The 57,671-nt window shown below is 71.5% G+C and carries 51 protein-coding genes and 1 pseudogene (2 of these 52 only partly in view); 32 read left to right on the forward strand and 20 right to left on the reverse strand.

The annotated features are described in order from the left end of the window. From pafA to ABT078_RS05195, 12 genes are all read left to right on the forward strand, one after another. On the forward strand, positions 1–1,332 hold the 3' portion of the coding sequence (pafA, locus tag ABT078_RS05140; protein ID WP_351223953.1) for a Pup--protein ligase. 30 nt of this gene lie to the left of the window's left edge; the window shows 1,332 of its 1,362 coding nt (coding positions 31–1,362); its start codon lies beyond the left edge, outside the window; its stop codon occupies positions 1,330–1,332. Between the two features lie 383 nt (positions 1,333–1,715). Beyond that, positions 1,716–2,366, forward strand: a complete 651-nt coding sequence (locus ABT078_RS05145; RefSeq protein ID WP_351223955.1) for a matrixin family metalloprotease — start codon at positions 1,716–1,718, stop codon at positions 2,364–2,366. Between the two features lie 17 nt (positions 2,367–2,383). After that, positions 2,384–3,040 carry a hypothetical protein gene (locus tag ABT078_RS05150; protein ID WP_351223957.1) on the forward strand — a complete coding sequence of 219 codons (657 nt, stop codon included), beginning with the start codon at positions 2,384–2,386 and terminating at the stop codon, positions 3,038–3,040. A gap of 205 nt (positions 3,041–3,245) precedes the next feature. After that, a complete protein-coding gene (locus ABT078_RS05155) occupies positions 3,246–4,217 on the forward strand; it encodes an FKBP-type peptidyl-prolyl cis-trans isomerase (RefSeq protein WP_351223959.1) in 972 nt (323 codons plus the stop codon). A 69-nt stretch (positions 4,218–4,286) separates the two neighbouring features. Next, positions 4,287–4,661 (forward strand): FKBP-type peptidyl-prolyl cis-trans isomerase, encoded by a 375-nt coding sequence (locus ABT078_RS05160; protein ID WP_351223961.1) that lies wholly within the window; start codon positions 4,287–4,289, stop codon positions 4,659–4,661. Positions 4,662–4,795: 134 nt separating this feature from the next. Beyond that, a complete protein-coding gene (locus ABT078_RS05165) occupies positions 4,796–5,755 on the forward strand; it encodes a helix-turn-helix transcriptional regulator (protein ID WP_351223963.1) in 960 nt (319 codons plus the stop codon). Between the two features lie 17 nt (positions 5,756–5,772). Beyond that, entirely contained in the window at positions 5,773–6,729 is a 957-nt protein-coding gene (locus ABT078_RS05170; protein ID WP_351223965.1) for a helix-turn-helix transcriptional regulator, read from the forward strand. Between the two features lie 28 nt (positions 6,730–6,757). Next, the gene (locus ABT078_RS05175) at positions 6,758–7,012 is read left to right on the forward strand and encodes a CpXC domain-containing protein (RefSeq protein ID WP_351223967.1); all 255 of its coding nucleotides are present in this window, start codon (positions 6,758–6,760) and stop codon (positions 7,010–7,012) included. Positions 7,013–7,052: 40 nt separating this feature from the next. Next, on the forward strand, positions 7,053–7,250 hold the full coding sequence (locus ABT078_RS05180; RefSeq protein WP_351223969.1) for a hypothetical protein: 198 nt from the start codon (positions 7,053–7,055) through the stop codon (positions 7,248–7,250). 208 nt (positions 7,251–7,458) lie between these two features. After that, positions 7,459–7,746, forward strand: coding sequence for a Sec-independent protein translocase subunit TatA (tatA, locus tag ABT078_RS05185; RefSeq protein WP_351223971.1), 288 nt, complete (start codon positions 7,459–7,461; stop codon positions 7,744–7,746). A 41-nt stretch (positions 7,747–7,787) separates the two neighbouring features. After that, the gene (gene tatC, locus ABT078_RS05190) at positions 7,788–8,738 is read left to right on the forward strand and encodes a twin-arginine translocase subunit TatC (protein ID WP_351223973.1); all 951 of its coding nucleotides are present in this window, start codon (positions 7,788–7,790) and stop codon (positions 8,736–8,738) included. A 157-nt stretch (positions 8,739–8,895) separates the two neighbouring features. After that, positions 8,896–11,730, forward strand: a complete 2,835-nt coding sequence (locus tag ABT078_RS05195; RefSeq protein ID WP_351223975.1) for a DEAD/DEAH box helicase — start codon at positions 8,896–8,898, stop codon at positions 11,728–11,730. Between the two features lie 54 nt (positions 11,731–11,784). On the opposite strand, the gene ABT078_RS05200 is transcribed toward ABT078_RS05195, so the two are convergent. The 4 genes from ABT078_RS05200 to ABT078_RS05215 all read right to left on the reverse strand — a co-directional run bounded on the left by ABT078_RS05200 (position 11,785) and on the right by ABT078_RS05215 (position 18,492). Beyond that, positions 11,785–13,422, reverse strand: coding sequence for an allophanate hydrolase (locus ABT078_RS05200; RefSeq protein WP_351223977.1), 1,638 nt, complete (start codon positions 13,420–13,422; stop codon positions 11,785–11,787). Positions 13,423–13,517: 95 nt separating this feature from the next. Continuing rightward, a complete protein-coding gene (locus ABT078_RS05205) occupies positions 13,518–17,081 on the reverse strand; it encodes a 5-oxoprolinase/urea amidolyase family protein (protein ID WP_351223979.1) in 3,564 nt (1,187 codons plus the stop codon). Further along, the gene (locus tag ABT078_RS05210; protein WP_351223981.1) at positions 17,078–17,671 is read right to left on the reverse strand and encodes an urea amidolyase associated protein UAAP2; all 594 of its coding nucleotides are present in this window, start codon (positions 17,669–17,671) and stop codon (positions 17,078–17,080) included. The genes ABT078_RS05205 and ABT078_RS05210 overlap by 4 nt, the downstream gene beginning before the upstream one ends. Next, positions 17,668–18,492, reverse strand: coding sequence for an urea amidolyase associated protein UAAP1 (locus ABT078_RS05215; protein ID WP_351223983.1), 825 nt, complete (start codon positions 18,490–18,492; stop codon positions 17,668–17,670). The genes ABT078_RS05210 and ABT078_RS05215 overlap by 4 nt, the downstream gene beginning before the upstream one ends. Positions 18,493–18,650: 158 nt before the next feature. Between ABT078_RS05215 and ABT078_RS05220 the strand changes: the two genes are divergently transcribed. Next, positions 18,651–19,271 (forward strand): TetR/AcrR family transcriptional regulator, encoded by a 621-nt coding sequence (locus ABT078_RS05220; protein WP_351223985.1) that lies wholly within the window; start codon positions 18,651–18,653, stop codon positions 19,269–19,271. A 233-nt stretch (positions 19,272–19,504) separates the two neighbouring features. On the opposite strand, the gene ABT078_RS05225 is transcribed toward ABT078_RS05220, so the two are convergent. The 10 genes from ABT078_RS05225 to ABT078_RS05270 form a co-directional block, all read right to left on the reverse strand. Further along, positions 19,505–20,443 (reverse strand): ADP-ribosylglycohydrolase family protein, encoded by a 939-nt coding sequence (locus ABT078_RS05225; RefSeq protein ID WP_351223987.1) that lies wholly within the window; start codon positions 20,441–20,443, stop codon positions 19,505–19,507. Between the two features lie 4 nt (positions 20,444–20,447). Further along, positions 20,448–21,986, reverse strand: a complete 1,539-nt coding sequence (locus tag ABT078_RS05230; protein WP_351223989.1) for an amino acid permease — start codon at positions 21,984–21,986, stop codon at positions 20,448–20,450. Positions 21,987–22,105: 119 nt separating this feature from the next. Further along, positions 22,106–22,912 (reverse strand): anti-sigma factor, encoded by an 807-nt coding sequence (locus ABT078_RS05235; protein ID WP_351223991.1) that lies wholly within the window; start codon positions 22,910–22,912, stop codon positions 22,106–22,108. After that, positions 22,909–23,493 (reverse strand): sigma-70 family RNA polymerase sigma factor, encoded by a 585-nt coding sequence (locus ABT078_RS05240; protein ID WP_351223993.1) that lies wholly within the window; start codon positions 23,491–23,493, stop codon positions 22,909–22,911. Before ABT078_RS05240 ends, ABT078_RS05235 begins: the two co-directional genes overlap by 4 nt. A 582-nt stretch (positions 23,494–24,075) precedes the next feature. Next, the gene (locus ABT078_RS05245; RefSeq protein ID WP_351223995.1) at positions 24,076–24,924 is read right to left on the reverse strand and encodes a siderophore-interacting protein; all 849 of its coding nucleotides are present in this window, start codon (positions 24,922–24,924) and stop codon (positions 24,076–24,078) included. Positions 24,925–24,997: 73 nt separating this feature from the next. Further along, a complete protein-coding gene (locus tag ABT078_RS05250) occupies positions 24,998–25,924 on the reverse strand; it encodes a 5'-3' exonuclease (RefSeq protein ID WP_351223997.1) in 927 nt (308 codons plus the stop codon). Between the two features lie 98 nt (positions 25,925–26,022). Continuing rightward, complete coding sequence (locus ABT078_RS05255) at positions 26,023–26,418, reverse strand: hypothetical protein (RefSeq protein ID WP_351223998.1); 396 nt, start codon at positions 26,416–26,418, stop codon at positions 26,023–26,025. A 308-nt stretch (positions 26,419–26,726) separates the two neighbouring features. Continuing rightward, a complete protein-coding gene (locus ABT078_RS05260; RefSeq protein WP_351223999.1) occupies positions 26,727–26,954 on the reverse strand; it encodes a DUF7848 domain-containing protein in 228 nt (75 codons plus the stop codon). Positions 26,955–27,244: 290 nt separating this feature from the next. Beyond that, entirely contained in the window at positions 27,245–27,952 is a 708-nt protein-coding gene (locus ABT078_RS05265; protein ID WP_351224398.1) for a DUF5753 domain-containing protein, read from the reverse strand. A 336-nt stretch (positions 27,953–28,288) separates the two neighbouring features. Continuing rightward, positions 28,289–29,746 (reverse strand): recombinase family protein, encoded by a 1,458-nt coding sequence (locus ABT078_RS05270; RefSeq protein ID WP_351224001.1) that lies wholly within the window; start codon positions 29,744–29,746, stop codon positions 28,289–28,291. 418 nt (positions 29,747–30,164) lie between these two features. On the opposite strand from ABT078_RS05270, the gene ABT078_RS05275 reads away from it, so the two are divergent. From ABT078_RS05275 to ABT078_RS05290, 4 genes are all read left to right on the forward strand, one after another. Then, positions 30,165–31,247, forward strand: coding sequence for a quaternary amine ABC transporter ATP-binding protein (locus tag ABT078_RS05275; protein WP_351224003.1), 1,083 nt, complete (start codon positions 30,165–30,167; stop codon positions 31,245–31,247). Further along, entirely contained in the window at positions 31,240–33,861 is a 2,622-nt protein-coding gene (locus ABT078_RS05280; protein WP_351224005.1) for an ABC transporter permease/substrate binding protein, read from the forward strand. The genes ABT078_RS05275 and ABT078_RS05280 overlap by 8 nt, the downstream gene beginning before the upstream one ends. A 163-nt stretch (positions 33,862–34,024) precedes the next feature. Beyond that, positions 34,025–34,576: a helix-turn-helix domain-containing protein gene (locus ABT078_RS05285; RefSeq protein ID WP_351224007.1), complete on the forward strand. Its 552-nt coding sequence runs from the start codon at positions 34,025–34,027 to the stop codon at positions 34,574–34,576. Between the two features lie 8 nt (positions 34,577–34,584). After that, positions 34,585–35,292 (forward strand): helical backbone metal receptor, encoded by a 708-nt coding sequence (locus ABT078_RS05290; protein WP_351224009.1) that lies wholly within the window; start codon positions 34,585–34,587, stop codon positions 35,290–35,292. On the opposite strand, the gene ABT078_RS05295 is transcribed toward ABT078_RS05290, so the two are convergent. Continuing rightward, positions 35,231–36,331 carry a TDT family transporter gene (locus ABT078_RS05295; RefSeq protein ID WP_351224011.1) on the reverse strand — a complete coding sequence of 367 codons (1,101 nt, stop codon included), beginning with the start codon at positions 36,329–36,331 and terminating at the stop codon, positions 35,231–35,233. The genes ABT078_RS05290 and ABT078_RS05295 overlap by 62 nt on opposite strands. Positions 36,332–36,401: 70 nt before the next feature. Between ABT078_RS05295 and ABT078_RS05300 the strand changes: the two genes are divergently transcribed. After that, complete coding sequence (locus ABT078_RS05300) at positions 36,402–37,334, forward strand: LysR family transcriptional regulator (protein WP_351224013.1); 933 nt, start codon at positions 36,402–36,404, stop codon at positions 37,332–37,334. A gap of 442 nt (positions 37,335–37,776) precedes the next feature. Here ABT078_RS05300 and ABT078_RS05305 read toward each other — a convergent pair whose 3' ends face one another. The 3 genes from ABT078_RS05305 to ABT078_RS05315 form a co-directional block, all read right to left on the reverse strand. Further along, a complete protein-coding gene (locus tag ABT078_RS05305) occupies positions 37,777–38,454 on the reverse strand; it encodes a gamma-glutamyl-gamma-aminobutyrate hydrolase family protein (protein ID WP_351224015.1) in 678 nt (225 codons plus the stop codon). Between the two features lie 13 nt (positions 38,455–38,467). Beyond that, positions 38,468–39,913, reverse strand: a complete 1,446-nt coding sequence (gene eat, locus ABT078_RS05310; RefSeq protein WP_351224017.1) for an ethanolamine permease — start codon at positions 39,911–39,913, stop codon at positions 38,468–38,470. Between the two features lie 102 nt (positions 39,914–40,015). Beyond that, positions 40,016–40,744 carry a FadR/GntR family transcriptional regulator gene (locus tag ABT078_RS05315; protein WP_351224019.1) on the reverse strand — a complete coding sequence of 243 codons (729 nt, stop codon included), beginning with the start codon at positions 40,742–40,744 and terminating at the stop codon, positions 40,016–40,018. Positions 40,745–40,927: 183 nt separating this feature from the next. Between ABT078_RS05315 and ABT078_RS05320 the strand changes: the two genes are divergently transcribed. Genes ABT078_RS05320 through ABT078_RS05330 form a run of 3 tightly spaced genes read left to right on the forward strand, consistent with a single transcriptional unit; the run spans position 40,928 to position 44,474 of the window. Further along, the gene (locus ABT078_RS05320; protein WP_351224021.1) at positions 40,928–42,304 is read left to right on the forward strand and encodes a glutamine synthetase family protein; all 1,377 of its coding nucleotides are present in this window, start codon (positions 40,928–40,930) and stop codon (positions 42,302–42,304) included. An 8-nt stretch (positions 42,305–42,312) separates the two neighbouring features. Then, entirely contained in the window at positions 42,313–43,683 is a 1,371-nt protein-coding gene (locus tag ABT078_RS05325) for an aldehyde dehydrogenase family protein (protein WP_351224023.1), read from the forward strand. A 5-nt stretch (positions 43,684–43,688) separates the two neighbouring features. Then, positions 43,689–44,474, forward strand: coding sequence for a 3-oxoacyl-ACP reductase (locus tag ABT078_RS05330; protein WP_351224025.1), 786 nt, complete (start codon positions 43,689–43,691; stop codon positions 44,472–44,474). A gap of 205 nt (positions 44,475–44,679) precedes the next feature. Here the strand turns inward: ABT078_RS05330 and ABT078_RS05335 are convergent, their stop codons facing one another. After that, the gene (locus ABT078_RS05335) at positions 44,680–45,882 is read right to left on the reverse strand and encodes an amino acid deaminase/aldolase (protein WP_351224027.1); all 1,203 of its coding nucleotides are present in this window, start codon (positions 45,880–45,882) and stop codon (positions 44,680–44,682) included. Positions 45,883–46,065: 183 nt separating this feature from the next. Here ABT078_RS05335 and ABT078_RS05340 point away from each other — a divergent pair, with 183 nt between their 5' ends. Next, positions 46,066–47,283, forward strand: coding sequence for a hypothetical protein (locus ABT078_RS05340; protein ID WP_351224029.1), 1,218 nt, complete (start codon positions 46,066–46,068; stop codon positions 47,281–47,283). A 35-nt stretch (positions 47,284–47,318) separates the two neighbouring features. Next, positions 47,319–48,494, forward strand: coding sequence for a type VII secretion-associated serine protease mycosin (gene mycP / locus ABT078_RS05345; RefSeq protein ID WP_351224400.1), 1,176 nt, complete (start codon positions 47,319–47,321; stop codon positions 48,492–48,494). A 305-nt stretch (positions 48,495–48,799) separates the two neighbouring features. Here mycP and ABT078_RS05350 read toward each other — a convergent pair. Further along, a pseudogene (locus tag ABT078_RS05350) lies at positions 48,800–48,919 on the reverse strand (serine hydrolase); the annotation flags it as partial. 201 nt (positions 48,920–49,120) lie between these two features. Here ABT078_RS05350 and ABT078_RS05355 point away from each other — a divergent pair. The 9 genes from ABT078_RS05355 to pheT all read left to right on the forward strand — a co-directional run. After that, positions 49,121–49,900, forward strand: a complete 780-nt coding sequence (locus ABT078_RS05355; protein WP_351224031.1) for an SseB family protein — start codon at positions 49,121–49,123, stop codon at positions 49,898–49,900. A gap of 24 nt (positions 49,901–49,924) precedes the next feature. Continuing rightward, on the forward strand, positions 49,925–50,317 hold the full coding sequence (locus ABT078_RS05360; protein ID WP_351224033.1) for a DUF1844 domain-containing protein: 393 nt from the start codon (positions 49,925–49,927) through the stop codon (positions 50,315–50,317). A gap of 319 nt (positions 50,318–50,636) precedes the next feature. After that, positions 50,637–51,302, forward strand: a complete 666-nt coding sequence (gene infC / locus ABT078_RS05365; RefSeq protein WP_351224035.1) for a translation initiation factor IF-3 — start codon at positions 50,637–50,639, stop codon at positions 51,300–51,302. Between the two features lie 104 nt (positions 51,303–51,406). After that, positions 51,407–51,601 carry a 50S ribosomal protein L35 gene (gene rpmI, locus ABT078_RS05370; protein WP_019884943.1) on the forward strand — a complete coding sequence of 65 codons (195 nt, stop codon included), beginning with the start codon at positions 51,407–51,409 and terminating at the stop codon, positions 51,599–51,601. 105 nt (positions 51,602–51,706) lie between these two features. After that, positions 51,707–52,099, forward strand: a complete 393-nt coding sequence (gene rplT, locus ABT078_RS05375; RefSeq protein ID WP_242333133.1) for a 50S ribosomal protein L20 — start codon at positions 51,707–51,709, stop codon at positions 52,097–52,099. Positions 52,100–52,795: 696 nt separating this feature from the next. Continuing rightward, the gene (locus ABT078_RS05380; protein ID WP_351224039.1) at positions 52,796–53,644 is read left to right on the forward strand and encodes a TrmH family RNA methyltransferase; all 849 of its coding nucleotides are present in this window, start codon (positions 52,796–52,798) and stop codon (positions 53,642–53,644) included. A 104-nt stretch (positions 53,645–53,748) separates the two neighbouring features. Then, entirely contained in the window at positions 53,749–54,888 is a 1,140-nt protein-coding gene (locus ABT078_RS05385) for a sensor histidine kinase (RefSeq protein ID WP_351224041.1), read from the forward strand. Positions 54,889–55,022: 134 nt separating this feature from the next. Next, a complete protein-coding gene (pheS, locus tag ABT078_RS05390; protein WP_351224043.1) occupies positions 55,023–56,147 on the forward strand; it encodes a phenylalanine--tRNA ligase subunit alpha in 1,125 nt (374 codons plus the stop codon). After that, positions 56,147–57,671, forward strand: the 5' portion of a protein-coding gene (gene pheT, locus ABT078_RS05395) for a phenylalanine--tRNA ligase subunit beta (RefSeq protein ID WP_351224045.1). It continues 1,064 nt past the right edge of the window; only the first 1,525 of its 2,589 coding nucleotides appear in the window; the start codon lies at positions 56,147–56,149; the stop codon falls past the right edge of the window. Before pheS ends, pheT begins: the two co-directional genes overlap by 1 nt.

Raw genomic sequence — 57,671 nt, forward strand, 5'->3', positions numbered from 1 at the left:
GAGTACGGCGTCACGTGCACGTTCAGGGGACAGCGCCGACTGTCTCCTGACGAAGTGGCGCGCTACCTCTTCCGCCGTGTTGTGTCATGGGGCCGCAGCAGCAATGTCTTCCTGCGCAATGGGGCCCGCCTCTACCTCGACGTGGGCTCGCATCCGGAGTACGCGACTCCGGAATGTGACAACGTGACCGAGCTGGTCACCCACGACAAGGCGGGCGAGCGCATCCTCGAAGGCCTGCTCGTCGACGCCGAACGCCGCCTGCACGAGGAGGGAATCGCGGGCGACGTCTACCTCTTCAAGAACAACACCGATTCGGCGGGAAACTCCTACGGCTGCCACGAGAACTACCTCGTCGCCCGCCACGGAGAGTTCTCCCGGCTCGCGGACATCCTCATTCCGTTCCTCGTCACCCGGCAGCTGCTCTGCGGTGCCGGAAAGGTGCTGCAGACCCCGCGTGGCGCGGTCTACTGCGTCAGCCAGCGCGCCGAGCACATCTGGGAGGGCGTCAGTTCCGCCACCACCCGCTCCCGTCCCATCATCAACACCCGCGACGAGCCGCACGCCGACGCCGAGCGCTACCGCCGACTGCACGTCATCGTGGGCGATTCGAACATGTCCGAGACGACCATGCTGCTCAAAGTCGGCGCCACCGACCTCGTGCTGCGCATGATCGAGGCGGGCACGGTGATGCGGGATCTGACGCTGGAGAACCCCATTCGGGCGATCCGAGAGGTCAGCCACGACATCACGGGCCAGCGCAAGGTGCGCCTGGCCAGTGGCCGCGAGGCCTCGGCGCTCGAGGTCCAGCGGGAGTACTACGAGAAGGCCGTGGACTTCGTCGACCGCCGGGGCATCCGCACGGGCACGGTCGCCCAGGTCCTCGAACTGTGGGGCCGCACCCTCGACGCGATCGAGGAGGAGGACCTCGACCGGATCGGCACCGAGATCGACTGGGTGATGAAGTACAAGCTCATCGAGCGGTACCGGGCCAAGCACAACATGACGATGTCGCACCCCCGGGTCGCCCAGATAGACCTCGCCTACCACGACATCCACCGCCGCCGCGGGCTCTACTACCTCCTGGAGAAGAGGGGCCAGGCGGCCCGGATCTGCAACGACCTCAAGATCTTCGAGGGTAAGTCCGTGCCCCCGCAGACCACCAGGGCACGGCTGCGCGGCGACTTCATCCGCCGCGCCCAGGAGCAGCGGCGCGACTTCACGGTCGACTGGGTGCACCTCAAGCTCAACGACCAGGCGCAGCGCACCGTGTTGTGCAAGGACCCCTTCCGGTCGGTCGACGACCGGGTGGAGAAGCTGATCGCCGGCATGTAGCCGGCGGGGTGGCGAAGCCGCCCGGTGTCCGGGAACGTATTCCGTTCCCGGACACCGGGCGGCTTTTTGCGTGAGAGACATATCACGCGGTTCCGTGGTGTCCCGGGGGCGGAATTCCGTATTCCAGGAATGGGTCGCTCGAGACGTCGCATCGGAAAAGTGGCAAAGGGGTGATGCGGGCCGTGGATCCCTTAGCGCGGCACCCAGGATCGGCGCGTGGCGTTTTCCCCAGCAGCAGGGCCGTGAGGAGCCGGGTCGAGGAGGGGCTTGCTAGCATCCCTCCGCAGTCAATTCACCTGTGTGGAAACGGAATTGGGGTGTTCGGCTCCACCGTCCGCCAGGCGGAAGGACCGGTTCGGATCTGAGCGAACAAGGGGGAATCAATGTCAATCAGCCGAATAACTCAGCTGCCTGCCCTGAGGGGAGGACGCAAGGCATTCGCACTCGGCACGGCCGGGACCGTCCTCGCGACCGCCCTCGTGGGAATGGCCGCATCGCCGGCGTCGGCGTACTGCACTTCCGGCATGGTGAAGTGGCAGTCTTCCGGGACCAAGTCGCTGGCCGCGAACACCAACTTCCCGAGCGGCCTCAGGACCGGCCTCAAGAACGGCCTGACCCAGTGGAACCGCAGCGGCTCCGGCCTGCGCTATGCCGCGCCCACCTACACCAGCGGATGGCAGATCTACACCTTCCGCGCCTCGCACAGCTACTCCAGCCTGATGGGCACGGCGCCCGGCTACGCCGCGACACAGCGGGTCGGCAGCCGGCACACGGGCGGCACGCTCTACCTCTCGAACCGCTACAACTGGGTGAACGGCAGTCAGGACATCAACAACGCAAAGGCCGACGTCCAGACCGTCGTCGTGCACGAGGTCGGACACTTCACCGGCCTCGCCCACCCGTGGCGGCCGCACTGCACCGATGGCACCGCCTACACCACGGCCGAGAAGAACTCGGTCATGACCGCCATCGCCACCGGGACCCGGCGCAGTCTCAACAGCGACGACGTCGCCGGTGTCACGCGCCTTTACTGAACGGGGGAGAAAGAGAAATGAGTGGTACGAAGCGCTTCCGTGCCCGCGTGGGCGCGTCAGTGGCCGTCGCGGTGATGGCCCTGGGTGTTTCCGCGTGCTCCGGATCCGGGAATTCGACCGGCGCGGCTGCCCCGAAGGCCGATTCCGGGAAATCCTCCGAGGTCCGTGTCGTCGAAGCACACTCCTACAAGGTGGACAGCACTCCCGCCGCCGCGGTCGCGTCCCCGTTGAACGAGAATGTCTTCGAGGGGACCGTGGTCTCGCGGCGCCCCGATGTCCGTGTGACGGACAAGCTGGACGACGGGTCGGTCCTCGAGGCCGTCTACACGCCGGTCGTCGTGCGGGTGGACACCGTCCACAAGGGTGGTCTCAAGCCCGGATCGCATGTCGTGGTGCGCTCCCTGGGCGGCGTCGCGGACGGGGTGAAGTACGTGACCGAGGAGGCTCCGGCCAAGGAGACCTTCGCCGAGGGGCACGAGCTTCTGGTCTTCGCCGGGATCAGGGAAGCGGTGGACTCGGAGTCCACCCCGGCCGTCACACCGCACTTCGTGTACCTGGAGTCGGGCTCGCAGCTGGTGGACGCGACCTACGCCTCCGGTGCGGCGGACGGCAGCGCGCCGGGCCGGCTGGGCAAGGCCCGGTTCGCGGCCGAGCTCCGCTCGCTGAAGAGCTGACCACGCCTCACCGACCGTACCGAGCCGTCTTCAGCCGTGCGGCCCCGAGGGTGCTGTCGGCCGGCACGGCCCGCACGGTGGTCCGTTCCCTGCCCGCTCCGGGCGTGGAACGGACCGTTCTGCGTGGCGACGGCTCGAGGACCGGGCAGACGGCACACCGTAGAGTGGCGGCCACTGCCCATGGCCTCGACTCCCAGTTGGACTGATGAACTACAACACCAAGCGACGTATCGCCTCCCTGCTGGCCGTGCCCGCCCTGCTGTTCACCGGCGCGTGCGGGTCGGACTCGACGAACGACTCGGCGGCAGGTGTGGCCGAGGTCAAGGGGAAATTCGGGGAGAAGCCCGAGATCACCGTTCCCAAGGACGCGAAGCCCTCCGACGAGACCGTCGTGAAGACCGTCACCAAGGGCAGCGGACCCGAGGCCGCCAAGGGCGACTTCGTCCGGCTTGACTACACCGTGCGCAAGTGGGACGACCCGGCCGACCTCGGCGGGACCTTCCCCGCGCAGGGCACCGGCGACCAGCCGCACCGCCAGCCCGTGGAGCGCGTCGGTCAGCCGAGCCAGGCCCTGCCCGCGAAGGTCCTGGACTCCGTGGAGGGACAGAAGGCCGGCAGCCGGGTCCTGGTCCAGGGCACCGCGGGCGATCTGATCGGCCAGAACCTCAACCCTCAGTCGGGCATCACCGCCAAGGACACCCTGGTGTGGGTCGTCGACCTGGCCGGTGCCGCGAAGGTCGACCCCAAGGCCGAGGTCAAGGGCACGCAGGCGGCCCCCGAGCCGGGCATGCCCACCGTGGACGCCCCGTCCCAGAAGCCGGCCACGATCACGATCCCCAAGGGCGTCAAGGCTCCGACGGAGCTGAAGGAGCAGGTGCTGATCAAGGGCTCCGGCGCGAAGGTCGAGGCCGGTCAGGGCCTCATCGCGCAGTACACCGGCGTCAAGTGGGAGGACGGCCAGAAGTTCGACTCCTCCTGGGACCACGGCGGCGCGACCGGCTTCCAGATCGGCACCGGGTCCGTGGTCGAGGGCTGGGACAAGGGCCTGGTCGGCAAGAACATCGGTGACCGGGTACTGCTCGTCATCCCGCCGTCGCTCGGCTACGGCGCGGACCCGTCCAACGCACTCGCCAAGAACACGCTGGTCTTCGTCGTCGACATCGTCGGCGCGGTCTGAGGCGCGGTCCGACGGCTGATCTGTGAGACTGTCCCGGTTGCGAAGTTCATCAGTTTGAGGAGCACAGCAGTGAGCATCGAGAAGCCCGAGATCGACTTCCCGGGCGGCGAGCCGCCGGCCGACCTGGAGATCAAGGACATCTGGGAAGGCGACGGCCCCGAGGCCAAGGCTGGCGACACCGTCTCCGTGCACTACGTGGGCGTGGCCTTCTCCACCGGTGAGGAATTCGACGCTTCCTGGAACCGCGGCACCCCGCTGCAGTTCCAGCTCGGTGTCGGCCAGGTCATCCAGGGCTGGGACAAGGGCGTGCAGGGCATGAAGGTCGGCGGCCGCCGCCAGCTGACCATCCCCGCGCACCTCGCCTACGGCGACCGCGGCGCCGGTGGCGGCCGCATCGCCCCGGGCGAGGCGCTGATCTTCGTCTGCGACCTGGTCGCGATCTGATCGCAACCGGTTCCCAACCGGTCACGGTGGGGCCCGTGCCTGTCCAGGCACGGGCCCCGCGCTTTTGCCACGACGCTCCGTAGCGGTAGGTTCAACGATCAGAGGATGTGCGAGGAAGGGCGGGTAGGGCGTCGATGGCCATTGCCAAGGCCGAGCGGCTGATGAACCTGGCGCTGTGTCTGCTCGGGACGCGGCGGCCGCTCAGCAAGCGCGAGCTGCGCGGCTCCATCGAGGCCTATCTGGAGGCGGGGAACGATGAGTCGTTCAACCGCATGTTCGAGCGCGACAAGGACGATCTGCGCGAACTCGGCCTGGTCATCGCCACCGTGGAGAACCTCGACGGTGAGACCGGCTATCTCGCGCGCCGCGACTCCAATCGCCTCCCGCCCATCACCCTCGACGCCGAGGAGGCCGCCGCACTCGGCCTCGCCGCCAAGGTCTGGCAGCAGGCCCGCCTCGCCGGAGCGGCCAGCGGAGCCCTGCAGAAGCTGCGCGCCGCCGGGATGCCGGAGGCCGAGGACTCGTACGATGCGGCCCAGCACAGCGCCCTCGAGCCGCGCATCCCGGTCCACGAGGCCGCGTTCGAGCCGCTGATGCTCGCCTGCCGCGACCGCCGGGCCGTTGTTTTCGACTACCGCAAGTCCAATGCCGTACGTCCGGAGACCCGCCATGTCGAGCCCTGGACGCTCGAGTGCTGGCGCGGCCACTGGTACCTCGCGGGCTGGGACCGCGATCGCGGCGCCGAGCGGGTCTTCCGGCTCTCCCGGATCACCGGGCGCGTCCGCTCCCGCGCCGGCTCCTTCACGGCGCCCGTGCCCGATGTGGTCACCGTGCGCGAGACCGTCGAGAGCTGGGCGGGGGAGACCGCGACCCGTTCCGCGCTGATCAGGCTGCGCGCGGAGGCCGGATATCCACTGCGCGCCCGGGCCACCTCCGTACGGGAACTGGGCGACGGCTGGGACGAGTTGGAGATTCCGTACGGGCACGGGCTGGACGCCTGGCTCGTCGAGTTCGGCCCGGACGTCGTCGTACTGGAACCCGCTGATCTGCGGGCCGATGTCGTGGACCGGCTGCGTGCCGTGGCCAAGGGCTGAGGGGGAGTCGGACAACCATGGCCGCGAATGCCATCGACCAGACCCGGCGGATGCTCTCGCTGGTGACGTATCTGCGCGAGCGCCCCGGCGCGCGCGTCGGGGACGTCGCCCGGGCCTTCGGGATCACCGAGGACGAGCTGATCTCCGACCTCGACGTGCTGCCCATGTGCGGGACCAGCTTCCGCGGCGGCGATCTCCTCGACATCGACACCGACGGTGACCGGATCTGGTGGCACAACCCGGACGACGTCGCCGAGGCGCTGCGGCTGGCCGCAGACGAGGCGACCGCGCTGCTGGTCGCCGCGCGGGCCGTCGCCACCCTGCCCGGTCTGCGCGAGGGCGACCGCGAGGCGCTGCTGCGGGCCACCGCCAAGCTGGAGGCCGCGGCCGGGGAGGCGGCGGGCGCCAGCTCGCGCCTCTCGGTGACCTTCGAGTCCGAAGGCGGCGTCTTCGCCGAGGTCGACCGGGCGATCTCCGAGCGTCGCAGACTGTGGCTGCGCTACTACTCCCCGTCCCGCGACGAGCTCACCGAGCGCGAGGTCGACCCGATCCGGCTCTTCGCCGTCGGCCACACGTACATGGAGGCCTGGTGCTACCTCACCGAGGCGCGCCGGACCTTCCGCCTCGACCGGGTCGCGGAGATCCGGCTGCTGGACGAGCCGTCCGCGCCGCCGGAGATCGAGCTGAGGGACCTGTCGGAGGGGCTGGTCCAGCCGTCGGCCGACGACCCCGAGGTCGTGGTCGAGGTCGGGCCGGGCGGCCGCTGGGTTGCCGAGTACTACCCGCACGACAGCGCGGAGGAGCTGCCCGAGGGCGGCCTGCGGATCGCCCTGCGCACCCCCGACCCGGCATCGCTGCGGCGGCTCGCGCTGCGGCTCGGGCGGGACGGCCGGATCGTCTCCCCGCCGGACCTCGCGGACAGCGCCCGGCGGGCGGCGCGCGACGCGCTGGCCGCGTACGACGGCCAGGGCTGACCACCGGGATCGAGGAGAAGTGAGGGATATGTCGGCTCTGTCGGAGATCTCGATGTCCAGGGTCCCGGTCCTGTTCAAGGCCGCCTGCCCCGACTGCCGTGCCCGCTTCGAGCTCTCGGCGGGCGCGCTGCGACTGGCCATCGGCGCGAGCCGGCGGACCACCTTCTACTCCTTCACGTGCCCCGAGTGCGGAGCGGCGGTGCGCAAGCCCGCGAGCGAGCGGATCGTGGAACTGCTCACGGGCGGCGGTGTGCGGACGCTGCGCCTCCACTCCACCCTCTGAATGCCCCTCCCGGCCTCCTCCGACCTCTAGGCTCTCCACCATGTTCTGGCCCATGCTCGCCATCGCGCTCGGATTCCTCGGGATCGCCGTCCTCGGCGTCCTCGGCATCAGGGTCTTCCTGGAGGCCCAGCGCCTCGGCCGCCAAGTGGCCAGGACCACAGCGCTGATCCATGACGCGGCCGAGGAGCTGGAAGAGTCCGCGACCAGGCTGGCGCGGACCGGCGAGGCCTTGCGGTAGCGGGCGCGGTCTCCTGTCGAACAGGCCTGCGAGGTAGGCTTCCGCTGGCGGGCCGGACTCAGGTGCGGGTCGCAAGTGTGAGTATGCACAGCCATTGCCCTGCGTTTACTCCGGCGGGTTACGATCGCTGCATCGTGGTGATCGGACGGCTGTCCGACCGAGCGGACAGCCCCGCCCCTCAGCCGCCTCAGTGAGAAGGAAGTCGCACATGATCGGCAATCTGAAGCCCCTTGAGATCCTTCTGATCGTCGTGGTCATCCTGTTGCTGTTCGGTGCCAAGAAGCTCCCTGACATGGCTCGTTCGCTCGGCAAGTCCGCTCGCATCCTCAAGAGCGAAGCGAAGGCGATGAAGAAGGACGACGAGACGTCGGCCCCGACCGCCACCACCGAGCAGACCGCTCAGCAGCAGGACGCGCCTCGCACGATCCAGGCCGCTCCCGGGGACGTGCAGAGCAGTCGTCCGGTCTCCGAGCCGAACCGCACGACGCAGAGCTGACCTGATTCCCCGACGGCTTTCGCACGAGACGAGGAAGTGGGTTGCTCAAGTCTGCCCGCAAGCAGGAGAAGGACACCGAGGGGCGGATGCCCCTCGGAGAGCACCTGCGTGAGCTGCGCAACCGGCTGATGAAGTCGGTCCTGGCGATCGTGGTGGTCACGATCGCCGCGGCCTTCTTCCAGAAGGAGATCTTCGAGTTCCTGATGCGGCCGATCCTCGAGTCGGTCGGCTGCGTGAACGGCGAGAGCACCATGCGCAACGACAGGCCCTGCGCGGAAATGACCACGCAGGGACTCCTCTCTCCGTTCACCATCGCGCTCAAGGTCGCCCTGATGACCGGTGTGCTGGCAGCGACACCGATCTGGCTCTACCAGCTCTGGGCCTTCGTCGCCCCGGGGCTGCACACGCACGAGAAGCGCTATGCCCTCAGCTTCGTCGCCTTCGGCGTCCCGCTCTTCCTGGGCGGTGCCTACCTCGCGTACTCGATCCTTCCGCAGACCGCGGAGATCATGCTCAGCTTCACGCCGGAGGGCGCTCAGAACCTGCTGCCGCTCGACGACTACCTGGACCTGATCACCCGCATGGTGATCGTCTTCGGTGCCGCCTTCGAACTGCCCCTGCTGCTCATCCTGCTCAACATGACCGGGGTCCTCAGCGGCAGGCGCATGCTCGGCTGGTGGCGCGGAATGATCATCGGGCTCACGGCCTTCGCGGCGATCGCGACCCCGGGCGGTGAGCCGATCTCCATGCTGCTGCTGGCCGGACCGCTCGCCGTCCTGTACTTCTTCGCCGTCGGCTTCTCCTTCGTGAACGACGCACGGCGTCGGCGCAAGAACCCGGACGCCGCGCTCAGCGACGACGAGGCCGCCGACGTCGACCTCACGCCCGAGTCCGTCGGGGCCGTCGAGCCTGTCCCCGCTCCGCGCGCCCTGCCCGAGCAGGCAAGTGGCCAGGACCGGGACCGGATCAACGGGTACGACGACATCACATGACCGTGGTGCCTGCCGTCACGGCGGGCACAGGACGCGGCCGGATGCGCACACGGTGTGCATCCGGCCGCGTCGTATGTGCGCGCTCACCGTGGGTCGGTTCATCGTCGATTAAAGATCGCGCCCACTGTCGGAGGGGCCGGGTAGTCTCGACAGCAAGATGACAGAGGACCTCTCACCAGCTGAGCGATACGCAGCTGCTCGGACGCGCGCCGCCGAGCAGGCCACGGCACTCGCTCCATTCCGCGAGCTGTACGAGTTCGATCTGGACCCGTTCCAGATCGAGGCCTGCCAGGCCCTGGAGGCCGGCAAGGGTGTGCTCGTGGCGGCGCCCACCGGGTCGGGCAAGACCATCGTGGGCGAGTTCGCCGTGCACCTCGCACTGGCCCAGGGGCGCAAGTGTTTCTACACGACGCCCATCAAGGCGCTGTCCAACCAGAAGTACTCGGACCTGGTGCGGCGGTACGGCCCGGAGAAGGTCGGACTGCTCACCGGAGACAACAGCGTCAACTCCGATGCGCCGGTGATCGTCATGACCACCGAGGTCCTGCGCAACATGCTGTACGCGGGCTCCCAGGCGCTCCGTGGTCTCGGCCATGTCGTCATGGACGAGGTGCACTACCTCTCGGACCGCTTCCGCGGCGCCGTCTGGGAAGAAGTGATCATCCACCTCCCCGACTCCGTGACCCTCGTGTCCCTTTCGGCCACCGTGTCCAACGCCGAGGAGTTCGGTGACTGGCTGGACACGGTCCGTGGCGACACCGAGGTGATCGTCTCGGAGTCCCGCCCCGTGCCGCTGTGGCAGCACGTGCTCGCCGGACGGCGGATGTACGACCTCTTCGAGGAGGAGACCGACCACGGCGGCCGCGGTGCGTCCCGGCGTGAGGTCAACCCCGATCTGGTCCGCCTGGCCCGCACGGAGAACTCGCGGACGTACAACCCGCGCGACCGCCGTCGCGGCAAGATGGTCCGCGAGGCCGACCGCGAGCGCGAGCGACGTCAGCGCAGCCGGATCTGGACTCCGTCCCGGCCGGAGGTCATCGAGCGGCTCGACGCCGAGGGCCTGCTGCCCGCGATCACGTTCATCTTCAGCCGGGCCGCCTGCGAGGCCGCCGTCCAGCAGTGCCTGTACGCGGGACTGAGGCTCAACGACGAGGAGGCGCGCCAGAAGGTGCGCGAGATCGTCGAGGAGCGCACGGCCTCCATCCCCGGCGAGGACCTCCATGTGCTCGGCTACTACGAGTGGTTGGAGGGGCTGGAGCGGGGCATAGCCGCGCACCACGCCGGAATGCTCCCCACCTTCAAGGAAGTCGTCGAAGAGCTCTTCGTCCGCGGGCTCGTCAAGGCCGTGTTCGCCACCGAGACCCTCGCCCTCGGCATCAACATGCCCGCCCGGTCGGTGGTGCTGGAGAAGCTCGTCAAGTGGAACGGCGAGCAGCACGCCGACATCACCCCCGGCGAGTACACCCAGTTGACCGGCCGCGCGGGGCGCCGGGGCATCGATGTCGAGGGCCACGCGGTGGTGCTGTGGCAGCGCGGGATGGACCCGGGCGCGCTCGCGGGCCTCGCCGGCACGCGTACGTATCCACTGCGCTCCAGCTTCAGACCGTCGTACAACATGGCCGTGAATCTGGTGCAGCAGTTCGGCCGGCACCGCTCGCGCGAGCTGCTGGAGACGTCCTTCGCGCAGTTCCAGGCGGACAAGTCGGTCGTCGGCATATCGCGGCAGGTGCAGAGGAACGAGGAAGGCCTTGAGGGCTACCGGGAGGGCATGACCTGCCACCTCGGCGACTTCGAGGAGTACGCGCGCCTGCGGCGCGAGCTCAAGGACCGCGAGACCGAGCTGGCCAAGCAGGGCGCGGCGCAGCGCAGGGCGGCCGCGGCCGGTTCGCTGGAGAAGCTCAAGCCGGGCGACGTCATCCATGTCCCGACGGGCAAGTTCGCGGGCCTCGCGCTGGTGCTGGATCCGGGTCTGCCCGCCGGCCGTTCCAACGGCCACCGGGGCGGTTTCGAGTACCACGACGGGCCGCGGCCTCTCGTGCTGACCGCCGAGCGGCAGGTCAAGCGGCTCGCGTCGATGGACTTCCCGGTGCCCGTGGAGCCGCTCGAGCGGATGCGGATCCCCAAGTCCTTCAACCCGCGCTCGCCGCAGTCGCGGCGCGACCTGGCGTCCGCACTGCGCACCAAGGCCGGGCACATCGTGCCCGACCGCCAGCGCAAGCAGCGCTCCGAGGCCGCGGACGACCGGGAGATCGCCCGCCTGCGCAAGGACATCCGCGCTCACCCCTGCCACGGGTGCGACGAGCGCGAGGACCACGCGCGTTGGGCCGAGCGCTACCACCGGCTGCAGCGGGACACCCAGCAGCTGGAGCGCCGTATCGAAGGCCGTACGAACACGATCGCCCGGACCTTCGACCGCATCGTCGGCCTGCTGACCGAGATGGACTACCTCCGTGGCAACGAGGTGACGGAGCACGGCAAGCGGCTGGCGCGGCTGTACGGCGAGCTGGACCTGCTGGCCAGCGAGTGCCTGCGCGAGCGGGTATGGGAGGGGCTGGACCCGGCCGAACTGGCCGCGTGCGTCTCGGCGTTGGTGTACGAGGCCCGGCAGGCCGACGATGCGGTGGCGCCGAAGCTGCCGTCGGGGAAGGCCAAGGCCGCGCTGGGCGAGATGGTGCGGATCTGGGGCCGGCTGGACGCGCTCGAGGAAGAGTTCAAGATCAACCAGGCGGAAGGGGTCGGACAGCGCGAGCCCGATCTCGGCTTCGCATGGGCCGCGTACCAGTGGGCCTCGGGCAAGGGTCTCGACGAGGTGCTGCGCGAGGCGGAGATGCCCGCGGGCGACTTCGTGCGGTGGTGCAAGCAGGTCATCGACGTGCTCGGCCAGATCGCGGCGGCCGCGCCGAGCGGTGAGGGCACGACGGTGGCGCGCAGCGCCCGCAAGGCGGTCGACGGGCTGCTGCGCGGCGTCGTGGCCTACAGCTCCGTGGGTTAGAGGTGGAGAAAGGGCCCCGCACCGGTGGGTGCGGGGCCCCTTCTCTGCGGTGCGTCAGCCGTTCACATAGGCCCGCCACGCGCCGTACGCCGTGATGTCTTCGGCGCCGTCGATCGCCTCGGGCTCGCAGAGGAAGCCGGCCACGGCGGTGTCGTCGGCCAGGGTGACGCGGCCGATCGTCATGGGGCGGGGGAGCGCGGCGACGAGACGGCCGAGGCCCTCCGCCGAAAGCTCCCAGACCTCCGCCTCGATCGGGGTGCCGCCCTCGGGGACGTGCACGAGGCCGGGTTTGGGCGGGTCGGTGGGCAGGGCGTACAGGCGGTAGCGGGGCGCCGTCGTGGTCGTACGGAGCAACCGGGCGCCGAGTGCCAGGAGTTGGGTGTTGAGGGGCTGCCCCGTCAGATGCGCGCCCACCACAGCCAGGCGCACGGGCGGGGTGAGCAGGGCGGCGATGCCGGCCAGGGTATCGTCCGTGCCCGCCGGGCCCAGCAGCATCGCACCGAACGGGCGGCCGCCCACCTCGCCGGCCGGCACCGCGACCGCGGCCAGGTCGAAGAGGTTGGTGGAGTTGGTGAAGCGGCCGAGGCGGGCGTTGCTGCCCAGGGGGTCGGCCGCCACGTCCGCGAGCGTGGGGTGCCCCGGCGTGGTCGGCAGCAGGAGCGCGTCCGCGTCGCCGAGACCGGCCAGCGCGGCGGCGCGCAGGGCCGCGAGCCGCTCACGGTCCTCGAAGAGCCGGTACGCCGGGAGGTCGCGTGAACGGCGAATGATCCCGGCGACGGTCGGGTCGAGATCCGGGGTTCCCTTGTCGACAAAGGCACCCACCGCGGCGTACCGCTCGGCCACGAACGCGCCCTCGTACAGCATCGCCGCCGCCTCCGTGAACGGTGCGATGTCGACCGGCCGAAGCTCGGCCCCGGCCGCCTCGAGACGGGCCGTCGCCTCCTCGTACGCCTCCGCCCAACCCTTATCCAGCTCGCCGAGCCGATCGGTGGGCGGGGCGGCGACCCGCCAGGGCCCGGGCACCCGGGCGGGAGCGGCCACAGGCGATCCGCCCCGTGCCAGCACCCCCAGGGCGAGCCGCGCCTCCGGGAGCGTACGGGCGAAGACGCTGACGCAGTCGAGGCTTGCGCACGCGGGCACCACTCCGTCCGTCGGCACCAGGCCGCGGGTGGGTTTGAGCCCCACGATGCCGTTGAACGCGGCAGGGACGCGGCCGGAGCCCGCCGTGTCCGTACCCAGCGCAAGATCGGCGATGCCGAGCGCGACGGCGACCGCCGAGCCCGAGCTGGAGCCCCCGGCGACCTTCTCCGGGTCGAGGGCGCTGGACACCACCCCGTACGGGGAGCGGGTGCCGACGAGTCCGGTCGCGAACTGGTCCATGTTGGTCGTGCCGAGCACGACGGCCCCGGCCTCCTTCAGGCGGGAGACCACCGGGGCGTCGCGTTCCGGCCGGTACGCGTACGAAGGGCAGCCGGCGGTCGTGGGCAGTCCGGCCACATCGATGTTGCCCTTGACCGCGACGACGGTCCCGGCCAGCGGGAGGTGCTCACCGGCTTCGCTGCGGGCGTCCACCGTGCGGGCGTCCGCCTCGGCGTCGGCCTGCGGGCGCAGCGTGATCCACACCTCGGGGCGGCCGACCTGCGCGATGCGTTCGTACGCGGCGCGGACACGGGGGAGTGCGGGGTGGGGCATGGCGCAGGTCTCCTTGGTGGATGGGACGGGGTGCGGCGTGACATACGACGTGGCGTCACTCCCGGCATACGTGGCGTACTCCCGGTGATACGGCGTCACTCCCGCGGCGCGAGGATCAGCAGCGGCGTGCCCGCCGTGACCTGGGCGCCGGGTGCGACCAGGACCTCGGCGACCACCGCGTCCTGCGGTGCCGGGACGCGTGATTCCATCTTCATCGCCTCCAGCGCCAGCAGCGGCTGCCCCGCGCGGACCGGGTCGCCCGGTGCCACGTGCACCTGCCACACCGAGGCCGCGAACTCCGCCTCCACGACCCGGCCGCCCGGCGGAACGGTGAGCTCCGCGGACGGTGCGTCCGCGGCCGGAGCCGACGCCTGTTCCGCCCGGGCGAACTCGCCCGCCGCCTCCCAGGCCTCCCGTTCCGCCGTGAAGGCCGCCGCCTGACGCGCCCGGAACCCGGTGATCGAGTCCGCGTGCCCGGCGAGAAACCGCTGGTGGTCGGCGAGCGAGAAGGTGCCCTCCTCGATGCGCGGCGTGAAACGGCCCGCCGCCGTGTCCGCGCGCAGCTCAAGCAGTTCCTCCGCGCCCACCGCGTACCACTTGATGCGGTCGAAGTGCCGCAGCAGCCACGGTCGCGGCCCGGACCACGGCGACCACACCTGGGTCGTACGGCCCACGAACTGGTAGCCGCCCGGGCCCTCCATCCCGTACACGCACAGATACGCGCCGCCGATGCCGACGGAGTTCTCCGCGGTCCATGTCCTCGCCGGGTTGTACTTCGTCGTGACCAGGCGGTGGCGCGGATCGAGAGGTGTGGCGACCGGCGCGCCGAGGTAGACGTCGCCGAGCCCCAGGACCAGGTACTCCGCGTCGAAGACCGTCCGGTACACGTCGTCCGCCGACGCGAGGCCGTTGATCCGGCGGATGAACTCGATGTTCCACGGGCACCAGGGCGCGTCGTCCCGTACGCCCGCCATGTAGCGGGCGATGGCCTCGCGGGTCGCCGGATCGTCCCAGGACAGGGGGAGGTGGACCGTACGGGAGGGGACGACGAGCGCGTCGGCGGGCGGCAGTTCCTCCTCGACGCGGCGTATGTGTGCGAGGACCCGGTCCAGCGGCAGCACGGCCGGGTCGATCTTGATCTGGAGGGACCGGATACCCGGCGTCAGGTCCGTGACCCCGGGCAGGGGATCGACCCGCAGCGCCTCGGCGAGGGCGTGCACCCGCAGCCGCAGGGCCAGATCCAGCTGCATCGGCCCGAACTCGACCAGCAGGTTGTCGTCGCCGCTGCGGCGGTACGTGACATCGTCGCGCCGCGCCAGGACCCCGCCGTCCACGATCTCCGCGCGCGGGGCCCCGTCCGTGGTCACGGGCACGAACCGCACCCCGTCCTCCGGTCGCAGCTGCCCCAGTTTCCAGCGTTCGCGTGTCAGGACCGTCGCCGGGCAGACGAATCCGCCGAGCGAGGGCCCGTCCGGGCCGAGCAGCACGGGCATGTCACCGGTGAAGTCGACCGCCCCGACCGAGTACGGCGTGTCGTGGATGTTCGACGGATGCAGGCCGGCCTCGCCGCCGTCGGTCCGTGCCCAGCGCGGCTTCGGACCCACCAGGCGCACCCCCGTGCGCGCGGAGTTGAAGTGGACCTTCCAGTCGGCCGCGTAGAAGTCACGGATGTCCTCCTCGGTGAAGAACTCCGGTGCGGCATGCGGACCTTCGACCGCGCCGATCTCCCACGCCGAGGTGAACGCGGGCCGGTCGGCGTGCGGCACCGGTGCCACCGCGTCCGTCTCCGCGCCTCCGTGCAGCACGTCCCCCGTGACGAGCGCCCGGCCGCCGTGCCCGCCGAAGCGGCCCAGCGTGAAGGTCGCCGCGCTGCCCAGGAAGCCGGGAACGTCCAGACCGCCGCCCGCGACCAGCAGACAGGTGCGCAGCCCGTGCTCGGCCGGCGCTCCGATGCCGAGTGTGGACCCGGCCGGGACCGTGAACGGCTCCCACTGCGCGACCGGTTCGCCGTCGACGGTGACCGGAGCCGGCGCGCCCGTCACGCACACCGTGGTGGCGTGGCTGAAGCGCAGGGCCGGTCCCTGGAGCGTGCACTCCAGGCCGGGGGCGCCCTCGGCGTTGCCCAGTGCGCGATTGCCGAGGCGGAAGGACAGATCGTCCATGGGGCCCGAGGGAGGCACGCCGACCTCCCAGTAGCCGGTACGGCCGGGCCAGTCCTGGACGGTCGTGAGCGTGCCGCCGGACATGACCTCGATCCGGGGCGTCGGGTCGGTGACTGTCGCGAGGGTCGCCGTGGAGTGGGTGGCTTCGCGCACGGCCGGTTCGGTCAGCGCCGCCCGTACGAGCCCCAGATTGGTCTCGATGCCGTCGACGCGGGTGGCGGCGAGTGCCAGGTCCAGTCGCTCCAGCGCCTCGGCGCGGTCGTTCCCGTGCGCGACGACCTTCGCCAGCATCGGGTCGTACGCCGTCGTCACCTCCGTGCCCGTCGCGACCCAGCCGTCCACCCGTACGTCGTCGGGGAAGGCGACCCGGGTCAGCAGCCCGGCACTCGGCCGGTGGCCCCGCGACGGATCCTCGGCGTACAGCCGGGCCTCGACGGCGTGGCCGCGCGGCGCGCCCGGCTCCCGTACGACACCGGGGTCGCCCTGCGCGAGCCGCAGCATCCACTCCACGAGATCGACGCCGTAGATCTCCTCGGTGACCGGATGCTCCACCTGGAGGCGGGTGTTGACCTCCAGGAAGTACGCTTCCTCGCGCTTCGCGTCGTACACGTACTCGACGGTCCCGGCGGAGCGGTAGCCGACACTCGCACACAACCCCCGGGCCGATTCGGCCAGTCGATCACGGACCCGGTCCGGCAGGCCGGGGGCCGGCGCCTCCTCCACCACCTTCTGGTTGCGGCGCTGTAGGGAGCAGTCACGGTCGCCGAAGATGACGACCCTGCCGTGCCCGTCGCCGAAGACCTGCACCTCCACATGGCGGGCGTCCTCGACGAGCCGCTCCAGGAAGACTCCGGCCGAGGCGAAGGATGCCTCGGCCACCCGCTGCACGCGCTCCCAGGCGTCGGCGAGCCCCGCCGGATCGTGCACGGCCCGCATGCCGATGCCGCCACCGCCGCCCGTCGCCTTGAGCATGACGGGGTAGCCGATGCGCTCCGCGGCGGCAAGGGCCTCGGTGAGTCCCGGCAGCAGACCGGTGCCGGGCGCCAGGGGGACGCCCGCGGCCTCGGCCGCCGCGCGGGCGGTGTGCTTGGCGCCGAACAGCTCCAACTGGGCGGGGGTGGGGCCGACGAAGACCAGGCCTGCGTCCTCGCAGCGGCGGGCGAAGCCCGCGTCCTCGGACAGGAAGCCGTAGCCGGGGTGGATCGCCCCGGCGCCCGTGTCCTTCGCGGCCTTCAGCACCAGATCGGCGTCGAGGTACGACTCCTTCGCGGGCGCCGGCCCGAGGCGGACCGCCTCGTCCGCGAGCCGGACGTGGGGGGCCGAGCGGTCGGTGTCGGAGAAGACGGCGACCGTGCGGATCCCGAGGCGCCGGGCCGTACGGATGATGCGTACGGCGATCTCGCCCCTGTTGGCGACGAGAAGCGTGTCGAAGACTGCGCCGGGAGTCGTGCCGCGAGCCGCGTCGTAGGTCGTCTCGTGAGGCGTTCCGAAGGTCATGCGGCGGCCTCGATGGTCATCTCCACCGCCGTCGGCTCGAAGCCGTTGCAGGGGTTGTTGATCTGGGGGCAGTTGGAGACCAGGAACAGGACGTCCGTCTCGGCGCGCAGGGTGACGCGCAGTCCGGGGGCGGAGATTCCGTCGACGATGCCGAGCGTCCCGTCCTTCTCGACGGGGACGTTCATGTACCAGTTGATGTTCGACACGACATCCCGTGCGGTCAGTCCGTGCCGGGCGCCCTCCGCGAGGAAGTTGTCCAGGCAGGCGTGCTGCGACCAGGTGTGATGGCCGTAGCGCAGGGTGTTGGACTCCTTGGAGCAGGCGCCGCCGAGGGTGTCGTGACGGCCGCAGGTGTCCTCGGTGACCGTCATCAGCGGGGTGTGCTCGTTCGACATCAGCACGCTGCCGGTGGTGACGAAGATGCCGCCCTGGGCGTGGATCGTGTCCGGGGCGCTGTAGCGGACGGCGGTGTCGTGGGCGTCGTACACCAGGAAGTCCACGGCCTGGTTGCCCTGCAGATCGGTGATGGTGAGCTGCTCGCCCCGGCGGACGACCGCCGACCAGGCGGAGCGGGCGGGTACGACGGTCATGACTGCCCCCTGGCGGCGAGGAACTCGGCGGTGTTGAGGAAGGCACGGCGGCCCTCCGGGGTGGCGTCCCAGAGCGGGTCGCCCGGCGCGGTCGGCGCGGCGCGCCAGGCGAGGACCTCCAGCGGGCTGCTCGTGTACGCGGACCGCGGGTCGAGCGGATGCGGGACGTTCGCGATCAGCACGGTCAGGTCCTGCTCGGCGCGCAGGGTCACGGACGCCCCCGGGCCCGCCGAGCCGGTGAAGTCGAGCGAGCCGTCGTCCCGTACCTCCACCCCCTGGAAGAGGGCGACGGAAGGGGGCAGGTCGCGGGGCTCCAGACCGTTCTTCAGGGCGGCGAGCTTGAGGAGTTCGCGTCCGGCGGGGGTCGGTGACTCGGGGCTTCCGCCGCCGTAGCGCACGGTGTTCCGTGCGAGCGTCGAGGTGCCGCACAGGGCGTCATGGCGGCCGTCGGAATCCTCGACGAGGGAGGCGAGGACGCGGCCCTGGCCGGAGAGGAGCAGCCGGCCCTTGCTGAGGTAGGCGTTCCACTGGACCTTGACCGTGTCCGCGGTGTTGAGGCGCTCCCAGGGGCGCCCGTCTGCGTACAGCACGAGGTGCGCACAGGCGTCGCCCCTGAGGTCGGTGAGGCGCAGCTCGCTGCCGCGGGCCAGGACGCGGTGGGTGTAGTTGCCGCCCGCCACGGTCTCCGCCCAGACCAGATGCCCGGTGGCGCAGGGCGGGGCCGGCCAGTCCGTGGCGGGTACCACGGGCATGGCCTCGGCGCGGGTGCCCTCCTGGGCGCGGGCGTGGTCCCGGGCTCCGTGTGTCGTCGCAGTCGCCATGGTGGCGGTACCTCCAGCTCGCGCGTCTCGGTTTCTTTTCTGTCGCGCGACAGAAATTAGGAGCGCGGGACTTCCGTGCGATTGCACGTCCATTGCCGGGGCGTAACCGAACGCTCACCAAGATCCCGGTGCCGTCCGCGTGTGGGACGATCGGCCACATGGGTACGACGGGACGGAAGGTCGGGCGACCGCGCGCGCAGCAGCGGCCGGACAGCGGGCTGTCCCCGCGCGAGGAGCTGCTGGCGGCCGCGGCGGAGCTGTTCACGACGCGGGGGTACGCGGCGACGACGACCCGGGCCGTGGCCGAGCGCGCCGGGATGCGGCAGGCCACGATGTACCACTACTTCGGCGGCAAGGAGGATCTCCTCTCGGAGCTCCTCGAATCGACGGTCACGCCGTCGCTGGCCCTGGCGCGCCGGCTCCTCGCGGACGACGAGCGCGGGGCTGAGGAGAGGCTGTGGGAGCTCTGCCGCTCTGACGTCGAGCTGCTGTGCCGGGGCCCCCACAACCTGGGCATGCTGTATCTGCTCCCCGAGATCCAGGCGGAACGTTTCGCCGGGTTCCATCGGGTGCGGGCGGACCTGAAGGACGCATACGGGCAGCTGCTCGCCGGCACGGGGCCGGGGCGCGCGCTCGACAAGCGTGAACTCTCACTCCGCACGGACCTGGTCTTCGGCCTCATCGAGGGCGTCATCCTCGTCCACCGCTCGGACCCGGACCGCCCGGTGGCGTCGTTCGCGTCGGCGACGGCGGATGCGGCGCTGCGGATCGTGGGCTAGCAGGGGCGGCGCCCCCGCGGCCCCGGGCGCGTTTCGAGCCGTCCGGCGTTCCGGGGACGGAGCACCTGCCACGGGGCGGTACGGCAGGCACGTGCTTGCCCGCGGGGCGGTACGGCAGGCACGTGCTTGCCCGGCGGTACGTCAGGCACGTGCTTGCCCGCGGCGCGGACGTCAGGCACGTGCTTGCCCACAGGGCGGTACGCAAGGCACGCGCTCCGAACCGCGGCAGCGGCTCAGGCCGCCAAGGCCCGGGCGAGGGCCGAGAGGTCCGGGGTGCGCAGGACGCGGTCCCCGTAGCCCGGGAGCGGGACGTGGAGGGGGGCCGTCCATCGTGGCGGGATCGTGGACGCGCCGTACACCGCTCCCGCCAGCGCGCCCGTGACCGCCGCGACCGTGTCGGTGTCGCCGCCCAGATCGATCGCGGCGCCCAGCGACTCCTCGAACGACGACGAGGTACGCAGCGCCCACAGCGCCGAGGCCAGGCACGGCCACACCGCGCCGTTGAACTCGGTCGCGTCGTCCGGATGCCACCCCGGAGCCAGCACTTCCGCCCAGCGCTCCCGGTGGTCCTCGTGCACTGCGGCAAGTGCGTCTGGCACGGCGCGCAGCGGGTCGTCCCCCTCGAGCGCGACCCGGATCAGCTCGTGGAGCACCGCCGTGCCCTCCCATGCCGCCCTGTCGCCGTGCGTGAGGGCCGCGATCCGGCGGGCGGCGTCCATCGTGGCCGCGCGCCCGTCACACGCGAAGTACACCGCCGACGTTGCCGCCCGCATCAGTGAACCGTTGCCCGCCGCACGGCCGTTGACCTGGAAGTGCAGGCCCGCGGCGAGATCCCACGGGTCGCCGCTGCCGAGCACCTGCTCGGTCTGGAGGCCGATGTCCTTCGGTTCGCCCGCGGCCCAGCGCCGGAAGCGCTCGAACATGTCCTCCGGGTCGAGTCCGCCCCGCTCCAGCAGGGACTCGCCCACCAGAACGGCCATCTGAGTGTCGTCGGTGGCCTCGCCGGGATCCCAGCCACCGCCCCCGCACATCTCGCCCACGCCGTCAGGGAAGCGGGCCCCGTACCCACCCGCGAGCCCGAACTCGAACGGCGCACCCAGCGCATCACCGACGGCGGAGCCGACCACCGTCCCGATCACCCGGTCCGTTCGGTCTGCTGTGTGCGCACGCATCCCGTCAGCGTATGCGCCCCCGCAGCGCCCGGTACGCCGCCCCCGCCGCCAGCGTGCTGCCCACGAAGAGCAGCGTGAACCACTGGAAGTACCAGTGACCGCCCGTCGGGTCGTAGACCTCGGCTCGGGGCCAGGCGAGGTTCAGGGTCATGGCGATCCCGTACACCAGCGCAAGCGCGTTGATCGGCAGACCCCAGCGGCCGAGGGTGAAGAGCGGGGCGCCCTTCTCGTCGCGGTCGTCCGGGTGCGGCCTGCCCCAGCGGCCGCGCAGGCGGCGCACCAGCATCGGGCCCGTGACCATCGCGTAGGCCAGGTAGACCATGGCGATGCAGGTGGTGCCGATGGCCAGCAGGGCCTCGGGGGAGAGGAAGTTGAGAAGCAGGAGCAGCGCCGCGAGGACGCCGACCGTGACGGCCGCCGCGGCGGGCATGCCGGTGCGGGCCGGGACCTTGGAGAGGAGGCCGGACAGCGGGAGTTGGCGGTCGCGGGCCATGGAGTAGAGCATGCGGGTCGCCGAGGTCTGGATGGCGAGCGTCGCGGCGCAGATCGCGATGACCACGTCCGCGAGGAGCACCTTGCCGAGGCCGTCGCCGAGGGTGCTGGTGAGGACGTACGAGAGACCCTCGGTCGCGAGTCGCCCGTCCACCAGGCTGGGCGCGGCGAGCAGTCCGCCGAGCAGCAGCAGACCGCCGCAGACGCCGGAGGTGGTGAGCGCGGAGAAAGTGGTACGGGGCGCCGTGCGCCGGGGGTTGACCGTCTCCTCGCTCATCTCGCTCGCGCTCTCGAAGCCGATGAGGACGTACGCCGCCGTGAAGGAACCGATCAGCAGCGCGCCGATCGCCCCGCCCGCGCCGCCCGTCTCGAGGACGATGCCGGGGTCGCGTTCGGCGTGGGTGAGGAGCAGGGTCACGATGAGGGCGACTCCGACGATCTCGGCGGTCACGCCGATGGTGTTGACGGCCGTCAGGACCCGGTTGTCGAGGACGTTCACGACGGTCGTGAGGGTCAGCAGGATCAGTCCGAGCAGGGCCGCGTTCGCCGCGCCGCTCGACGAGGTCGGTGAGGGATCGTCGCCGACGAGCTGGAAGCCGGACCAGATCGCGGGCAGCACGGCCTGCAGCGCGAGGGCGGCTGCGCCCACCACGACGACCCTGCCGATCACCATGAGCCAGCCCGCGTACCAGCCGAAGGCCGGGGTGCTCAGCCGCGTCGCCCACTGGTAGACGGCGCCCGCGATCGGGTAGCGGGCGGCGAGTTCGGCGAAGCAGGCGGCGACCAGGAGCTGGCCGGCGAGCACGACCGGCCAGGTCCAGAAGAAGGCCGGGCCGCCGAACGAGTAGCCCATCGCGAAGAACTGGAAGACCGTCGTCAGGACGGAGATGAAGGAGAAGCCGGCGGCGAAGGACGCGTACCGGCCCATCCGCCGCCGCAGTTCCTGCTGGTAGCCGAAGCCCGCGAGCTCGGACTCGTCGGGCCCGGTCGCGGTCCTGTCCCCCGGGCGGGGGACGGGGTTCGGGGTGGAGGTGGGTGCGGTCACGGTCATGGCAGCCCCTGTCGCGTCATTCCTGTCGGGCGACAGAAATTAGGGACAGGCTGTTTCCTCCGCGTGTCACGGCCATGTCGGGGCGGGGCCGAAGTGCTCACGGCCCCGCCCGCACCCCCTTACGCCACGGGGAAGTTCAGCAGCGCGAGCGGCTCGGACGTCGGTGCCGGCGAGCCTCCCGCAGGCTCCACAGTGACGCCCATCCCGGTCGCCCGCCCCACCGGTCCGTCCATGAGCAGCGCCTCTGCCGCCCCCGACGAGTCCAGCAGTCCGGCCGGCCGCATCGTCCCGCCGTCGGCGAACCACAGCTGGTACACCTTCCCGGCGCCCGGTCGCGGCAGCCCGGACGCCAGGAACACGGCCCGGTCCCGCTCGCGCGACACGGCCACCGTGCCGGTCGCCCCGCCGTCGCCGAGTGCCGTCGTGCTGGTCCGCACGTCGGGTGCCGTCAGCACCTGGGCAAGCGACTCGGCCTGGCGCTGTGCCTGCTGTGCCACGGTCCTGGCCTCCTCGGCGGCGCGCTGCTGCCAGACCGCGACACCCCCGAGTGCGGCCACGCCTGCCAGGCACGCCGCGAGCACGAGGCGGGAGAGCCGCCGCCTGCCGCCCGGCCGGAAGCCCCGCACGCGCGGCCGGTCCCCGCCCGCCGCGCCCGCGCCGCCCACCAGCGGGGCTTCCTGGCGCACCGTGGCGATCCGTGCCAGCACCTGCCCCTTCATCGCGGGCGGCGGGTTCTCGGTGGCCGCGAGTCCCAGCCGTACCGCTGTCGCGCTGAGTTCCCGCACCTCCTGCGCGCAGGCCTCACAGGCGTCGAGGTGACGCTCGAACCGGACGCGTTCGCGGTCGCCGAGCGCGTGCAGGGCGTACGCGCCGGTCAGCGTGTGCAGTTCGGCGTCGCGCCCGGTGCTCCGTCCCACCGTGCTCATGCGTTCACCCCCAGGCAGTCGCGCAGCCGGATCAGCCCGTCGCGCATACGGGTCTTCACGGTGCCCAACGGCACGGAGAGCAGCTCGGCCACCTCGCGGTAGGCGAGCCCCCGGTAGTAGGCGAGAGTCACCGACTGGCGCTGCAGCTCGGTCAGGGTGCGCAGACAGCGGCGTACCTGTTCGCGCTCCAGCCGGGCCTCGACCTGCTCGACGACCTCGTCGAAGTCCGGGGTCCCGCCGAGCCGGGCCGCCTTCTGCTCACGCTCGGCCGCGGCCTGGGCGGACCGCACCCGGTCCACCGCGCGGCGGTGGGCGAGGGTCAGCGTCCATGTCATCGCGGAGCCCCGGGACGGCTGGAAGCGCGCGGCCGTACGCCACAGTTCGACCAGCACCTCCTGCGTCACCTCCTCCGACTGTGCCGGATCACGCAGCACGCTGCGCACGACGCCGAGCACGGGGCCGCAGACCGCGTCGTACACCTGGGAGAAGGCGTCCTGATCGCCGCGCGCGACCCGTACGAGCAGTTCGTCGAGCCCCGGACCGGCCGGCGGCGCCCCTGTGATCCGTACGGCTTCCTTCACTCGCGCTCCCTCTCGCCCCGAGCTCACCACGTCGTCCCACCTCATATACGGAGCCGGAGGGCGCGTGGACTGGTGAACGGAAGAGTTGTTATGCGGCCGTGCCACGGCATCGACATGGTGTCTTCCCGATGCCGCCGCTGACGTTACTCTCCTGGGCCCGCAGGGCACCCGGTCGGACACCGGGGTGGATGCGGCACATCGCCGACGATCAACCGCAGCATCTCCTGCGTCCCGCAGACAAGGCAGGGAGGCCTCAACGGGCCGACGCCCGAGCTCACTCGTCCACAGCCGTCGGCACATATGCGTGCTCATCCGGCGGCCGCGCGTAACCCCCGTCGACCGGCGATGATCGCGGGCCGTTCCGCGATGTCCGCCGACCCGGTGTGGGGCGACGTGCTCGGGGTGGCGCGCTGCCGGCGCCTGCGGTCGCTGCCGTGCGGCTGTCGACCCGTACGTTCCGCTCGTGCCAGTGGTCGGTCCGGCGCCGGACGGCTGCGAGAGCGACCGCACAAAGGTCCGGCCCCGGGCACTCGCCGCCCGGGCCGGACCCTCACGCATGCGCGGCGGCGCCCGCCGCAGGCGCTACGCGGCCCGCGAGGCCTCCTGCTCGCGTTCGACCTGCGCGTTCCAGTCGCGCTTGATCGCACGCCATGCCTCGTCCGACTTGCCCAGGCGCCAGTAGCCCGAGATCGACAGGCGGGTGGCGGGGACGCCCCGCTCCAGGCGGAGGTGGCGGCGGAGCTCCTTCACCGCGCCCGCCTCGCCGTGCACGAAGGCCTGGACGTCGCCGGCGGGGAAGCGCAGCTCGCGGACCGCCGCGAGGAGCGCCTCGCCCACGGCCCGGTCGCCCCGGTGCAGCCAGGTCACCGTGACCCCGTGCGGCATCGCGATCTTCTGCTCCTCCTCGGGGCCGGACACCTCCACGAACGCATGGACGACGGCGCCCGCCGGTATCTGCTCCAGCGATGCGGCGATGGCGGGCAGTGCGCTCTCGTCGCCCGCCAGCAGATGCCAGTCCGCGGCCGCGTCGGGGGCGTAACCCCCGCTCGGGCCCAGGAGCCACACGGTCTCGCCCGGCCGGACCCGCGCCGCCCAGGGCCCGGCCAGCCCCTCGTCGCCGTGGACCACGAAGTCGATCGTCAGCTCGCGGTGCACGGGGTCCCAGGCCCGCACCGTGTACGTGCGGTTGGCCGGCCACTGGTCGCGCGGAAGCTCCTCACGGATCCGGGCCATGTCGAACGGCTCCGGGTACGTCACCCCCGGCAACGGGAAGACCAGCTTGACGTACGCATCCGTCGACCCGTCCGTCGCGAACGCGGCCAGGCCCTCGCCGCCGAGCACGACGCGCACCATGTGCGGAGTGATCCGGTCCGTGCGCACCACCCGCGCCTCATGGGCCTGCGGTGCCTTGCGGGCGGGCGTCTCTGCCACGGCGTCTCCCTCGGTGTCGTGCCGGTTAGGCTAACCTAAGTTAGCACCTCACCCGGGTGATCGCCGTTCCGGCTCACGCCCTCAGCTCGACGAGCAGCCGGTTCACCACCCGCCCGAGGCCCCACCGGGCTGCCAGCTCCTCCAGCCGCTCGGGATCGCGCGGCTCCTTCGGCAGTGCCGGATCGAAAGCGGGCAGCGGTACGTCCGCAGCCACCTGCACCACCTTCGGCGCGACCGCCACGTACCCCCGCGCCTCGTCGAGTCGCCTGCGCTGCGAAGGCGTCAGCTTCGCCGCCGGGTCGTCGACGGCCGCCATGATCCCGGCCAGGTCCCCGAACGCGTCCAGCAGCTTCGCCGCCGTCTTCTCGCCGATGCCCGGCACACCCGGCAGCCCGTCGCTCGGGTCCCCCCGGAGCAGCGCCAGATCCGCGTACCCGGGCCCGTCGACCCCGTACTTCTCGCGCAGCACCGCCTCGTCCGTGGCCTGCATCATGCCGACGCCCTTCAGCGGGTACAGCACCCGCACGCCCCGCGCGTCGTCCACCAGCTGGTACAGATCCCGGTCGCCGGTCACGATGTCCACCGGCCCCGCCGCGCGGAGGGCGAGCGTGCCGATGATGTCGTCCGCCTCGTACCCCGCGACGCCGACCCGCGCGATGCCCAGCGCGTCCAGCACGTCCTCGATGATCGGGACCTGCGGGGACAGCGTGTCAGGGATCTCCTCCTCGTCCGGACCCGTCTCGGTCTCCACCGCCACCCGGTGCGCCTTGTACGACGGGATGAGCTCCACCCGCCAGTGCGGACGCCAGTCGGCGTCCATGCAGGCCACGAGCTCGTCGGGGTGGTGGTCCTGGACCAGCCTGGTGAGGAATTCGATCAGCCCGCGCACCGCGTTGACCGGTGTGCCGTCGGGCGCGCGCACGGAGTCCGGAACCCCGAAATAGGCGCGGAAGTAGAGGGAAGCGGTGTCGAGCAAAAGAATCTTGGGTCGGGTCGTCATGCCGCCCAGGATCGCACTGCTCGCCGCTGGACGGTCGCGCAAACGACGAACGCCCCGGACCCGTCAGCCGGGGCGTTGTGCGGGCGTCAGTCGGCCCGTCAGGCGTCGCCGCCCGCCACGATCGCGTCGCAACCCGAGCACCACTCGGCCGGACGGCGGCGAGCGGTCCACGCGTCGCGGTGCGTGCTGTGGAACTCCTGCTCGCAAAGAGCCATCCACTTGTCGGCGGCGTCGATCAAGCCGTACTCCGCGCAGTTCACGGACGCGGTGAGCGTACCCGTCGCACGCACGATCGCTGCCCAGCGGACGCCGTGGATGCTGGCGGCTGCCTCGGTGTGCTTGGTCGAAGTGAAGACCGTGGTGGCACGCGGCTCGGTGGCGCGGGGCTCGTTGGCCTTGGCCTTTGCTTCCGGACCATCTTCGCGGGCTTCGCCTCCGGCGCGGGCTCCGGGGCGACCTCGACCGGGGCGACGTCCGCCGTGAGCTTCATGCACGACTTGCAGGTGACGTCGCGGTCCGACGCGTCGCTCTGGTCGCCGGTCTTCCCGCAGGCGAGCTTTCCGTCCGCCTTCACCAGGTGCACCGCCGCGCCCTTGCCCACCGTCGCGTTAGCCATGTCGTCCCCTCCTTATCGCCGGTCCGTCCGGCGAGAGCCCGACCGTAAGACGCTGCTCGGAGCGAGCGCAGCTCTGTGACCTGCGGAAACACGAAAGCCCCCGCCGGACCGACGGGGGAATCGGCCTGACGGGGGTACCGGTCGCGTCCGACTGTGTTGCTCGCCGTCGCCGGACGAGACCGGGGCCTACTCGTTCCGCGTCACGCGGGCGTGGTCGGTGTACTCGCGCCGGAACATGTCGTGGCCGGTGCGCCCGGTGTGCCTCAGCGCCCACTCCTGAGCGTCGTTCGGGTCGCCTTCGGGGCCGGACGACTCGTCACAGCCGTACGCGACGCAGAACACCTCAGCAGTCACGCCGCCGTCTGGGACATGCCGGATCGTGTGCTCGACGTACCGCAGCACCGCGCGCGTCATGCCCGGCCTCCGCGCGGGTGGTTCCTGATCTCGGCGCTCGTCTCGAACGCCTTTCGCTGATCGCCACGGTTCAGTGCGGACCGGCGCTCCCGCACCAGCGCCATGCACACCCCGCAGCCGTTGACGGGGGAGCACTCCACCAGCCACGGGTCGATTGGTAGCTCTACAGGCTGAGTTGAATACCGCGTGGGTTCGGTCACCGTGCCCCCTCGTCTGCTGCGATCGATGCCGACCACGCTAAGAACCAGCCAGACAAGGTCTCCACGAAGTTGCACGGAATTGCACGCGACCTAGCCGAGGGTGGCGATGGCGTCCGTGATCAGCGCCCGCGCATCGGCGCCGTAGACGGCAAGGTCGACCGCTCGGCTGAACGCCTTGGCGTACTGCGCGATCTCGGACGGGGCCGTGACGGTGACGGCCGCTGTCAGTAGCTCGACCTGCGCTTGTTCGCTGTCGTAGATGCTGAACGTCTCCAGCGGCCACATGCCGCGCTCGACCGAGAACGGCACGACGCCGAGCGAGACCGCCGGAAGCGACATGATCGACAGCAGGTGTCCGAGCTGCCCGGCCATCACCTCGGCGTCGCCCATGCGGTACCGCAAGACGGCTTCCTCCACGAGGATGGCGAAGCGGTGGTCACCCTCGCGCAGCACGCGTGCCCGGTCCATGCGGGCGACGACGGCTTCGGCGACGTCGTTCGGGGTTTCCCGGAAGGCCGTGATCTCGGACAGCAGCGCGGTCGCGTAGGCGGGCGTCTGGAGCAGTCCAGGAACGACGTTGGAGCAGTAGATCCGGAACGCGCGGGTGCGCTCGAACAACGGGACGTAGGACTCTTGGAGTCGCCGCAGCCCGGTGCGCTGGAGCCGCTTCCATTCGACGTACATCGACTCGGCCGAGCGGGACGCGGCGATGAGGTCGGCGGCTTGTTCGTCCGTGCCGCAGATGCTGCACCACGCCCGTATGTCGGCGTCGGACGGTGGTGTGACGCCGTTCTCGATGCGCGAGGACTTCGACGGGTGTTCAGCACGCGTACAGCCGCGTCCTACCGTTCGTCATAACGTGGTGTGTCGATGTAACGGCGCCATGGCCGTCAGCGGGTCACTCATGGATTCCTCCGGGGTATGCCGACGGGGGTCGCCGCCATTGCGCCAGCGACACCCATTCGCTAGCGATTACTTCTCGGCAGCGTGGGCCAGCACCTCGATTTCTGCTCGGTTTCGTCCCGCATAGTGGAGACCAAATTGGTGACGTCAGCCACAACGCCACTGCTGGGCGCTGGAACGACGAACGCCCCGGCATCCGTCCAGGACACCGGGGCGTACACACGCGGACCGTCAGCCGGCCGTTGGGGCGTCACCGTCCCGCCAGTGGATATCCACACGCGATGCGTCGACTCCGCGTCGTCCGCGCACGCCGGGACGGATTACGACGTGATGGATGGCGTTCTCCAACAGCGCCCGCCGTCCGTCGGTGTCCCGTGCCGCCCACGCTTCGGCGAAGGTCTCGCCGGTCGGCACGTACTCGACGAGGGGTTCCGTCGGCATGTCCGCAAGCTGCTTCCGACGAGCCTTCATCGTCCGCAGGTCGGCCAGCAGCTCGGCTTCACGCTCGTCGTCGTCGACGTCGGCCAGCTCCGCCGTGGCGGCCTTGATCGCCGCTTCCACTGCAGCCAGGTCGGCGACTTCGCGGACGGTTTCGCGGACCTCGACGACGTCGAAGCGGCCGACCATGCCGAGGAAGGTGGACTCGATGTGCTCCTCTATGCGTTCGGCGACGATGGACACGCCACGGGCGCAGCCGGTCCCGTCAGATGCTCCTCGGCAGGAGTAGCGCGTCGTCGGGTTCTTCCCACCCGTCTGGTTGACCCGAAGCGAGCCGCCGCACGTCGAGCACCGCAGCAACCCGCCGGACAGAAGCCGTGCCCGGCGCTTGCGCTCGCCGCCGGGGCGGGTGGACGGCTTCAGCAGCACGCGCAACCGCGCCATATCCTCCTCGGGCATGACCGGCTCCCACGCCTGGGCCGGTGCGCCGTCGTCGTCGCGGAGGACCTTGCCGTGATGCGTCATGTAGCCCAGTGATGCGTCCTGTGTAAGGACGATGCGCAGCGACGTCATCGACCAGGCGCCGCCCTTTGCTTTGCGCGGGACCGAGCCGGCTGCATTGATCGCGGTCGTCGTCGCGTACAACGACTTCCCGGCAAGAATCATGTCGGCGGCCTTGCGCACGTACGCAGCTTCGACGGGCTCGACTTCCAGGACCTTGCCGGGGCCGTCCGGGTTTTCGACGACGCGGTAGCCGTACGGCGGTGAGCCACCAGGCCAGCGCCGAGCACGGACCAAGGCGGCGCGGGCGGCCAGGACGCGGTCGCGGATGGTGGCCGCTTCGAACTCAGCGAAGACGCCGAGCATCTGCAGGAGTGCCGTACCGGCTGCCGTCGTCGTGTCGAACGGCTCGGTGGCGGACACAAGCGCGGCGCCTGCCTTTGTCCACTCGTCGACGAGGTTCGACAGGTCCGACACGGACCGGGCGACACGGTCGATACGCCAGACCATGATTGTGTCGGCACGGCCAGCGGCGACGGTGTCGCGGACACGAGCGAGGCCGGGCCGGTCGAGGCGGGTCTTCGTTGCGGAGACGTCGACGTCTTCGACGATCTCGGCGAGCGCCCAGCCACGGGCCTTGCATGTGGCGGTGATGAGTTCCCGCTGGCGTTCGATGGACGTGCTCTCGTCCGTAGCCTTGGAGATTCGGGCGTACCCGATGACGCGGCGCGGCGCGTGTCCTGGTGTCATGCGGGTGATGGTAAGACACGGCGAAGCGGTATCGAGGAGCATCAGGGACAGTCCGATGATGCCGCACCCCACCGACAACGCCCCGCGTGCACGACGCCCGCCCGCCGCGGCTGCCCCGACTGCCGCGCGGTGCCGCCGTCCGCACGGCGCGATGCCGCCGTCCGCACGGCGCGGTGCCGCCGTCCGCTCGACACGACGGCCGCCTGGCCGCACGGTGTCGTCCGAGTGAACTGGATCACTTTCCGTTTGCCCCCGGCATGCCCGGGCAGGCGCGACGCCGGAGCAGACCCCATTGCGCCCTCGACCAGCAGCGACGCTGCCGGCGGCACAAGCCCGGGGAGACGGGCCGAACCCGTCCGCTCCACGGCCCGCAGGGTGGGGGAGGCGGGCCGTTCTTGGTTCAACACGTGAGGTCTATGTGTCCAGGCTTGAAGCCGAGCATCTGTACAAGGTGTTCGGTAAACGACCCGACCAGGCGGTGCGGAAGCTCGAGAACGGCGCAGGCCGCGACGAGCTGCGTGCCGACGGAACGACCGCGGCCGTGATCGACGCCTCCTTCACCGTCGAGCCCGGCCAGATCTTCGTCGTCATGGGTCTCTCCGGATCCGGAAAGTCCACGTTGCTGCGCATGCTCAACGGGCTGCTGGAGCCGACAGCCGGGCGCGTCCTCTTCGACGGCCAGGACCTGACCACGCTGAGCGCCCGTGACCTGCGCGCCGTCCGCTCCACCCGGATCAGCATGGTCTTCCAGCACTTCGCGCTGTTCCCGCACCGCAGCGTGCTGGAGAACGCCGCCTACGGCCTCGAGGTGCAGGGAGTCGCCCGCGCCGAGCGCGAGCGCCGTGCCGCCGAGGCGCTGGAGCTGTGCGGCCTCGCGGGCTGGGAGAAGTCCTGGCCCGACGAGCTGTCCGGCGGTATGCAGCAGCGCGTCGGCCTCGCCCGTGCGCTCGCCACCGACGCCGATCTGCTGCTGATGGACGAGTCCTTCAGCGCCCTCGACCCGCTGATCCGCCGCGACATGCAGGACCAGCTCCTGGAGCTCCAGAAGACGCTCAAGAAGACGATCGTCTTCATCACCCACGACCTCAACGAGGCCATGCGCCTCGGTGACCGGATCGCGGTGATGCGCGACGGCCGGATCGTCCAGCTCGGCACTGCAGAGGACATCCTGGTCAGTCCCGCCAACGACTACGTCGCGTCCTTCATCCAGGACGTGGACCGCACCCGCGTCCTGACCGCGGCGGCGGTCATGACCGAGCCCCGCCCCGACGCGGAAACCTGCGGCTGCGAGACCGTCACGCCCGACACCCTCGTCGCCGACGTGTGCGCCGTCAGCGCACGCGTCCCGCACCCCGTGGCCGTCAGGAACGCGGCCGGCAAGGTCGTCGGCGTCGTACCGCAGTCCCGTCTGATCGCGCTCGTCGGCGACGAACGCGGCGAGCCGGTGCCGTGCCGCCTCCCGGCCCAGCAGCGGCCGACGGAGGTGGCCGCCCATGCCTAGGCTCCACCTCGGCCAGTGGGTCGACAGCGGTGTCGACTGGCTCCAGGCCCACCTCTCCTGGCTGTTCGATGCCATCAGCCGGCTCGTCACCACGATGTACGACGGCATCGACGCGGCGCTCTCCGCACCCGAGCCGCTCCTCTTCGCCGGCATCCTCGCCGTGGCCGCCTGGTGGCTGCGCGGGCTGCTCGCGGGCGTCCTGGCCTTCGCCGGATTCGCGCTGATCGACTCCATCGAGCTGTGGGACGACGCCATGTCGACCCTCTCCCTGGTGCTCGTCGCCACGATCGTCACCCTGGCCATCGCGGTGCCGCTGGGCATCTGGGCCTCCCGCTCGAAGACCGTCAGCGCCGTGACCCGGCCGGTCCTGGACTTCATGCAGACCATGCCGGCCATGGTGTACCTGATCCCCGGCATCATCTTCTTCGGCGTCGGCGTCGTGCCCGGCATCATCGCCACCATCGTCTTCGCCCTGCCGCCCGGCGTGCGCATGACCGAGCTCGGCATCCGCCAGGTCGACAAGGAACTCGTCGAGGCCGCCGAGGCGTTCGGCACGACCCCGCGCAACACCCTCGTCCGCGTCCAGCTGCCCCTCGCGCTGCCCACGATCATGGCCGGCATCAACCAGGTCATCATGCTGGGCCTGTCCATGGTCGTCATCGCCGGCATGGTCGGTGGCGGCGGTCTCGGCGGCGCCGTCTACCGCGCCATCGGCAACGTCGACATCGGCCTCGGCTTCGAGGCGGGCATCTCCATCGTCATCCTGGCCATGTACCTGGACCGGATCACCGGCGCGCTGGGCCGCGAGGTCTCGCCGCTCGGCCGCCGTGCCCTCGCCAGGGCGAAGGCCCTGACCGGCGGCGCGAAGATCTGGAACTACCGCCCCCAGCCCGTCGTCGCCGTCGTCGGCGTCGTGGTGCTCGCCCTCGTCGCGGGCGGCATGGGCATCTTCGGCGGCACCAAGTCCGCCGACGCGTCCGACGCCACGAACGTCGGCCAGGGCAAGAAGATCTCCGTGGGCTACATCCCCTGGGACGAGGGCATCGCCTCCACCTTCCTCTGGAAGGAGATGCTCGAGCAGCGCGGCTTCGAGGTCGACACCAAGCAGCTCGAGGCCGGCTCGCTCTACACCGGTCTCGCCGGCGGTCAGATCGATTTCCAGACCGACTCCTGGCTGCCCGTCACCCACGCCCAGTACTGGGACAAGTACCAGGACAAGCTGGAGGATCTGGGCTCCTGGTACGGCCCCACGTCGCTGGAGCTGTCCGTTCCCTCGTACGTGAAGGGCGTCGACTCCCTGGAGGATCTCAAGGGCAAGGCGGGCCGGTTCAAGGGCCGCATCATCGGCATCGAGCCGAGCGCCGGAATGATGGGCCTGCTCAAGGACAAGGTCCTCAAGGAGTACGGCCTGGAGGGCGAGTACAAGGTCGTCGACGGTTCCACGCCCGGCATGCTCGCCGAGCTGAAGCGCGCGTACGACAAGAAGGAGCCCGTCGTCACCACCCTGTGGTCGCCGCACTGGGCCTACAGCACGTACGACCTGAAGAAGCTCAAGGACCCCAAGGGCACCTGGGGCAAGGGCGACGGTGTCCACACGCTCGCCCGCAAGGGCTTCGCCGCCGAGAACCCGCAGGTCGGCAAGTGGCTCAAGAACTTCGGCATGACCGAGGCGCAGCTCACCGGCCTCGAGGCGAAGATCCAGAAGACCGGCAAGGGCAAGGAGCAGGAAGCCGTCCGCGCCTGGCTGAAGGACAACCCTGGCCTTGCCGACAAGTGGACCCCGGTCGCCAAGGCCGGCAGGTCCGCGGACGGCAAGGACGAGCGCGAACGGGCCCTGAACGTCGCCTGGTTCCCGTGGGAGGAGGACATCGCCGCCACCTACCTGTGGAAGGCCGTCCTGGAGGAGCGCGGATACCGGATGAACCTCAAGCAGTTCGAGGTCGGCCCCATGTACACCGCGCTGTCCCGTGGCCAGATCGACGTCCAGTTCGACGGATGGCTGCCCAGCACGCAGAAGAAGTACTGGGACGCGTACGGCGACAAGCTCACCGACATCGGTTCGTGGTACGGACCGACGTCGCTGGAGATCGCGGTGCCGTCGTACGTGAAGGGCGTCGACTCGCTGGCGGACCTCAAGGGGCGCGGCGATGAGTTCAAGGGCCGGATCATCGGCATCGAGCCCGGCACCGAGACCATGAACATCCTCAAGAACAAGGTTCTGCCCGGCTACGGCCTGGACAAGGAGTTCACGGTCGTCGACAGTTCCACGCCCGGCATGCTCGCCGAGCTGAGGCGCGCGTACGCGAAGAAGGAGCCCGTCGCCGTCATGCTGTGGACCCCGCACTGGGCCTACAGCGAGTACGGGCTGACCAAGCTCGAGGACCCGCAGAAGCTCTTCGGCGAGGGCGACCGCATTCACACGGTCGCGAGCAAGGACTTCCCGAAGCAGTACCCGCAGCTGACGAAGTGGCTCAAGGACTTCAAGCTGAGCGAGCAGGAGCTCGCCGGTCTGGAGAACGAGATCCAGAAGCGCGGCACGGGCCACGAGGAGGAAGCGGTCAAGGCCTGGATGGAGCAGAACCCGGGCATCGTGGACCGGCTGGCGCCTCAGTAGACCATCCCTCTCCCCCCACCGGTCGGGCCCCGTCACATACAGTGGCGGGGCCCTTACCGATGGGGGGACCGCCAGGCGAGGCTCTGGGGGAGCCTGTGACAACTGTGCGAATCGGTGCCGGGAATCTGCGTAAGGTACTGAAGAGGAGGGAGGGAACGCAGCCATGGCAGACAAGGAAACACTCCGCGTCGGCTCCGCCGTCCGCAGACGCCGCAAGGCCCTCGATCTCACGCTGGCCGCCGTCGCCGAACGCAGCGGCCTGTCCGTGCCTTTCCTCAGCCAGATCGAGAACGAGCGGGCCCGGCCCAGCATGCGCTCCCTCCAGCGGGTCGCCGAGGCGCTGGAGACCACTGCCGGCGAGCTGCTGGCCGCCGCGGACTCCGCCCGCGTCGTCGACGTCGTCCGCGCGGACGACTCCGCCGGTTCCGGCACTGCCGGGGGCGTGCGGTCCCTCGTGCGCGGCCATCACCAGCTGCATGCCGTCGAGTACACCGGGGAGCAGGACGCGGACCGGGAGTACCAGCATCGCAACGACGAGCTCATGTACGTCGCCGACGGGGCGGCCGAGGTCGAGGCCGAGGGCCGCGTCTACCGCCTGGAGAAGGGCGACACCCTGTATCTGTCCGGAGGCGTACGGCACCGGTGGCGGGCCACCAGGCCGGGCACCCGCCTCCTCGTCGTCGCCGTCCGCGAACACATCGAGACAGGACCGTGAAACGGGCCGTGCCGAAGCGTGTCGTCTCGCTGGTCCCGTCACTCACCGAGGCCGTCGCGGCCGGTGCCCCCGGGCTGCTGGTCGGTGCCACCGACTGGTGCACCCACCCCGCGGACCTCGACGCGGCCCGTGTCGGCGGCACCAAGAACCCGGACGTCGAGGCGATCGTCGCGCTGCGGCCCGAGCTCGTCGTCGCCAACGAAGAGGAGAACCGGGCCCCCGACATCGCCGCCCTGCGCGCCGCCGGACTCGACGTCCTCGTGACGGAGGTCCGGACGCTGCCACAGGCCTTCGGTGAACTCGAGCGCGTCCTGCGCGCCTGCGGCGCGGGCCGGCCGCGCTGGCTCGACGACGCGGAGGCCGCCTGGGCGGCGGTCGTGCCGGGCGAGGTGCGGCGCGCGGTCGTGCCGGTCTGGCGCCGGCCCTGGATGGTCCTCGGTCGTGACACCTTCGCCGGGGACCTGCTGGCCCGCCTCGGCGTCGAGAACGTCTATGCCGGGCACCCGGAACGGTATCCCCGGATCCCGGTGGACGAGCTCAACGCGGTGGGCGCCGACCTCGTCGTCCTGCCCGACGAGCCCTACCGCTTCACTCGGGACGACGGTCCCGAGGCGTTCCCCGGCCTGCCCGCCGCGCTCGTCGACGGGCGGATGCTCACGTGGTACGGGCCGTCGCTGGCAGCGGCGCCCGCGGCACTGCGAGCAGTGCTCCGCTGACCAGACCGCGCGCCGTGCGGACCCCGGCCACGGACCAGGCCGCGATGAGGAGCACATACAGCCCCACCGCCAGCCACTCCAGGGCGGGCAGACCCGTGTGGGCGGACAGCCCCGCCGCGCCCGTGACACAGGTGCCGACCGGGAAGGTGAACGACCACCAGGTCATCGCGAACGGCATCCCTCTGCGGGCCGCGCGGGCCACCAGGGCGCCGGCCACCGCCAGCCACAGGAGGGCGAAGCCCAGTACCGGCACTCCGTAGACGACCGCGAAGACGCCCAGCCCGCTCGCGTACGGGGCCGAAACCGCCGTCGGCGCCACGTCCGCCAGCTTGTTCACGGCGGTCGTCGACTGGCCCAGCGGACCGAGCACGAGGAACAGCGTCGGGGCCAGGGCGAGCGGCAGCGGACCGCGGCGGACCAGCCGGGCGAGGACGAAGGGCAGGATCACCAGCACCGCCAGCAGGCTCAGCCCGAACATTCCGTAGCAGGCCACCAGCAGCGCCGCACGCCACGGGCCGGCGGGCAGCCGGCCCACCAGCATCGGGCCGGCCGCCGCCGACACCATCGGGGCCACCACCGGCAGCAGCCACACCGGCGAAGCGCTGCCGGGGGCGACCTTGTGGCGCGTGATCATCAGGTACGGGATCGCCACGGCCACCACCAGCGCGACGACCGTTCCGACGGCGAAGAGGACTGCGCCCGTCACCGTCGCCGCCCGCTCACCGACGACGCCGGGGCCGACCGACAGGGAGCCGATGCCGACCGCGAGGAGCGCCATCGCGAGGCAGCCGTAGAACGGGGCGACCGCAGGATCGAGCAGCTGGGCGCGGGCCCTGTCGCTGTGGTGGAACCAGTGCCCGGCGCGGGCGACGAGCAGGGCCGCGAGCAGCAGCACGGACAGCACCCACACCGTCTCGCACGCGGGTAGCAGGCCCGGTGGCCGCACCGGCAGGGCAGCACCGGCGTTGGCCACGATCGCTGTGCCCATGACGGTGGCGTACCAGTTCGGCCCGAGATCGCGGAGCCAGGGGATGACCATGCGGCAAGCCTCTGCCTCCGTAAGGGCTCCCACCAGGGATGTTGCTCTTATGTCCTCATAAGCTGTCCTTATGAGCGAAGAGCGACAGGGTCGAGGCCCGCTGGCCCACCGGGTGCCCGACCTCGGTGCGCTGGAACTGCTGCTGGCCGTCGCCCGGCACGGCAGCCTCGGGCGCGCGGCGCGCGAGACGGGCATCACCCAGCCCGCCGCGAGCAGCCGGATCCGCTCCATGGAACGGCAGCTCGGCGTCGCCCTCCTCGACCGCTCGCCTCGCGGCTCACGGCTCACGGGCGCGGGAGCGCTCGTCACCGACTGGGCCGGGCGGATCGTGGAGGCGGCGGAGGCCTTCGACGTGGGCGCCCAGGCGCTGCGGGACCGGCGCGACTCGCGACTGCGGGTGGCGGCGAGCATGACCATCGCGGAGTACCTGCTTCCGGGGTGGCTCATCGCTCTGCGGCAGGAACGGCCCGACACGTCGGTGTCGCTCCTCGCCGGGAACTCGGCCGCCGTGGCGGAGAGGCTCCTGCGCGGCGAGGCGGACCTCGGCTTCGTCGAAGGGCTCGCCGTTCCGCCGGGCTTCGACGGCGCGGTCATCGGCCACGACCGGCTCGTCGTGGTGGCCGCTCCCGGACACGTGTGGGCGCGGCGCCGCACGCCGCTGCCGCCGCAGGAGCTTGCGGCCACCTCGCTGGTGCTGCGCGAACGCGGCTCGGGCACACGGCAGGTCCTCGACTCGGCGCTCGCGCGCTACGGAGGGCTCGCCGAGCCGCTGCTCGAACTCGCCTCCACGACCGCGGTGAAGGCGGCGGCGGTCAGCGGCGCGGGGCCGGCCGTCCTCAGCGAGCTGGCGGTGACCGAGGAACTCGCGGCGCGCCGCCTGATCCGCGTCCCGCTGGAGGCCGTCCACCTGCGCCGCGACCTTCGCGCGGTCTGGCCGTCGGGCCACCGCCCCACGGGCCCGGCCCGCGACCTCCTGTCCCTGACGCGGCGGGGTGCGGGGTGACCGGTGCGCCGCGGGTTGCGCGTCCGTCTGCCGACGATGGGTGGTGTGTGCCCACCCTCCCCCACAGCCCTTCCAGCAGGGGAGGTACCTCCCGCCTCCCCCCAGGACTTCCCACTTGGGCCCGCAGTGGGACGACTGCCCACAGCCCCCTGGGGAACGGCCCACGATCCGTACCCGGGGGCGGCCGGGGCGGGGCCGCGCGGGGTCGCCCCCGCAGAAATCGGCTCCCCGTTCCGGATGACGTCGTACCCACCGATTCCGAGGAGACGACCCCCGAGGGCCACCGCCCCACCACCCGTCGGCGCACCACGAGCCCGCCCGCGGCCCCACGCCGCAGAGCGAGGGGGAAGCCCCGGACGGACACACCGGACGCCACCACGGCACCCGCCGACCGCACCGCCCCGGGAGGCCCGAACGCCCCGCCCCCGTGCACCCCCGCACCTCACGAGGCCGCCCGCACCAGCCCCCTCATCACACGCGTGTCCCCGCCCATCTCCGGGTGCCACTGCACGCCCACCACCCACCCCGGCCCCGGTAGCTCGACCGCCTCCACCGTGCCGTCCTCCGCGTGCGCCGACACGACGAGCCCCGCGCCGAGGCGGTCGACCGCCTGATGGTGGTACGTCGGCACGGCGGACTCCTCCGGCACGAGCGCCGCGTAACGCGTCCCCGGCACCGGCGTCACCGGGTGCAGCCCGAAGACGCCGACCTCCTTCGCATGGCCCTCCATGTGCTGGACGAGCGTCCCGCCGAGCGCCACGTTCAGCAGCTGCATCCCCCGGCAGATCCCGAGCAGTGGTGTCCCGGACGCCAGCGCCGCCTCGATCAGTGCCAGCTCCCACGCGTCCCGCTGCCGCGCCGGCGGCCCGGTGCGCGGGTCGGGCTCGGCGCCGTAGCGGACCGGCTCGACGTCCGGGCCGCCGGCGACGACGAGCCCGTCCAGCCGGGCCACGACGGACGCCGCACGCCCCGGATCGTCCGGCGGGAGCATCGCCGCGATGCCCCCGGCCGACTGGACGAGCCGCGGATAGCCCTCGGGCAGCAGCGCGGCGGGCAGCTGCCACACGCCCCACGAGGCCCGCTCCAGGTACGTGCTGACGCCGATGAGCGGCTGGGTCACTGTTCTTCTCCGGTCAGTCGCGTGCGAGTTCGGCCTCGGCCACGGCCAGCGCCGCGAACTCCTCCTCCGGCGCCCGCGCCACCAGCCGGTGCCGACTGTAGAAGGCGAAGTACGCGAGAGCGACGCCGTAGACGGCGAGGGCGATGAGCGCCGCGTCCTTGTCCACCAGGAAGGTGGCCACCAGCGCCGACAGCGCGAGCACGAACGCCACGGACGAGGTCAGCACACCGCCCGGTGTGCGGTACGGCCGCGGCAGCTCCGGTTCGCGACGCCGAAGCACGATGTGCGACAGCGCCATCAGCGCGTACGAGATCGTCGCGCCGAAGACGGCGATGTTCAGCATCCGAGCCCCGTCCCCGGTCGCGGCCGCCAGCGCGAAACCGATCGCGCCCGGGATGAGGAGCCCCAGGTAGGGGGATTTCCGCCGGCTGGTCAGTGAAAGGAACCGGGGCAGGTACCCAGCGCGGGAGAGGGCGAAGAGCTGGCGTGACCCGGCGTAGATGAGCGAGAAGAACGAGGCCACCAGGCCCGCGAGGCCCGCGTAGTTGACGAAGCGGCTGAGCGCGGTGGGATCGCCGTCGCCCTGGAGCGCCACCACCAGCGGGTTCCCCGCCTCCTGGATGGCGGCCGCGCCGCGCGCCCCGGTGGAGGCGAAGAAGGTCAGCAGGGCGAGCAGGACGAGGATGCCCATCGAGACGGCGAGGGCCCTCGGCATCGACCGCACCGGATCCTTCGCCTCTTCCGCGGCGAGCGGCACACCCTCGACCCCGAGGAAGAACCACATGCCGAACGGGAACGCCGCCCAGATGCCGAGCAGTCCGAACGGCAGCCACGAACTCGACCCCAGAGCGCCCTCGTCGACAGGGATGTCGTCCAGGCCGCTCACCTGGAAGTCCGTGAACGCCCCCACCGCGAAGATCAGGAGCGCGGCGACCGCGATCGCCGTCACGACGAGGCTGAACCGCAGCGCCTCGCCGACGCCCCAGAGATGGATCCCGATGAAGATCGCGAAGCAGGCCAGATAGACCGGCCAGCCCGAGGTGAGGCCGAACAGCCCGAGCGACTCGACGTAGTCGCCGATGAAGATGACGATCGCCGCGGGCGCGAGGATGTACTCGATGAGGATCGCCGTACCGGTGAGGAAGCCACCCCAGGTGCCGAGCGCCCTGCGGGCGAAGCCGTAGCCGCCGCCCGCCGTGGGCAGGATCGCGGACAGCTCGGCGAGCGCGAAGACGAGGCACGCGTACATCAGCCCCATCAGCACGGTGGCGGCGGCGAGCCCGCCGAAACCGCCCTTGGACAGGCCGATGTTCCAGCCGGAGAAGTCGCCGGAGACGACATAGGCGACACCGAGCCCCGTGAGGAGCAGCCAGCCCGCGCTGCCGCGCCGCAGCGTGCGGCGCTCCAGATAGTCGTCCGGTGGTGGTGTGTTGCTCCCGGTGGTGTCTTCCAGCGTCATGGCAGAGCTCCCGCGTCGGGCCCAATGGAGTGGAGCCATACCTTTGCGTCGGGCGCCGGGAAAACGCAAGACCCGTGCGTTACTTTCGGGTTACGTCACGGCCTACGTGAGGAAGCCCCGCAGCAGCGCCGCCGTGCCCGCGCAGTGCTCCCGCATCACCTCGCGCGCGGCGTCGGCGTCGCCCTCCAGTACTGCCTCGACCAGCGCCGTGTGCTGCTGCTGGGAGTGCTCGAGGTTCCGTACGAGCAGCGGAATGCAGTCCAGCAGATCGTTCACGGTGGCCCGTACGGCCGCGTACCGGGCGGTCAGGCTCGGGGAGCCGGACAGTTCGGCGAGGGTCAGGTGGAACAGCGTGTCGCGCCGGCGGTAGTCGTCGAGCGGTGCGTCGTGGGTCGCCGCGAGCGCCGTACGCAGCCGTTCGGCGCCCTCGTCGGTGAGGCCGTGCGCCGCGCACAGCCCCGCGGCGCCGACCTCCAGCACCTCGCGGAAGCGGAGTGTGTCCTCGACGTCGACCGTCGTGATGCGCCGGCGCAGCTCCTCCTCCCCCGGGACGCGGCCGCGGTGCAGCACGAACGTTCCTCCGTAGCGGCCGCGCCGGCTCTCCACCAGCCCCTGCTCCTGGAGGACCTTGAGCACTTCGCGCAGGGTGACACGGCTGATCCCCATCCGGTCGGCGAGCTCGCGTTCGGCGGGGAGCCGCTCGCCGCCGGGGACGAGTCCGAGCCGTACCACCTGGAGGATCTGCTCGAGAGCCTCCTCGAAGCCGTTGCCCGCCCGCACCGGCCGGAGCACGTGCGACAGCCGGTCCGTCCGCTCGCTCTCCTTCGACACCTTGCGCTTTCCCCTTCCCAGGCAATGGTCTTCAGTAATACCTTATGGTCTCCCGGCTGACCCTGAACTGTATTCCCCGGGGGCACCGCACCGGAGAGCGGCTCCGCCGCGGGCCGGACCCCCGGCAACAGGAGCGGATCGGCCGGCGCGCCCAGCAGTTCACTACGAAGGCGGGAGCAATCCGTGGCAGACCGCACACCCCCACTGACCGTCGAGGAGCTCAGGGTCCTCGTCGCGAGCGGCGAGATCGACACCGTCGTCCTGGCCTTCCCCGACATGCAGGGGCGGCTCCAGGGCAAGCGGTTCGCCGCGCGCTTCTTCCTCGACGAGGTCCTGGAGCACGGCACCGAGGGCTGCAACTATCTGCTCGCCGTCGACACCGAGATGAACACGGTGGACGGCTACGCGATGTCCTCGTGGGAGCAGGGGTACGGCGACTTCGCCATGCACCCCGACCTCGCAACCCTGCGCCGAGTCCCCTGGAACGAGGGCACGGCGATGCTGATCGCCGACCTCGCCTGGAACGACGGCATCCCCGTCGTCGCCGCGCCCCGCCAGATCCTGCGCCGCCAGCTCGAGCGCCTCGCCGAGCTCGGGTACACGGCCCAGGTCGGCACCGAGCTCGAGTTCATCGTCTTCAAGGACTCGTACGAGCAGGCCTGGGACGCCGACTACCGCGGCCTGACGCCCGCCAACCAGTACAACATCGACTACTCCGTCCTCGGGACGGGCCGGATCGAGCCGCTGCTGCGCCGTATCCGCAACGAGATGGCCGGCGCCGGACTGACGGTCGAGTCCGCCAAGGGCGAGTGCAACCCGGGCCAGCACGAGATCGCGTTCCGCTACGACGAGGCCCTCGTCACCTGCGACCAGCACGCCGTCTACAAGACGGGCGCCAAGGAGATCGCCGCCCAGGAGGGCGTCTCGCTCACGTTCATGGCGAAGTACAACGAGCGCGAGGGAAACTCCTGCCACATCCATCTGTCGCTGCAGGACGCCGACGGGCGCAACGCGATGGCCGCGGACGGCGACGGTGCCGCGGCGCACGGGATGTCCCCGGTCATGCGGCACTTCCTCGCCGGCCAGCTCGCCGCGCTCCGCGACTTCTCCCTCCTCTACGCCCCGAACATCAACTCCTACAAGCGCTTCCAGCAGGGCTCGTTCGCCCCCACCGCGGTCGCCTGGGGCCACGACAACCGCACCTGCGCGCTGCGCGTCGTCGGCCACGGCCGCTCGATGCGCTTCGAGAACCGGCTGCCCGGCGGTGACGTCAACCCGCACCTCGCCGTCGCCGGACTCGTCGCCGCCGGTCTGTACGGCATCGAGCAGCAGCTCGAGCTCCCCGAGGTCTGCGCCGGCAACGCCTACACCGCCGACTACGCGCACGTCCCCACGACCCTGAGGGAGGCCGCCGAGCTCTGGGAGAACAGCCTCATCGCCAAGGCCGCCTTCGGTGACGAGGTCGTGGCCCACTACCGCAACATGGCGCGGGTCGAGCTCGACGCCTTCGACGCCGCGGTGACCGACTGGGAGCTCCGCCGCTCCTTCGAACGCATGTGAGGCACCACTTGTCGCAACCGTACGCACTCGATGTGCTCAACCCGGCCACCGAGGAAGTCGTCGCCACCGTCCCGGGCGCAGGCGTGCCGGACGTCGACGCCGCCGTCGCCCGGGCCGCACGCGCCCAGCGCGCCTGGGCGGCCGCGACTCCGGCGGACCGCGCCCGGCTGCTGAGGCGCTTCGCATCCGCCGTCGACGACCACCTCGAGGAACTGGCGCTGATCGAGGTCCGCGAGGCCGGCCACACCATCGGCAACGCCCGCTGGGAGGCCGGCAACGTCCGCGACCTGCTCGACTACGCGGCCGGGGGAGTGGAGCGGCTCACCGGCCGTCAGATCCCGGTCCCCGGCGGACTCGACATCACTATCCTCGAACCCCTCGGCGTCGTCGGCGTCATCGCGCCCTGGAACTTCCCCCTGCCGATCGCGGCCTGGGGCACCGCCCCCGCGCTCGCGGCAGGCAACGCGGTCGTTCTCAAGCCCGCCGAGACCACACCGCTGACGGCGCTGCGGCTCGCCGAACTCGCCCTCGAGGCGGGCCTGCCGGAGGGTCTGTTCCAGGTGCTGCCGGGCCGCGGCGACATCGCGGGCGACGCGCTCGTACGCCATGAAGGCGTCGCCAAGATCGTGTTCACCGGATCGACCCGGACCGGCAAGCAGATCATGTCGCTGTGCGCCGACCGCGTGAAGCGCGTGACGCTCGAACTCGGCGGCAAGAGCCCGAACATCGTCTTCGCCGACGCCGACGTCGAGGCGGCGGCCGCCGCCGCGCCCATGTCGTTCCTCGACAACAGCGGCCAGGACTGCTGCGCCCGCACCCGCATCCTCGTCCAGCGGTCCGTGTACGACGACTTCCTGGACCGGCTCGCGCCCGCCTTGAAGGCGGTCGTCGTCGGCGACCCGGCGGACGAGATCACGCAGATGGGTCCTCTCATCTCCCGCGTGCAACTGGACCGCGTACGGTCCTATGTCACCGATGACCTGGCAACGGTCCGCGGCAGCGCCCCCGAAGGCCCCGGCTTCTGGTTCCCGCCGACCCTCGTCACGGACGTCGCCCCCGACGCGCCCATCGCCACCGAAGAGGTCTTCGGCCCCGTCGCCGTCGTGCTCCCCTTCGACGACGAGGACGAGGCCGTACGCCTGGCCAACGCCACCGAGTACGGCCTCTCCGGCTCCATCTGGACCCGTGACGTCGGCCGTGCCCTGCGCGTGTCCGGGGCCGTCGCCGCCGGCAATCTGTCCGTCAACTCCCACTCCAGCGTCCGCTACTGGACCCCGTTCGGCGGCTACAAGCAGTCGGGGCTCGGCCGCGAACTCGGTCCGGACGCCCTCACCGCCTTCACCGAAACCAAGAACGTCTTCATCAGCACGGAGGCCTGAACCACATGACCGACATCACTGCTGTCTGCCGCCGCCTCGTCGGCCGAACCGCCGTCATCACCGGTGCCGGCAGCGGCATCGGCCTGGCCACCGCGCGCCGACTCGCCTCCGAAGGCGCGAACGTCGTCTGCGGCGACATCGACGAGGCCGCCGGCAAGGCAGCGGCCGACGAGGTCGGCGGTACGTTCGTCCGCGTCGACGTCACGGACGCCGAACAGGTCGAGACGCTGTTCAGGACCGCTTTCGACACGTACGGAAGCGTGGACATCGCCTTCAACAACGCCGGGATCTCGCCGCCCGACGACGACTCGATCCTGGAGACCGGCCTCGACGCCTGGAAGCGCGTCCAGGAGGTCAACCTCACCTCCGTGTACCTGTGCTGCAAGGCGGCCATCCCCTACATGCGGCGTCAGGGCAAGGGCTCCATCATCAACACCGCGTCGTTCGTGGCCCGCATGGGCGCCGCGACCTCGCAGATCTCGTACACGGCCTCCAAAGGCGGGGTGCTCGCCATGTCCCGCGAGCTGGGGGTGCAGTTCGCCCGCGAGGGCATCCGGGTCAACGCCCTCTGCCCCGGACCGGTCAACACCCCGCTCCTGCAGGAGCTGTTCGCCAAGGATCCCGAGCGGGCCGCGCGGCGTCTCGTGCACATCCCGGTGGGGCGCTTCGCCGACGCGGACGAGATCGCGGCGGCCGTGGCCTTCCTCGCCAGTGACGACTCGTCGTTCGTCAACGCGACGGACTTCCTCGTCGACGGAGGGATCTCGGGGGCGTACGTCACCCCTCTCTAGGCCGACGGCGTCAGCATGACGACCCCGCCGGGCCGGTACCCGGATCCAGGCGCCCCGGCCACCTGACGCCGGTGGGAGGGCACCGCCCGGACCGGGCACCTCCCGGCCCGTCGCAGCCGTTCCGTCGCCGGTTTCCGTCCGGTCGGCGACGTGAGCGGAGGCGTCCTGGCCGGTGGCCGGCCCATTGGGGTGTCCGTGGCGGCGCTCAGAGGAACGTACGGCCCTCGCCCCGGTATGTCGGTACGGACGCCACCACCCGGTCCCCCTCGATCAACCGCAGCTCGTCGAACCGCTCGCACAGCTCCCCGGCCTTCGCGTGCCGGAACCACACCTTGTCACCGATGAGGAGATCGTCGGCCGGCGCGCCCAGCAGCGGGGTCTGCACCTCCCCGGGCCCCTCCGCCGGGTCGTACCGCAGCCCCTCCGGCAGATACGGCACCGGCAGCCGGTCCCGTCCCGCCGCCCCGGACGCCGGATAGCCGCCGCCGAGCACCGTCACCACGCCGACGCCCGGGCGGCGCACCACCGGCTGGGCGAACAGCGCAGCGGGCCGCCCGCTGAAGGACGTGTAGTTGTCGAACAGCCTCGGCAGATAGAGCCCGGAGCCCGCGGCGATCTCCGTGACCGCGTCCTCGGCCGCCGTGTGCTGCACACTGCCCGTGCCGCCGCCGTTCACGAACTCCAGGTCCGGCGCCACGTCCCGCACCGCGCGCACGACGGCGGCGCGGCGCTGTACCAGCTCGCGGCGGGCCGCCGCCTGCATGAGGCGGATCGCCCGCGACCGCAACGGGCTCCCCGACACCGCGTCGCCGACTCCCGCGACATGCCCCTCGTACGCCATCAGGCCCACCAGCCGGACGCCCGGGCGGCGGACGATCTCCCGGGCGAGCCCGGCCAGCTGAGCCGGGTCGCGCAGCGGCGAACGGCGCGCCCCGATCCGTACCCGCCCGCCGAGGAGATGCAGCGCCGTGTCCAGTTCCAGGCAGATCCGGATCTCCTCCGTGCCGCCGTCCCGCGCACGGTCGATCAGCTCCAAGTGCGCCGGGTCGTCGACCATCACGGTGACGGCGGCGGCGAGCTTGGCGTCCCCGGCCAGTTCGGCGAAGGCGGCCCGGTCGGCCGACGGATAGGCGAGGAGCACGTCGTCGAAGCCGGCCCTGGCCAGCCAGAGCGACTCCGCCAGCGTGTACGACATGATCCCCGCGAAGCCGTCCATGGCCAGCACGCGTTCCAGCAGCGCACGACACCTGACGGACTTGCTCGCGACCCGGACCGGCTTCCCGCCCGCCCGGCGGACCAGATCCGCCGCGTTCGCGTCGAACGCCTCAAGATCCACGACGGCGAGCGGCGCGTCGAGATGGGCGGTGGCCCGGTCGTACCGGGTCCGGTCTGCGGCACGGGGAGTCATGGCCCGAGCTTGCCAGACCCAATTACCGGACGGTAGGGGGACGTTCCGGTCAGATGCCCCGTGCCTGCGGTCCTGTTCCCGCGAGGCCTGTGTCAGCCCTTAGAGTGAGCACACGCGGTGACGAACGGGCGTGCCCCGAAGGGCGATCCGCCGGCGCTACGAGACGAGGGAAACGGGGGGCGGATGAGCACCGAAGCACCACGCTCGTCGCGCATCACGGACGCCCTCCTTCCTCCGGCGCCTCCGGCCGAGCCCCCCGTCACACCCGCCGAGACCACCACCCGCCTCCGCCCGATCACCGACTCGACACCACCACCGTCGCAGCGCGCCGCGGCCGGTGCTTCCGGCGCGGCATCCGGCGCCGTGCCCCCGCGCCCGACCGGGCCACCGCCCGGGAGGCGGCCGGTCGCCGCCGTTCCCGCGCAGGGGGACGCCTCGACGGGGCCGAGCGGGCAGGGAGGCGCCGGATCGCGGCCCTACGCCGAGCAGGCGCGCCCTGCGGCTCCGACCCGGATGCCCCCAAGCGGCGCGGCCGTTCCGCCGCAGCCCTCGCGGCCGCCGTGGACGCCGCCGGTCCTCCCGTACGCGAGCGCCCTCCCCGAGACACCCACCGAGATCACCACCCGGCTGCGGCCCATCCGCACCCGCCGCCCCGCACGGTCCGCCGCCGCGGTCGCCTGCCTGGTCCTCGGGCTCGGGCTGGCCGGGGGTGCCGTCACCGGCAGTTGGCTCGCCGGGGACCCGTCGACGTCGCCCACGGTCACCGGCGGCTACACCGAGGCACGCAGCCTCTGGCACAGCGTCCCCGTCGACGGCCTCTTCCCGCGCACGCTGAACGGACCCGGCGCGGGGCCCGGCCGCGCCGACCGCTCCTGGACACGGATCGCCGTCGCGCCCGACGGGCCCTGCGCGGGGGCCCTCGACCCGCTGCTGGTGAAGGTGGTGCAGCCGGTCGGCTGCCTGCGCGTCCTGCGGGCGACGTACACCGATGCCACCGCGACCACCGTCACCACCGTCGGCATGATCTTCACCGAGGCGGACCAGGACGCGATGGCGGCCCTGCGCACCCGCTTCTCCCGCGAGGGCCTGGACGAACGCGCGGACCTCATGCCCCGGACCTTCGCCGCCCCCGGCACCGCCGCCGCGGGCTTCGGCGACAAGCAGCGGGCCAGCTGGACCGTCAGTGTCCTGCGCGACGCGCCGGTCATCGTGTACGCCGTCTCGGGCTTCGCCGACGGGCGTACCGTCGCCGACCCCCAGCCGGCAAGCGAGGCGATGGTCACCGGAGCCACCTCCGCCCCCGCCCAGGCAGGCCTGGGCCACGAGGCCAAGGGCATCGCGGACCGCGTCGAACGCGCCCTGCGCAAGATCGCATCCCCGGCCACGGAGCGCCCCGAGTGACCCCGCGGCCCGCCCACGCCCCGAGGCCCGTCCGCATCGCGGGGCCCGCGCGCCGCCGCGCCGGCGGCGCCCTCGCCGCCGCCCTCGCCTTCGTCCTCGTGTCAGCCGCGCCCGCCCAGGCCGACGGCATCCGCGCACGCCAGTGGGCCCTCGACGCGATGCACACCGACGAGGCGTGGCAGACCACCAGGGGCAAGGGGATCACCGTCGCCGTCCTCGACACCGGCGTCGACGACAGCCACCCCGACCTGACGGGCCAGGTCCTCCCGACCAAGGACCTCATCGGCTTCGGGGCCGAGCGCGGTGACCGCGCCTGGGCCCAGCACGGGACCGCCATGGCCGGGATCATCGCGGCACACGGCCACGGGCCCGGCCGCGAGGACGGGGTGCTCGGCATCGCCCCCGAGGCGAAGATCCAGCCGGTCCGGGTGATCCTCGAAGGCAACGACCCCGCCCGCAAGAGAGCCCGCAGCACCCGCGGCTCCGCCCTCGCCGACGGCATCCGCTGGGCCGCGGACCACGGCGCGGACGTCATCAACCTCTCCCTCGGCGACGACAGCGAGTCCGCGCACCCGGAGAAGAGCGAGGACGCCGCCGTCCAGTACGCCCTCGCCAAGGGCGCCGTGGTCGTCGCGTCGGCCGGCAACGGCGGCGAGAAGGGCGACCACATCTCGTATCCCGCCGCCTACCCCGGCGTCATAGCCGTCGCCGCCGTCGACCGCTTCGGCACCCGCGCCTCCTTCTCCACCCGCCGCTGGTACGCCACCGTCAGCGCCCCCGGCGTCGATGTCGTCATCGCCCACCCCGACCGGCGCTACTACGAGGGGTGGGGCACCAGCGCCGCATCGGCGTTCGTCTCCGGAGCCGTCGCGCTCGTGCGGTCCGCCCACCCCGGCCTGACCCCGGCGCAGATCAAGGAACTCCTCGCCGACACCGCACGGAACGGCCCCAGGAGCGGGCGCGACGACGCCAAGGGGTACGGAATCGTCGACCCGGCCGCCGCGCTGGAGGCGGCCGACAAGATCGCCCCGGCCGATGCCAGGGCCGCGTCCACGTCCGACTACCGCAAGCGCTACTTCGGCAGCGGCCCGGCCGCCCCGTCCGCCGCCGACGAGCCGGGCGGTCTGCTCGTCCCCGTCGCGGGAGGCATCGGCGCCCTGCTGCTCGCCGGCGCGGTCGTCCTGTGGCGCGGCGGCCGCCGGCGCACCTGAAGCGCGGCCCCGACCGCCTCCGCCTCCACGCGCGCGACCCCGGCGTCCAGGGTCGGATGGCCGTCCGACAGGACGGCCATCAGCAGACCACCGGCCCGCCCCACCGAGTGCACGGCCCACAGCCCGCTGTCCCGCTCCGGCAGCCAGCCGTTCTTCAGCGCCCAGTCCCCGCCGGCCGCCGAGACCCCCCAGTCCTGGCCCGCGACGACGTGACCCATCAGCCGCTCGAACTCCGGACGGGCCCCGCCGAACACCGCCCGCAGCAGGGTGAGCTGATCCCGTGCGGTGGTCCGCGTGAGACCCCACGCCCGGTCGGCCCGTGTCTCGACGAGCCCGAGCCGGGCATGCGCCGCGTCCAGCCCGGCGGGCCCGCCGATCACCTCCCACAGCGCCGTCGCCGCGTCGTTGTCGCTGCGCACGATCATCGCCTCGGCGTACGCCTCTTCGCGCCCGCTCGGCTCACGCCCCTCGTCCGCGGCGCGCAGCAGCAGTGCGGCCAGGATCGAGACCTTCACGATGCTTGCGCAGACGTACGACCGGTCGTCGCCGTACACAACGGCCGCTCTCCAGGTCGTGCACGGCGACCGAGACACAGGCACTCATACAGCGGAGGTTAGGCTCCTTGCGTGGCGCTCAAGAACATTCCCGATCCCGGCTTCTCCGACGACGACGGCACCGCCGACCCGGCCCTGACGGCGGCCCTCGCCGCCTGGGCCGCGGACAGGACCGCCGAGCAGCCGGTCCTCGAGGCGCTCAAGGGCGCCCGCCTCCTCGTCCCCGTCGTCGCCGTGCTCGGTGAGGTGGAGGAGGACGATGAGAGGGGCCGCGCAGCGTCGGACAAGGGCGGTGGTGGGAGACGGGTGGGCGGACTGCGCCGCGAGAAGACGAGCGACATGGCCGTGCCCACGCTGACGGCGGGGGACCGCCGGGCGCTGCCCGCGTTCACGTCGACCGAGTCGCTGGCCCGTTGGGACCCGGCCGCGCGGCCCGTCGCCGTCCCCCTGCACCAGGCGCTGCAGGCCGCCGTTCACGAGAAGGCGGACACGGTCGTGCTGGACCTCGCCGGCCCGGTGCCGTACCAGCTCACCGGCCCCGCCCTGCTCGCCCTCGCAGAGGGGCGGACGAGCACCGACCCGCTGGCCGACCCGTCGGTGACGGCGGCGGTACTGGCGGTGGTCGCCGCCGAGCCCGCGGTGCTCCGTGCCCACCTCGGCCCCGGCAGCGCCGACGGCACCCTGGCGCTCGTTCTGGAACCGGACGCGGTCCCCGCCGAGGCGGCCCGGCGCGTCGCCCGCGCGCTGGCGGCCGACGAGACGCTGCGGGCCCGGCTGGTGCGCGGACTCGACCTCGCGCTGCTGCCCCCGGATGCAGTGCCTCCGGGGGAGCCCCTGTACGTACGGCCCTGAGGGCCACCGCATATCGTGTGGCGCATGAGTGACGCGACCCCCAGCAATGCGACCCCTGGCGACGCGACCCCGGGCGACGGGTCCCCCGACTTCGACGCCATGACCCGCGACATCGCGGAGGTTCCGGCGGTCGAGGTGATCGTCACGGTCGCGGTCAACCTGATGAGCGCCGCCGCGGTGAAGCTCGGCCTCACCGAGGACGGCGAGGAGCACAAGGACCTGGACGAGGCCCGCAAGCTGGTCCACGCGCTGGCCGGGCTGCTCGACGCCGGTGCGACGGAGATCAGTTCCTTCCACGCGGCGCCGCTGCGCGACGGCCTGAAGTCGCTCCAGCTGGCCTTCCGCGAGGCGTCGGTCGTGCCCGACGAGCCGGGCCAGGGCCCGGGCGAGAAGTACACGGGCCCGGTCTTCGGCTGAGTCCGTGACGTGCGGGCGGGCGCGTGGCGTCCGCCGGTTAGCCCCTTCCGCCCGGAGCTGCTAACCTTGTGTAACGACCGGTCGGACATGGATGTGTCCGACCCACAAGTGGAGGCTCCGATCTCCCACCTGGCCGCCCTCAGGGTGGCGGGTCACCGGTCAGACGGCGACCATCGTTCCGTACGGACGATGGAGCCGTCCGAGTAGCGCCCCGCGGTTGACCGCGGCGGTGTTCCGGTAGTTCAAGGAGCCCCGCCTGTGTTCCGTCGGGGCGTTTTTTGATGACCCGGTGCGGTTGGTCTAAGGAAACAGACGTTGCGTGGCTGTCCGCCAGACTGCCGCGTGGTGCTACCGAGGAGGATCCATCAGCGCCGAGCCCCGCATCAACGACCGGATTCGCGTTCCCGAGGTGCGACTTGTCGGTCCCAGCGGCGAGCAGGTCGGGATTGTTCCGCTTGCCAAGGCCCTGGAGCTTGCCCAGGAGTACGACCTCGACCTGGTCGAGGTGGCGGCGAACGCCCGTCCGCCTGTCTGCAAGCTCATGGACTACGGCAAGTTCAAGTACGAGTCGGCCATGAAGGCCCGTGAGGCGCGCAAGAACCAGGCGCACACGGTCATCAAGGAGATGAAGCTCCGGCCGAAGATCGACCCGCACGACTATGACACCAAGAAGGGTCACGTCGTTCGGTTCCTCAAGCAGGGCGACAAGGTCAAGATCACGATCATGTTCCGTGGTCGCGAGCAGTCCCGGCCGGAGCTCGGCTACCGACTGCTGCAGCGGCTCGCGGAGGACGTCCAGGACCTCGGTTTCGTGGAGTCGAACCCGAAGCAGGACGGCCGAAACATGATCATGGTTCTCGGTCCGCACAAGAAGAAGACCGAGGCGATGGCCGAGGCCCGCGAGGCCCAGGCCGCCCGCAAGGCGGAGCGCCAGGGGCAGCCCGCCCAGGCGGAGACCTCCGCTGAGGAACCCGCCGAGGCCTGATTCCAGGACAACCCGTCCCGGACATCAACCGACACATCTGACGCTTTCGGCTGCCGGTTTACGGATCGGCGACGGAAGCGCACTGACGAGGAGATAACGGCGCTATGCCGAAGAACAAGACGCACAGCGGTGCCAAGAAGCGCTTCAAGATCACCGGCTCCGGCAAGGTGCTCCGTGAGCGCGCCGGCAAGCGCCACCTGCTCGAGCACAAGTCGTCCAAGCTGACGCGTCGCCTCACCGGCAACGCCGAGATGGCCCCGGGTGACGCCGCCAAGATCAAGAAGATGCTGGGCATCTGACTGATTTCGCGCCCTCGGTGACGAGGGCTTCCGGGCAGAGACCGGGACCAATTCGTTTCCGGGTCGTGTGAGTCCAACCACGGCCCCGCTACAAGGAGTTAACAAGTGGCACGCGTCAAGCGGGCAGTCAACGCCCACAAGAAGCGCCGGGCGATCCTCGAGCAGGCCAGCGGTTACCGCGGTCAGCGTTCCCGCCTGTACCGCAAGGCTAAGGAGCAGGTCACCCACTCCCTCGTCTACAACTACAACGACCGCAAGAAGCGCAAGGGCGACTTCCGTCAGCTGTGGATCCAGCGCATCAACGCCGCTGCCCGCGCGAACGGCATCACCTACAACCGCTTCATCCAGGGTCTGAAGGCCGCCAACGTCGAGGTGGACCGCAAGATCCTCGCCGAGCTCGCGGTCAACGACGCGGGTGCGTTCGCCGCGCTCGTCGAGGTCGCCCAGAAGGCGCTCCCGGCGGACGTCAACGCCCCGAAGGCCGCGTCGGCGGCCTGACGGCCGTCCCTCGCGTCCCTCCGGACACCCCGGACCCGCAGGCCCCTGGCCTGCGGGTCCGTGTGCGTCCGGCTGAGCACGCAGACCGTGCCGGGGCCGGTGCGTGAGGCCTCACGGCCCCGTGCCCCCGCACCGGGCGGTCCGCCCGCGTCGGGTCGTGATTCCGACGCCCGCGGCGGCCCTGCCCGGCGGAGGCGTACCGGACACGGCCGTCTCCCCGCCGGTGCCGGCTGTGCCGAGGCGTCTTCGCCGCGTCGAGGGCAAGCCCCCGGGCACCCTGGAATGTGACCGGCACCATGGGGTCGGCCTCGGTGTCCGGCCCGGTGCAGGTGCTCGATCGCCCGGCGGGCTCGATGCGTGCCGGGTCACCCCCCGGGCGGGCCCACGCGGCCGTCCCGATCGCCCGACAGGCTCCACAGGAGCCCTCGGGCCGGTGGGGACGGGTGCCTCGCGGTCCCGCGCCCGAAGGGCGTCGGTCGGGGGTCAGGGGCGATGCCCCGGAACCAGTCCCGCTGACGTCCCCCGAACGGCCGCAGGGCGCAGGGGGAGCTCGAGGCGCCGGGTCCCGCGCGGCGGAGCCCCCGCGCGGCGGAGCCGCAGATCGACACTGCGGGAAGAGTCCGGCAGGGGAGACAACGCCCCGCCGCAAGCGGCCCCGCGCCCACGAACGAGACCGAAGAGAAGTGAGTGCACCTCATGCACACCCCCGAGCTGATCTCCCCGCGATCCCCGCGCGTCGTCGCCGCGCGACGCCTGGCCCGGCGGAACTTCCGGTCGAAGGACCGTCGGTTCATCGCCGAGGGGCCGCAGGCCGTACGGGAGGCCGCGGCGCACAGGGGCGGCGACGGTGAGGCGACGCTGATCGAGCTGTTCACCACCGTCGAGGCGGCCGAGCGCTACGCGGACATCGTCGCCGCCGCCGGCGCCGCGGGCGCCCGGATCCACTACGCCGCCGACACCGTGCTGGCCGAGGTCTCGCAGACCGTCACGCCCCAGGGGCTCCTCGGCGTCTGCCGCTTCCTCGACTCGCCGTTCGAGGAGATCCTCGCCGCCAGGCCCAGGCTCGTCGCCGTCCTCGCCCACGTACGCGACCCCGGGAACGCCGGTACGGTCCTGCGCTGCGCGGACGCCGCGGGTGCGGACGCCGTCGTCCTCACCGATGCGTCCGTGGACCTGTACAACCCCAAGTCGGTGCGGGCGTCGGTCGGTTCGCTGTTCCACCTGCCCGTCGCCGTCGGCGTACCCGTCGAGCAGGCCGTCAGCGGGCTCAGGTCCGCCGGCGTGCGGATCCTCGCCGCCGACGGGGCCGGGGACGACGACCTGGACGACGAGCTCGACGCCGGGACCATGGGCGGGCCGAGCGCGTGGATCTTCGGCAACGAGGCCTGGGGTCTGCCCGAGGAGACCCGTGCGCTCGCGGACGCCGTCGTGCGCGTACCCATCCACGGCAAGGCCGAGAGCCTCAATCTCGCGACCGCGGCCGCGGTGTGCCTCTACGCCTCCGCCCGAGCCCAGCGCACCCCGGGCGGCTGCCGGGCAGGGTGACCGCGGAGCCCCAGGAGCTCGCAGGGTGTCGCTCTGTCACCGGCGCCTAGTAAGGTGACGAACTCGGGGGCCCACTGCACCGGTTCGAGAGGTGGGGTACGGGGATGGCTGTCGGCACGAGCGGGCCGTCGGATGCGCACATCACCTCGGCGCGTCCGTCCACGGGCGCCGCAGGCCTGGTGGTGGACCCCGACGACCTCCCCGACGGATTCGTCGTCGCCGACGAGACCGGCCGCGTGATCTGCTTCAACGCCGCGGCCGCACGGATCACCGCGACCCCGCGCGCCGAAGCGCTCGGCCGCTCCCTCGAGCAGGCCCTGCCCCTGGAGGACCTCAAGGGGCGCCGCTGGTGGAGCCTGACCGACCCGTACGGCGGCCTCGCCACCCGTGTCGGCCAGCCCGAGCGCAATCTCCTGCTCCCCGGCGGCCGCGAGGTCCTGGTCTCCGCCCGGTACGTGCGCGAGGCCCCCACCGGACCTGTAAGCCGCGTCGTGGTCTGCCTGCGCGGCACCGAGGCGCGGCGCCGCACCGAGCGCAGCCACGCCGAGCTGATCGCCACCGTCGCCCACGAGCTGCGCTCCCCGCTGACGTCCGTCAAGGGCTTCACCGCCACCCTGCTCGCGAAATGGGAGCGCTTCACCGACGACCAGAAGCGGCTGATGCTGGAGACCGTCGACGCCGACGCCGGCCGTGTCACACGTCTCATCGCCGAGCTCCTCGACATCTCCCGGATCGACTCCGGGCGCCTCGAGGTGCGCCGCCAGCCCGTCGACATCGCCGCCGCCGTCGGCCGCCACATCCAGGCGCACACCGCGGCCGGCCAGTCCCCGGACCGGTTCTTCGTCCGTGTCCAGCGCCGGCTCCCCGAGCTGTGGGCCGACCCCGACAAGATCGACCAGATCCTCGGCAACCTGCTGGAAAATGCGGTGCGCCACGGCGAGGGAACCGTCACCATCGACGTGGCACCCGCGTCCGCCGGCCCCGGCGGGACCGGCAAGGACTCTGTGAAGGGAACGGCCGTCACCGTGAGCGACGAAGGCCCCGGCATCCCCGAGGAGTCGATGGGCCGTGTCTTCACCCGCTTCTGGCGGGGAAGCAAGCGTGGCGGCACCGGACTCGGGCTGTACATCGTCAAGGGCATCGTCGAGGCGCACGGCGGGACGATCACCGTCGGCAGGGGCCCCGGCGGCGGTGCGGAGTTCCGATTCATCCTGCCCGTCGGCGCCCCTGCGTATCTCAGCTGACACACGCCGAGCCTCGTCCTTCGGCCCACGGGCTCTTACGTACACCTCACCCCGCTAAACTCGACCTTTGGCACCTTTGCGTCCTCGGTCGTCGAGCGGGGGCCCCAGCCACCCCATCGGAAGTACGGGAAGACATGTCGGCACCCAATAAGTCGTACGACCCAGTCGAGGTCGAGGTACTGAAACCGGAAGAGATCGAGCGCATGCGGGACGAGGCGCTCGCCGCCTTCGCGGCCGCCGGCGACCTCGACGCGCTCCACGAGGCGAAGATCGCGCACACCGGCCCCGCGTCGCCGCTCGCGCTCGCCAACCGGGAGATCGGCGCCCTGCCGCCGCACGCCAAGGCCGACGCCGGCAAGCGCGTCGGCCAGGCCCGCGGTGCCGTGAACAAGGCACTGGCCGCCCGCCAGGCCGAGCTGGAGGCGGATCGCGACGCACGCGTGCTGGTCGAGGAGGCCGTGGACGTCACCCTGCCCTACGACCGCACTCCGGCCGGCGCACGGCACCCGCTGACCTCGCTCTCCGAGCGCATCGAGGACATCTTCGTGGCCATGGGCTACGAGGTCGCGGAGGGGCCGGAGGTCGAGTCCGAGTGGCTCAACTTCGACGCGCTGAACATCGCCGCCGACCACCCGGCCCGCGGTGAGCACGACACGTTCTTCGTCGAGGGCCCGCGCGGCGCCCAGAGCTCCGGCGTCGTCCTGCGCACCCACACCTCGCCCGTGCAGGTCCGCTCGCTGCTGGACCGCGAGCCGCCGGTGTACGTGATCTGCCCCGGCCGCGTCTATCGCACCGACGACCTGGACGCCACCCACACCCCGGTCTTCCACCAGGTCGAACTCCTGGCCGTGGACGAGGGCCTGACCATGGCCGACCTCAAGGGCACCCTCGACCACATGGTGCGGGAGCTCTTCGGTGGCGAGGGCATGAAGACCCGGCTGCGGCCGAACTTCTTCCCCTTCACCGAGCCGTCCGCCGAGATGGACATGGTCTGCTACGTGTGCCGTGGCGAGTCCGTCGGCAACCCGGACCGGCCCTGCCGCACCTGCTCCAGCGAGGGCTGGATCGAGCTCGGCGGCTGCGGGATGGTCAACCCGAAGGTGCTCGTCGCCTGCGGCGTCGACCCCGAGAAGTACAGCGGATTCGCCTTCGGGTTCGGCATCGAGCGGATGCTGATGTTCCGCCACAACGTCGAAGACATGCGAGACATGGTCGAGGGTGACGTCCGGTTCACCCGGCCGTTCGGGATGGAGATCTGATGCGGGTCCCGCTTTCATGGCTGCGGGAGTACGTCGACCTGCCGGCGACGGAGACCGGCCGTGACGTACAGACCAAGCTCGTCGCGGCCGGCCTGGAGGTCGAGACCGTCGAGCAGGTCGGTGCCGGGCTCAAGGGCCCCCTCGTCGTGGGCCAGGTGCTCACCATCGAGGAGCTGACCGAGTTCAAGAAGCCGATCCGCTTCTGCACCGTCGATGTCGGCCAGGCCGGGGGCGCTCCCCCTGGCTCCGCCGGGGGGACCCCCACCCAGGCCGGAGGCTCTGGGGGAGGCACGGGCGAGCCCCAGGAGATCATCTGCGGCGCCCGGAACTTCGCCGTCGGCGACAAGGTCGTCGTGGCCCTGCCCGGTGCGGTCCTGCCCGGCGACTTCCAGATCGCCGAGCGCAAGACGTACGGCCGTGTGTCCCGCGGCATGATCTGCTCCGGCGACGAGCTCGGCATGGGCGACGACGGCTCGCACGGCATCATCGTGCTGCCGCCCGAGTACGAGGTCGGCATCGACGCCGCCGAGTTGCTGGAGCTGTTCGACGAGGTCCTCGACATCGCCGTCACGCCCGACCGCGGCTACTGTCTGTCGATGCGCGGTGTCGCCCGGGAGACCGCCATCGCGTACGGGCGGCCGCTGCGCGACCCGGCGCTGCTCGACGTCCCTGGCCCGAACTCCTTCGGCCACCCGGTGAAGATCGCCGACCCCATCGGCTGCGACCGCTTCGTCGCCCGCACCGTCGTCGGTCTCGACCCCGAGGCGCGCTCGCCGATCTGGATGCAGCGGCGTCTGCAGAAGGCCGGCATGCGCCCGGTCTCGCTCGCCGTGGACATCACCAACTACGTGATGCTGGAGCTCGGCCAGCCGCTGCACGCCTACGACCGGTCCCTCGTCGACGGACCGATCGGGGTGCGCCGTGCCGAGGCCGGCGAGAAGTTCACCACCCTCGACGGGACCAAGCGCGTCCTGGACGCAGAGGATCTCGTCATCACCGACAACCGCGGGCCGATCGGTCTCGCGGGCGTGATGGGCGGTGCCAATACCGAGATCGCCGACTCGGTCCGCGACCCCGAGACCGGCGAGGTCAAGGGCACCACCGAGGTCGTGATCGAGGCCGCGCACTTCGACGCGGTCTCGATCGCCCGCACCGCGCGCCGGCACAAGCTCTCCTCCGAGGCGTCCAGGCGTTTCGAGCGCGGCGTCGACCCGCAGGCGGCGGCCGCCGCGGCGCAGCGCACGGTCGACCTGCTGGTGCTGCTCGCGGGCGGCACGGCAGAGGCCGGCGTCACCGAGATCGTCGCGCCGTCCGCGCCGCGCACGGTCACAATGCGCGCCGACCACCCCGACCGCGTCGCGGGCGTCACGTACGGCCGCGAGACTGTCGTGCGCCGCCTCCAGGAAGTCGGCTGCGACGTCTACGGCCAGGACGAACTCGTCGTCACCGTCCCGTCATGGCGTCCCGACCTGCACGCGCCGAACGACCTGGCCGAGGAGGTCATCCGGCTGGAGGGCTACGAGA

This window comes from Streptomyces sp. NPDC002133 (assembly GCF_040296405.1).
Classification (GTDB): domain Bacteria; phylum Actinomycetota; class Actinomycetes; order Streptomycetales; family Streptomycetaceae; genus Streptomyces.

Bases quoted from the DNA above. Each gene is read 5' to 3' on its own strand.
- ABT078_RS05360 (WP_351224033.1), top strand. From the start codon at position 49,925: ATGAGTGACGCGACCCCCAGCAATGCGACCCCTGGCGACGCGACCCCG.
- ABT078_RS05230 (WP_351223989.1), bottom strand. From the start codon at position 21,986: ATGACCGTGACCGCACCCACCTCCACCCCGAACCCCGTCCCCCGCCCG.
- ABT078_RS05385 (WP_351224041.1), top strand. From the start codon at position 53,749: ATGGCTGTCGGCACGAGCGGGCCGTCGGATGCGCACATCACCTCGGCG.
- ABT078_RS05205 (WP_351223979.1), bottom strand. From the start codon at position 17,081: ATGACCTTCGGAACGCCTCACGAGACGACCTACGACGCGGCTCGCGGC.
- ABT078_RS05250 (WP_351223997.1), bottom strand. From the start codon at position 25,924: ATGACGACCCGACCCAAGATTCTTTTGCTCGACACCGCTTCCCTCTAC.
- ABT078_RS05335 (WP_351224027.1), bottom strand. From the start codon at position 45,882: ATGACTCCCCGTGCCGCAGACCGGACCCGGTACGACCGGGCCACCGCC.
- ABT078_RS05155 (WP_351223959.1), top strand. From the start codon at position 3,246: ATGAACTACAACACCAAGCGACGTATCGCCTCCCTGCTGGCCGTGCCC.
- ABT078_RS05170 (WP_351223965.1), top strand. From the start codon at position 5,773: ATGGCCGCGAATGCCATCGACCAGACCCGGCGGATGCTCTCGCTGGTG.
- ABT078_RS05180 (WP_351223969.1), top strand. From the start codon at position 7,053: ATGTTCTGGCCCATGCTCGCCATCGCGCTCGGATTCCTCGGGATCGCC.
- tatA (WP_351223971.1), top strand. From the start codon at position 7,459: ATGATCGGCAATCTGAAGCCCCTTGAGATCCTTCTGATCGTCGTGGTC.
- ABT078_RS05340 (WP_351224029.1), top strand. From the start codon at position 46,066: ATGAGCACCGAAGCACCACGCTCGTCGCGCATCACGGACGCCCTCCTT.
- ABT078_RS05380 (WP_351224039.1), top strand. From the start codon at position 52,796: ATGCACACCCCCGAGCTGATCTCCCCGCGATCCCCGCGCGTCGTCGCC.
- ABT078_RS05295 (WP_351224011.1), bottom strand. From the start codon at position 36,331: ATGGTCATCCCCTGGCTCCGCGATCTCGGGCCGAACTGGTACGCCACC.
- pheS (WP_351224043.1), top strand. From the start codon at position 55,023: ATGTCGGCACCCAATAAGTCGTACGACCCAGTCGAGGTCGAGGTACTG.
- ABT078_RS05220 (WP_351223985.1), top strand. From the start codon at position 18,651: ATGGGTACGACGGGACGGAAGGTCGGGCGACCGCGCGCGCAGCAGCGG.
- ABT078_RS05260 (WP_351223999.1), bottom strand. From the start codon at position 26,954: ATGACGCGCGCGGTGCTGCGGTACGTCGAGCACACGATCCGGCATGTC.
- ABT078_RS05165 (WP_351223963.1), top strand. From the start codon at position 4,796: ATGGCCATTGCCAAGGCCGAGCGGCTGATGAACCTGGCGCTGTGTCTG.
- ABT078_RS05210 (WP_351223981.1), bottom strand. From the start codon at position 17,671: ATGACCGTCGTACCCGCCCGCTCCGCCTGGTCGGCGGTCGTCCGCCGG.
- ABT078_RS05280 (WP_351224005.1), top strand. From the start codon at position 31,240: ATGCCTAGGCTCCACCTCGGCCAGTGGGTCGACAGCGGTGTCGACTGG.
- ABT078_RS05300 (WP_351224013.1), top strand. From the start codon at position 36,402: ATGAGCGAAGAGCGACAGGGTCGAGGCCCGCTGGCCCACCGGGTGCCC.
- ABT078_RS05285 (WP_351224007.1), top strand. From the start codon at position 34,025: ATGGCAGACAAGGAAACACTCCGCGTCGGCTCCGCCGTCCGCAGACGC.
- ABT078_RS05330 (WP_351224025.1), top strand. From the start codon at position 43,689: ATGACCGACATCACTGCTGTCTGCCGCCGCCTCGTCGGCCGAACCGCC.
- ABT078_RS05145 (WP_351223955.1), top strand. From the start codon at position 1,716: ATGTCAATCAGCCGAATAACTCAGCTGCCTGCCCTGAGGGGAGGACGC.
- ABT078_RS05195 (WP_351223975.1), top strand. From the start codon at position 8,896: ATGACAGAGGACCTCTCACCAGCTGAGCGATACGCAGCTGCTCGGACG.
- ABT078_RS05150 (WP_351223957.1), top strand. From the start codon at position 2,384: ATGAGTGGTACGAAGCGCTTCCGTGCCCGCGTGGGCGCGTCAGTGGCC.
- eat (WP_351224017.1), bottom strand. From the start codon at position 39,913: ATGACGCTGGAAGACACCACCGGGAGCAACACACCACCACCGGACGAC.
- ABT078_RS05225 (WP_351223987.1), bottom strand. From the start codon at position 20,443: ATGCGTGCGCACACAGCAGACCGAACGGACCGGGTGATCGGGACGGTG.
- ABT078_RS05270 (WP_351224001.1), bottom strand. From the start codon at position 29,746: ATGACACCAGGACACGCGCCGCGCCGCGTCATCGGGTACGCCCGAATC.
- rpmI (WP_019884943.1), top strand. From the start codon at position 51,407: ATGCCGAAGAACAAGACGCACAGCGGTGCCAAGAAGCGCTTCAAGATC.
- ABT078_RS05215 (WP_351223983.1), bottom strand. From the start codon at position 18,492: ATGGCGACTGCGACGACACACGGAGCCCGGGACCACGCCCGCGCCCAG.
- ABT078_RS05200 (WP_351223977.1), bottom strand. From the start codon at position 13,422: ATGCCCCACCCCGCACTCCCCCGTGTCCGCGCCGCGTACGAACGCATC.
- ABT078_RS05235 (WP_351223991.1), bottom strand. From the start codon at position 22,912: ATGAGCACGGTGGGACGGAGCACCGGGCGCGACGCCGAACTGCACACG.
- ABT078_RS05175 (WP_351223967.1), top strand. From the start codon at position 6,758: ATGTCGGCTCTGTCGGAGATCTCGATGTCCAGGGTCCCGGTCCTGTTC.